Genomic DNA, 57001 nt, shown 5'->3' on the forward strand with positions numbered 1-57001 from the left:
CGACGTACGGGTCGTCGTCATCGACTGCACCGACACCGGGGCTCCGCCCCCGACCGCCACCGGCCCGACGTCGATCCGCCGCGACACGCGCCGCGGTGCGACCGGCCGGGCCGGTACCTCGGGAACGCCCAGGGAAACGGCGGTCACGGAGTCACTCCCGGTTCCCCGAGACGGTCTCGCGCATGGCCCGCAGGGACTCCTTCAGCGAGCCCATCGTGGCGAGGACCGCGGTGGGCTCGTAGCCGCAGTGCGCCATGCAGTTGGCGCACCGCGGGTCCTTGCCGCGGCCGTACTTGTCCCAGTCGGTCTTCTCGATGAGTTCGCGGTACGTCGGCACGTACCCGTCGCTCATCAGGTAGCAGGGGCGCTGCCAGCCGAAGAGCGAGTAGTTCGGGATCGCCCACGCGGTGCACGGGAAGTCGACCTTGCCCTCGAGAAAGTCGAGGAAGAGCGGGGAGTGGTTGAGCCGCCACTTCTTGCGGTTGCCGCCCGCGAAGGCCTTCTTGAACAGCTCGCGGGTCTGCTCGACACCGAGGAAGTGCTCCTGGTCGGGCGCCTTCTCGTAGGCGTAGGCGGGCGAGATCATCATCTCGTCGACGTGCAGGTCGTCGTTGAGGAAGTTGAGCACCTCGACGATGGTCTGCGGGGTGTCGGTGTTGAAGAAGGTCGAGTTGGTGGTCACCCGGAAGCCGCGCCGCTTGGCCTCCTTGATGGCCTCCACCGCCTCGTCGAAGACGCCTTCCTTGGCAACGGACTCGTCGTGCCGCTCGCGCAGTCCGTCGATGTGCACCGCGAACGCGAAGTACGGGGAGGGCGTGAACTGGTCCATCTTCTTGCGCAGCAGCAGCGCGTTGGTGCACAGGAATACGTACTTCCGCTTGGCCACCAACTGGCGTACGATCTCGTCGATCTGAGGGTGCATCAACGGTTCTCCACCGGCGATGGACACCATCGGCGCACCGGACTCCAGCACCGCGCCGACCGCCTGGGCCACCGGCATGCGCTGCTTGAGGACCCCGGCCGGGTGCTGGATCTTGCCGCAGCCCTCGCACTTGAGATTGCAGGCGAAGAGCGGTTCCAGCTCCACGATGAGCGGAAACTTGTCCCGCCTGCGGATCTTCTGTTCAGCCAGGTATGTAGCGACCTTGATGGACTGACGCAGCGGCATGGCCATCTGGCTCACCTCCGGGGGAGCAACAAAGAACGGTGCCATTCGAAAAAAGCAGGAACGATAGAACGAAGAACACGGAAAGCTGATATTCCACCGCGCACCGTGCCGATCCGGACGAGTTCATGTTCTGGAGCGTCCACGACCACCCGTACGGCCGCAACCGGTCGCCCGCCCGCGCGCACAGCGCTCAGGAGTGTGGCCGCGGACTCCATGTCGACCGCGATCGCGCCGGTCGCGAACAGGTCGGACCGCTCCGGACCGCGGACGACGTGGTCGGAGCCGGTGAGCGGGCCGGTGTGGACCGTACGCCCGGGCAGGAGGCGCGCGAGTTCCTTGACCAGCAGGTCGGTGCCCACGCACGGGACGGTCCCGTGCGGGTCCCGGGTCTCCTCGGCGACCACCAGATCGCCGGGGTGCATGCCGGGGGCGAGTCCGGCACAGAAGCCGGTGGCCAGCACGGCCGCGCCGGCCAGGGCCGGCCCGGCCAGGTGCCGGGTGACGGAGCGTTCCGCCGCCTTCGGGCCCATGCCCGTACGGACGACGGTGAACGGCCCGCCGGCGCCGCCCCGGTCGCCGGTGCGCAGGGCCAGGTGCTCGATGCCGAGCGCGCAGGCGATCAGCAGCGGGACCGGGGCGGGCCGGGTGCTCACTCAGCTCCCCTTGGCCTCGGAGAGCGGCCTCTTGCCTGCCGCGAGGTGCCGGTCGAAGGGATCGCCGTGCAGGTACCGGCCGAGCGCGGTGAGCGGGAAGACCTGCCGGTAGAGGTGGTAGTTGATGGAGAAGTCCCAGGGGAAGCCGGTACCGGTGAAGTACGGCTCGTCCCAGGAGCCGTCCTCGCGCTGGGTCTCGGCCAGCCACTGGATGCCGCGCTCGACGGCCTTGGAGTCCTTCTCCCCGGCCGCGAGCAGCGCCATCAGCGCCCACGCGGTCTGGGAGGCGGTGGAGGCACCGCGGCCGCTCCACTCCTTGACGTACTTGTAGGAGCGCAGATCCTCGCCCCAGCCGCCGTCGTCGTTCTGGACGCGCTCCAGCCAGGCCACGGCGCGCCGGACGGCGGGGTGGGAGCCGGGCAGGCCGGCCGCGGTCAGGGCGGGCACCACCGAGCCGGTGCCGTAGACGTAGTTGACGCCCCAGCGGCCGAACCACGAGCCGTCCGGCTCCTGCTCGGCCAGCAGCCACTCGATGCCGCGCCGGGTGCGCGGGTCGTGGGCGAGGCCCTCGGCGGCGAGCATCTCCACGACGTGCGCGGTGACGTCCGCGGACGGCGGGTCGATGACCTCGCCGAAGTCGCAGAACGGGAGCCGGTTGGGGAACGGGCTGGTGTTGTCGACGTCGAAGGCGCCCCACGCGCCGTTCCTCGACTGCATCCCGAGGTTCCAGCGCACCGCTCGTCCGATGGCGCGGTCCACCCGCTCGGGGTCGTGGTGCCTGACCCGGCGCAGCGCGAGGGCGACCTCGGCGGTGTCGTCGATGTCCGGGTAGTTGTCGTTGTGGAACTCGAACGCCCAGCCGCCGGGCGGCAGTTGGGGTCGCTTCACGGCCCAGTCGCCGGGCCGGACGATCTCCTCGCCGAGCATCCAGTCCGCGGCCTTGACCAGCTGGGGGTGGTCGACGGGCAGTCCGGCGTCGACCAGCGCGATGGTGGCCAGGCAGGTGTCCCACACCGGGGACTGGCAGGCCTCGATCATCCGGGCACCGTCCTCGCGCCAGACGGCGAAACGGTCCAGCGACGCGAGGCCCTCGCGCATCACCGGGTGCTGGAGGTCGTAGCCGAGCAGGTGCAGGGCGATGACCGAGTACACGGCCGGGGGCTGGATGCCGCCCCAGCAGCCGTCGCTCTCCTGCCGCTCGATGATCCAGCGGGCCGCGGAGTTCATCGCGGCCCTGCGCAGCCGGCGCGGGGCGACCTTGCGCAGCCGGTGCAGCGCCTTGTCCAGACGCTGGAAGGCCCCGTCCCAACTGGCCACCGGCGCAAGCGGCTTGGCGGGGTTGGGGTCGGCCGGGTCGGTGTGCAGCTCGTCCAGCGGGAAGGGTGCCGGGCGGACCGGGCGCTTGGCCGAGACGATGGTCAGCGGCACGATGGTCTGCCGGGCCCAGCATCCGAAGTCGTAGATGTTGAGCGGCATCCAGCTGGGGAAATAGATCAGCTCCGGCGGGAGTTCGGGCAGGTCCTCCCACTTCCACCAGCCGAACAGGGCGAGCCAGATCCGGGTGAAGACCCGGGCGGCGGCGATACCGCCGCGCTCGCGGATCCAGGCCGAGGCCCTCGCCATGTGCGGGGCATCGGGTGCGTCACCGGCCAGACGGAGGGCGACGTAGGCCTCGATGGTGGCGGAGAGTTCGCCGGGGCCGCCGTAGAAGGTGGCCCAGGTGCCGTCCTCGCGCTGCTCACCGCGGATGAACAGGGCGGCGGCCCGGGTCGTCGCTTCGTCGCGGATCCCCAGGAACTGACGGAGCAGCAGGTCCTCGGCGTCCATGGTGACGTTCGTCTCGAGGTCGCCCTTCCACCATCCCTGGGCGTCCTGCTGCGCGAGCAGGAAGTCGGTGGCGCGTCTTGCGGCGCGTTCGGCGGCTTGTTGTACCCCGGCCGCCGCGGGGGTGGTGATGTCGGTTTCGCTGGCCGCGGCAGCCCGGGGCGGCAGGGTCGCTCCGGTGCTTCCGTCGGTCGTCGCTGTCATGGCTTCCCCTTCGTGCAGTCGTACGAGTCGTGCTGCTGTGGGTCCGCCGTCGGCCGGTGTCCGTCGTCCCGCGACACCGACCGGCGACTACGCGAGGGCTATTCGACCGATAGGGATCATCTCTTTCGTACGACGACGAAGTCGGCGAGCGCCGTGAAGGCGGCCCGTACCTGCTCGGGCATGTCGACGGCGTCGAGGGCTTCGATGGCGATGGTGTGCTGACGGCGCGCTTCCTGGGCCGTCCACTCGCGGCCGCCGGCCTCCTCGATGAGGGCGGCGCGAGCCGCGAACTCCTCCTCGGAGAAGGTCGCGAAGTCGCTGCTCTTGGCGTCGGCGGCGAGGATCTCGCCGAGCCGCTCGGAGGCGGAGCCGCCCGCCGCGAGCGCAGCCACCACCGGCAGGGACTTCTTGCGCTGGCGCAGGTCGCTCCAGGTCTGCTTGCCGGTGGCCTCGGGGTCGCCCCAGATGCCGAGGAGGTCGTCGATGGCCTGGAAGGCGAGGCCCAGGTGGTAGCCGTACCTCTCCAGCGCGTCCGCGGTACGGTCGTCGGCGCCGCCCAGCACCGCGCCGATGGAGCTGGAGGCGGCGAGCAGGGCGCCGGTCTTGTTGCCCTCCATCTCCAGGCACTCCTCGACGCTGACGCGGTCGCGGTGCTCGTAGGAGATGTCCTGCGCCTGACCGTCGATCAGGGCGCGGGTGGCGGTGGTCAGCCGGCGGGTGGCGCGGCCGGCCTCGACAGTGCCGAGTTCCAGCAGGATCTCGTTGGCGAGGGCGAAGAGGGCGTCGCCGACCAGGATGGCCTGGGCGGGTCCGTGCACCTTCCAGACGGTGTCACGGTGGCGGCGCTGCTCGTCGCCGTCCATCAGGTCGTCGTGCAGCAGCGAGAAGTTGTGGACCAGTTCGACGGCGACGGCCCCGGGGATGCCCACCTCGGGTGCGGCGCCGGTGACCTCGGCGGAGAGGAGGGCCAGGGCGGGGCGGACGGCCTTGCCGCCGTCGCCGTCGGCGGGGTTGCCGGCCGCGTCGATCCAGCCGAAGTGGTAGGCGGCGACGGTGTCCATGGGAGGCGCCAGGCGGTCGACGGCCGCCCGCAGGACCGGTGTGGACAGGGTCCGGCCGCGCTCCAGAAGCGCGGTCACGTCCACCGCGGTCCTCCGAGCGGGTGTCGAGGCCGGGGGCACAGTGGGCACAGTCTCTCCTCTTGTTGCGGTGCCGGGGGTGCGGGGGCCTGCCGGGCTGTGCTGATCGAGCATCAGGCCGCCTCCTCGAACTCGAAGAGATGGCGGGGGCGGGGCCGGCCCAGGGCGCTCAGCACGGCGTCGGCCGCACTCACTCCACTGCGGACCGCACTCTCCATGGTCGCGGGCCACCCGGTGGCGGTCCACGCTCCGGCCAGGTACAGGCCGGGGGCCTTGGTGCGGGCGCCGGGCCGCAGTCGCCCGACGCCGGGGGTGGGGGCGAACGTGGCCGTGCGCTCCCGGGTCACGAAGAAGTCCTGCACCACCGCGTCACGGGTACCCGGGATCAGGCGCTCCAGCTCGGGGAGGTAGCGCTCGCGGAGCGCGGCGACCGGCGCGTCGATCTCGTCCTGCGCGGCCGACTGGGACAGCGCCAGGTACTGTCCGGCGCCGAGCCCGGACGCGTCGGTGCGGTCGAAGACCCACTGCACGGGGGTGCCGAGGGCGGCGAAGAAGGGCCTGGCGAGCACCTTGCGGTCGTAGACGACATGCACGTTGAGGATGGGCGCGGTGCCGATCCTCAGCAGTTGGTCGGGGGCGTCGAGGGCGCCGGGCGGCAGCAGGTCGTGGGTCTCGCGCTGAGGCACGGCGAGGACGACCGCGTCGGCCTGGAGCGTCTCGCCGGGAACCTGAACGCTCCAGGTCCCGTTCTCGTTGGTAGAGACGGAGGTGACGCGTGTACGAACCTCGGTACGGACGCCCGCGGAGTCGAGCGCCTTGCGGGCCAGCCGGTCGTGCAGTTCGCCCAGTGGTACGTGGGCCCAGCCGATGTCGGCCGCGCCCGGGTCGGACAGCAGACCGGTCTTGAACACCATCGCGGCGAGCCCCAGCGAGGCGTCGCCCGCGACCGCGTTGAGGGTGGCGACCCCGACCAGGTCCCACAGGGCTTCGACGGCACGCGCCGACTGGCCGTGAGCGGCCAGCCAGCTGCCGAAGTCCTGGGTGTCCAGGGTCGGATCGGCGAGGTCGAGCCCCTTGAGCGCGAGCGCGGCCCGCCCGACCGCGGCCCGCTCGGCGAGCGAGAGATGCGGATAACCGGCCAGGCTGCGCCCCAGGTGGAGGGGGACGGGCAGCGGGTCGCGCCGCAGCCTGCCGAGCCGCCTGCCCTCGGGCTTGGCGACGTCGACGACGGGCACGTCCAGGCGGTCCTGCAGCGGTGCCAGCGCCGTGCCCTCGATCCGGTCGAGGAACCAGCGGTAGGCGGTGCAGCAGCGCAGGTACACGTGCTGGCCGTTGTCGACGGTCAACTCGCCGCGCTGGAAGGAGAAGGCGAGGCCGCCGAGCCTCGGCCTGCCTTCGAGCAGAGTGACGCGGACACCCGCGTCGGCGAGCGCGAGCGCCGCGGTGATCCCGGCGAGACCGCCGCCGACCACGACGGCGCTGCGGCCTGCCGTGGCCGCCGGTCCCGCGGTGTCCGCGTGCGCCCCCTCCGGGCACGAGCCGTCGCTCATCCTGCGTCCTTCCGTGCGTGCCGAGCGTGCAGGTTGAACGGTGCACGGCCGGCCGTCGCAGTCAGGGACGCCACGCCGCAGCGGAGGGTTGCCCGCCGCGGCGGGCCCTCGGAGCCGGCCTGGTCCACGGGGTCCATCAGGCGCGCCTCCTGACGGTCCGCCGGGAGACGTGCCGGCGGGTGTCGAGCCCGGACAGTCCGCGCACGGCGACGTAGGCCTTCTCGCGTCCGGGCAGCGAGACCCGGCCGCGCAGCACGGCCTCCGGTTCACGCTCGATGCGGTCCAGCAGCCGGCGGTAGATGCCGGCCATGGCGGCCACACAGGCGCCGCTGCGCCGGTCGAGCATGGGGAGCAGCCGGTAGCCCTCGGCGAAAAGGGCACGGGCCCGTCGCACTTCGAAGTGCACGAGGCCCGCGAAGTCGGAGCCCTCCGGTGGCGTCGGCCCGTCGAATCCGGCCGAGCAGCCGAACTTGGCGAGGTCGTCGGCGGGCAGATAGGTGCGGCCGCCCTCGGCGTCCTCGCGGACGTCTCTGAGGATGTTGGTGAGCTGGAGCGCGAGACCGAGGGTGTCGGCGTACTCGGGTGCGCGCTCGGCGCCGCGCGCCCCCGGTTCCGTACCGAACACGCCGAGCGAGAGGCGGCCGATGGCGCCGGCCACGCAGCGGCAGTAGACCTTCAGGTCGTCCCAGGTCTCGTAGGTCTCCCCGCGCAGGTCCATCTGGACGCCGTCGATCAGCTCGTCCAGGCCGCCGAGCGGGATCGGGAAGGCGCGCGAGGCGTGGGTGAGGGCGACGGCCACCGGGTCGGTGTCGTCCTCCTCGACCCGGCCCTCGCGGACCCGGGTGAGCAGCGCCCGGGTGTCCTCGAGGCGCGCGACCTTGACCTCGCCGGGCAGGTCGCCGTCGCCGATGTCGTCGACACGCCGGGAGAAGGCGTACAGCGCCGACATGGCGCGGCGCTTGGGTGTCGGCAGCAGCCGGATGCCGTACGCGAAGTTGCGGGCCTGCTGCCCGGTGACGGCCTCGCAGTAGCTGTAGGCGGCGAGTACCGGTGCGGACACGTGTGGTGGAGAATCCACGGTCCGGATCACCCCTCTCCTCGCAGGGTCACGCCCACCTCACGCAGCAACTGGACCTTGCCGGGTCGGGGCGGGCCGGGAAGTACGTCGTATTCGGCGGCGGCGATCGCCCGGACCGCCGCCCTTCCCCCCGCCACGAACCCTGCGAGCAGCAGCTTCAACCTGCCGTGGACGCTACCCACCAGGGGGGCGCCTTCATTCAGCAGATCGCGGGCGCGTTGCGCTTCGTATGCAACCAGGGCGCGCACCGATGCGCCCGCGGTTTTCGCGGCGAGATCGGTTTCCTGGACGTGGAAGCGTTTCATGTCCTCGGCGGGCAGATAGATCCGGTCACGGCCGAGGTCCTCGGCGACGTCCTGGAGGTGTTCCACGATCTGCAGGGCGGTGCAGATCGCGTCGGAGAGACGGTTCCGCTCGGGGGTCGAGGTGCCGGTGACGGTGAGGACGAGGCGGCCGACGGGGTTGGCGGACAGTTCGCAGTAGGCGAGGAGGTCGTCGTAGGTCTCGTACCGGGTGACGAGCTGGTCCTGGCGGTTGGCGGCGATCAGGCCGAGGAACGGCTCGGGGGTGAGGGAGCGGCGGCGGACGGTGGGCTGGAGCCGGCGCAGCAGCGGGTGGCGGGGCGTGCCGTCGAAGACACGGCGCAGGTCGGCCTCGAAGGCGTCGAGGAGGACCAGGCGGTCCCCGGCCTCGGCGGCGGGTACGCCGAGGATGCGGGCGTCGGCTCCGCCGGGGGCCAGGTCGCCGTCGCCGATGTCGTCCACGAGACGGGCGAAGCCGTAGACGGCCATGAGGTCGTCGCGCCAGGTGCGGGGCAGGAAGAAGGGGGCCACGGGGAAGTTCTCGCTCGCAGCCTTGTCCAGCGTGGCGCGTTCCAGTGCGGGCGCCGTGTCGGTTCCCGTCACCGCGCGCTGCCCGGGGCGGGGACGGCACATGCTGCGTTGAGCTGGGGAGTTTCCGTAGCCATTGCCGTCACATCTCCCGTTCTACACTGCCGACCCAATACACACTATTTCGGACACGCCGCCCGGTATTCCGCGGGGCTGCCCGGAGAAGGGTGTCGCGCATTATCGCCCCACTTGCCGCTTTCCGGCACCGGTACAGCTTACGTTGTACAACGCAGCGAGGTCAGGCGGGGTGCCCTGCGCATCACAACAACACACCGATTGGCGTCAAGATTCCTAAGGCCAGAGCGAGTTGACGCTTCCTTTGCGGACGCACGGCCCCACCGGAGGGTTCCGGCGGGGCCGTGGCCGAAACGGGTCACTTGCCCGTGAACTTCTCGTACTCCTTCAGGACCTCTTCGGTGGGTCCGTCCATACGCAGTTCCCCGCGCTCCAGCCACAGGACGCGGTCGCAGGTGTCGCGGATGGACTTGTTGTTGTGGCTGACCAGAAACACCGTTCCGGCCTCCTTGCGCAGCTCCCGGATGCGTTCCTCGGAGCGCTTTTGGAACTTGCGGTCACCGGTGGCGAGGGCCTCGTCGATCATGAGGACGTCGTGGTCCTTGGCGGCGGCGATGGAGAAGCGCAGCCGGGCGGCCATGCCGGAGGAGTACGTCCGCATCGGCAGCGTGATGAAGTCGCCCTTCTCGTTGATCCCGGAGAAGTCGACGATGTCCTGGTAACGCTCCTTGACCTGCTCGCGGGACATGCCCATGGCGAGGCCGCCGAGGATGACGTTCCGCTCGCCGGTCAGGTCGTTCATCAGGGCCGCGTTGACGCCCAGCAGCGAGGGCTGGCCGTCGGTGTAGACCTTGCCCTTCTCGGCGGGCAGCAGACCGGCGATGGCGCGCAGCAGCGTGGACTTTCCGGAGCCGTTGGAGCCGATCAGGCCGATGGCCTCACCGCGGTAGGCGACGAAGGACACTCCGCGCACGGCGTGCACCTTGCGCACGCCCCGCGCCGCGTCGTCGGAGCCTCGTTTGAGGATGCGGCTGAGGGCGGCCGTCGCGCTGCCCTTGCCGGTCTTGGCTCCGTTGACCCGGTAGACGATGTGCAGGTCGTCCGCGATGACCGTCGGGCGTAGATCCTTGGTGCTCTGCTCAGCCACGGCCGTACCTCTCCTCCGCCTTCCAGAAGTACACGAAGCCGCCGGCGAAGACGACCACGGCCCAGAACAGGGCGATGGCCCACACGTGCGGCGGCAGGTTCGAGGCGCCGTACCCGTCGATCAGCGCGAAGCGCATCAGGTCCATGAAGATGGCGGCCGGGTTGACCTGGAGCAGCCGCACCGCCAGCTCCGAACGCCCCTCCATCATCGTGTTGATGGAGAACATGACGCCGGACGTGTACATCCAGGTGCGCAGGATGAACGGCATCAGCTGGGCGAGGTCCGGCGTCTTGGCGCCCATGCGGGCCACGATCAGCGCGAGACCGGTGTTGAACAGGAACTGCAGCGCCAGGACCGGGACGATCAGCAGCCAGGAGACGCTCGGGTAGCTGCCGAAGCCGATCGCGACGACGAACAGCACGATCATCGAGAAGAGCAGCTGCTGGAGCTGCTGGAGCGAGAAGGAGACCGGCAGCGCGGCGCGCGGGAAGTGCAGGGCCCGCACGAGGCCGAGGTTGCCGGAGATGGCGCGGACGCCCGTCATGACCGAGCTCTGCGTGAAGGTGAAGACGAACACGCCCGTCACCAGGAACGGGATGTACACGTCCTTGGACATGCCCCGGCTCGCGTGCAGGATGACGCCGAAGATGAAGTAGTACACGCCCGCGTTCAGCAGCGGCGTCGCCACCTGCCAGAGCTGGCCGAGCTTGGCCTGGCTGTACTGCGCCGTCAGCTTCGCCTGGGAGAAGGCGAGGATGAAGTGGCGCCGCCCCCACAGCTGACGGACGTACTCGACGAGGGAGGGCCGGGCACCGCTCACGGCGAGCCCGTACTTGGCGGCGAGCTGCGCCGCCGTCAGTCCCTCGTCGGGTGACGGGGCCGCGGTCACCGCGACACCGCCGTCGTGCGTTGTCTCACTCACAGAAGGAAGCTTTCGTCTTCGAGTGCGTCATGTGCATCGTGTTCGTCGTTCGCGTGCGTCGAGTCCGTCCTCGGGCTCGCCCGGACCGCGCGGCCCCGCACCGTCGAGCTTGTCAGATGACCGGGGGCCGGCCCAGTCGGGTCAGCCGCCACACCGTACGCCAGCGCATCGGGCGACGGGGGCCGCACGGAGTGGTCCAGCCCTCCTTGAAGCCGCCGAACCAGGCCTTCAGGGCCGGTCCCGAGGGGCGGCGCAGCAGGGTGAGCAGCAGCCAGACGCCGAGGTAGACGGGGACGAGGATCACGGGGAGGTTGCGGCGGGCCAGCCAGACCCGGTTGCGGGCGACCATGCGGTGGTACACCGCGTGCCGCGAGGGCGCGGTCGTCGGGTGGTACAGCACCATGTCGGACCGGTAGTCGATCATCCAGCCCGCGTCGAGGGCCCGCCAGGCCAGGTCGGTTTCCTCGTGGGCGTAGAAGAAGTCGTCCGGGAGTACGCCGGCTTCGGCGAAGACCCGGGTGCGGACGGCGTTGGCGCCGCCGAGGAAGGTGGTGACCCGGGAGGAACGCATCGGGTCGGCGGCGCGCAGCCTCGGCACGTGCCGGCGCTGGGTCTCGCCCGTGTCCGGGTCGGCGATGCGGAAGCTGATGATGCCGAGCTTCGGGTCGGCCTCGAACGCCTGACGGCACAGCTCGGCGGTGTCGTCGCGGGCGAGCAGGCCGTCGTCGTCGAGGAAGAGCAGTATGTCGACGTCGCGGCCGCTGGGCCCGAAGGCCTCTATACCGACGTTGCGACCGCCGGGGATGCCCAGGTTCTCGGGCAGTTCCACGGTCCGTACGACCGACGAGAACTCGGTGACGTCCGGGACGGGCGAGCCGTTGCCGACGACGACCACCTGGACCGGGTCGCCGTCCTGCTTGGCGACCGAGTCGAGCAGGGCTCGCAGTTCCTCGGGCCGGTTGCCCATGGTGATGATGACCGCGCCGACCTTCATGCCGCTCACCTCAGCCTGCTCGAGGCAAGGATGGACACCAGGTGCAGCAGGGTCTGCAGCAGGGCGATGCCGGCGAGGACGGCGGTGCCGAGCCGGGTGAAGAACAGGTCGCCGCGCGCCTGGTCCGCGATCGCGAGGACCAGGATCAGCAGCGAGGCCTCGATGCCGAGGATGAGCCGGTGGAACTTGAGGGCTGCGGCGGCCCGGCGGGCCAGTGCCATGCCGGAGGAGCGCGGCTCGGACGCCGCCTCCTTGACCGGCTCCATGCCGGCCTGGTGCCGGGCGACGCCGACGAGGTCGGTCTCGGCCTTGATCAGGATCGCGCCGAGGGCGGCGAGGGTGCCGAGGAAGGCCCACAGCCAGTCGATGCGCCCGCTGCCCCACAGGTCGGCGGCGCGCAGGCCGAGGCCGACCAGGACGGCCGCGTCGGTCAGGTAGGCGCCGACCCGGTCCAGGTAGACCCCGCCGAGCGAGTACTGCTTCTTCCAGCGGGCGATCTCGCCGTCGACGCAGTCCAGCAGCAGGTACAGCTGGGTGGCGACCACGCCGAGCACGGCGCCCGGGATCCCCGGCACCAGCAGGGCCGGGGCCGCGAGCACACCGCAGACGGTCATCAGGTACGTGAGCTGGTTGGGCGTGACCTTGGTGTTCACCAGGTAGCGGTCGACGCGCAGGGACACCTCGCGCATGTAGAGGCGTCCCGCCCAGTGCTCACCGCTGCGCCGGTCCTTCACCCCGGCGGGGTGGACGACCGGACGGAGTTCAGCTACCGATGGCCTTGACATAGTCGGCGTAGATGTCCTTGATCTGGTTCGTCTTGAGGTCGAGATGTTCGATGATCGTGTAGCGGCCGGGCCTGGTCTCCGGGGCGAACTCCACGGCGCGGACGAACTCGTCCACCGTGAAGCCGATCTCCTCCGGCAGCACCGGAAGCCCGTGCCGGCGCAGCACCTCGGCCATGAACGCCGACTCCTCGTGCGCTCCGCGCAGGTACATCGCGAAGGCGGCGCCGAGCCCGCACTGCTCGCCGTGGCTTGCGGCGCGCTTGGGGAAGAGCAGGTCGAAGGCGTGGTTGATCTCGTGGCAGGCGCCGGAGGACGGGCGGGAGTCGCCCGACACCGACATGGCGATGCCGGTCAGGACCAGCGCCTCGGCCAGGACCTGCAGGAAGGCGTCGTCGCCGACGCCGCCGGGGTGCCGGAGCACCGCCTCGCCCGCCTGGCGCGCCATCGCGGCGGCCAGGCCGTCGACCTTCTCGCCGTTGACGCGGTGGGACAGCTCCCAGTCCGCGACCGCGGAGATGTTGGAGATGGCGTCACCGATGCCGGAACGCACGAAGCGGACCGGCGCCTCACGAATCACGTCGAGGTCGATGACGACGGCGATCGGGTTCGGCACGCCGTACGAGCCGCGGCCCGCGTCGTTGTCGAGGGTCGCGACCGGCGAGCACAGGCCGTCGTGCGCGAGGTTGGTGGCGACGGCGACCAGGGGGAGGCCGACGCGTGCCGACGCGAACTTGGCACAGTCGATGATCTTGCCGCCGCCGAGGCCCACCACGGCGTCGTAGTGGCCGGCCTTTATGTCGCCGGCCAGCCGCACGGCGTCGTCGATGGTGCCGCCGCCCACCTCGAACCAGGTGGCACCCGGCAGACTCGGTGCGAGCCGGTCCCGGAGCCGGGCACCGGAGCCGCCGCTGACGGCGACGGCGAGCTTGCCGGAGTGCGAGATGCGCTCGTCGGCGAGCACGCCCGCCAGGTCGTCCAGGGCACCCGGGCGGATGTCCACGACGACCGGCGACGGGATGAGCCGGGTCAGTACTGGCACGCGATCTCACGTCCCTTGGCGAGGTCGTCGTGGTTGTCGATCTCGACCCACTTGACGTCGCCGATCGGCGCCACGTCGATCCGGAAGCCGCGGTTGACCAGCTCCTGGTAGCCGTGCTCGTAGAACTGCTGCGGGTCGGTCTCCCAGACCGTCTTCAGCGCGTCGGCGAGCTCGGGGGCGGCGTCGCCCTCGATGAGGGTCACGCCGATGTACTCGCCGGTGGCCTCGGCGGGGTCCATCAGCTTGGTGATCTTTGTCATGCCCTTTTCGGGGTCGACGACGACCTTCATCTCCTCGTCGGCCAGGTTCTTCACCGTGTCCAGAGCGAGAATGATCTTCTTGCCCTCGCCGCGGGCGGCGAGCAGCGTCTTCTCGACGGAGACCGGGTGGACGGTGTCGCCGTTGGCGAGGATCACGCCGTCCTTGAGGGCGTCACGGCCGCACCACAGGGAGTAGGCGTTGTTCCACTCCTCGGCCTTGTCGTTGTCGATGAGGGTGAGCTTGAGGCCGTACTTCGCCTCCAGGGCCGCCTTGCGCTCGTACACGGCCTCCTTGCGGTAGCCGACGATGACCGCGACCTCGGTCAGACCGATCTCGGCGAAGTTGCCGAGGGTGAGGTCGAGCACAGTGATCGAGTCCTCTATGCCCGCGGGGCCCACTGGCACCAGAGCCTTGGGAAGGCTGTCGGTGTAGGGGCGCAGACGCCGTCCGGCGCCGGCCGCCAGCACAAGGCCGATCATGCGGTTTCTCCTTCGTCGTGTACGGCGGGTGCCCCGGAGGACACCCAGAAGCGGATGCTCTCGACGAGCACCACCAGGGCGACGGCCACGGCGAGAGCCGTGAGCGCGACCTTGAACTGCGAAGCGGTGAGCAGCGCGGCCAGCAAGGTGACGAGCAGCGTCCGCCCTTCCTGCCCCCCGATGGCGCGCACCAGCCAGGCCGGCGGCGCTCCGGCGTCGCCGCGGATGCGGTACACCGTGTCGTAGTGATGGTAGGCGACGGCGGCCACCAGGCCGAAAGCCGCAGGAAGGGCCCCGTTTACCCCTGCTTTACTCGCGAGGACGAGGACGGTGCCGTACTCGGCGGCGCGGAACAGCGGCGGGACCAGCCAGTCGAGGGCGCCCTTGAGCGGGCGGCACAGCGCCCAGCCGGAGGCGGCCGCGTAGACGGCGGCGCCCACGACAGGTTCCCCGACGAAGAGGTTCACGGCGAGGACGGTCACACCCCCGAGCGCGACCAGGATCGGGGCACCGGGGCGGACGCGTGTGAGACGGACCACGAAGGCGGCGACCGGGCCGTTGTCGGCGAGGTCCGCCAGCGCCCGGGCCGCCCGGTCGGTGCGCTCGGCCTTGCGGGTCACCGAGCGCAGCACGCGGCCCGCCGTGGTGTACGTCGCCGCGAAGGCGCAGCCGACGAGCAGCACGTAGAAGGTGATACGGGGGGTGGTGGCCGCGGTGAGGACGGCTATCAGCGCCCACCGCTCACCGATGGGCAGGACTATCATCCGGCGCACCCAGACCGTCCAGCCGACGCTGTCCAGCTTGCCGGAGAGGGCCGCGGTGGGGCTGGTGTTGGCGGTGGCGTCGTGGTTGGCCTCGTTGAACGAGAAGTCGACCACATGCCGGCAGGTCTGCAGGACCATCGCGCCGAGCGCGAGGGCCCACACGTCGTCGCCGCCACGGGCCGCACCGAGGGCGAGGCCCGCGTAATAGGCGTACTCCTTGGCCCGGTCGAAGGTGGCGTCCAGCCAGGCACCGAGCGTGGAGTACTTGAGGGCGTAGCGGGCGAGCTGGCCGTCGGTGCAGTCCAGGACGAACGAGGCGATCAGCAGCACGCCGGCCGCGATGAAACCGCCCCGGGTACCCGTCGCCGCGCAGCCCGCCGCGATCAGGGCGGTGAGCAGCGAGGCCGTGGTGACCTGGTTGGGGGTCAGGCCCCGGCGGGCGCACCAGCGGGCGATGTAGCGCGAGTACGGGCTGATGAAGAACGTGGTGAAGAAGCCGTCGCGGGACTTCACGGCCGACCTCAGGCGTACGGCCTCGTCGTCGACGGCGGCGACGGCCTGCCGGGCCTCGTTGCGGGCCTGCGGGTCGGCCGGGACGGCGGCGACCAGGCTGCCCAGCTCGGGCCGGTGGACCGTGCTGCCGTCGGCGTCGAGGGCGGTGACGATGCGGTCGGCGACGCTGTCGACGGCCACCGCCGTGCCGCCGCCGGCGGAGGTCTCGCGGGCCAGGGCCCGGGTCAGCGCCGGCCGGGCGGCCGGCTGGGCGGTGACGGCGCCGGGGACGGCGGCGAGCTCGAAGCGCGGGTCGGTGAGGCCGAGCCGCAGGGCGTGCAGGTGGCCGACGAAGCGGGCGTCGACCAGGGCCACGCGCCGGTCGGCGGGGACCGCCGCGAGCAGGGTCTCCGCCTCGGCGGCGTCGGTGGCCATGCGCACGTCGAAGCCGAGGGACCGCAGATCGTTCTCGAGCGACGATCCGGGGACCGGCTGACCGGTGACGATGGCGGTCGGCAACCGAACTCACTCCCTGGGTGCCGGCGCATCGGCGCCGGTCTTCTGCGTGGTGGGGGCGCCCTTGCCTGTGGCACCCGGGCGGCATGTCGGCGAAGGCTATCGGATGGGCTCGAGCCCCTGTTCACCGGCCGTTCACGGGCCGGCCCACGGGGAGCTGCCCCGGCCTCTGCCGCGATCATCATCGGGGATCCGGGGCCCGCCTCACAAACCGTGGTCGCAGATGCGGGCATCCCCCGGCATCACGGACAGCATGCCGGGGCGGCATAGGGTGGGCGACCATGACGTGGCTGATCACCGGCGGAGCCGGATACATCGGGGCGCATGTGGCACGGGCCATGGCCGGCGCCGGGGAGAGCGTCGTGGCGCTGGACGACCTGTCGGCCGCGGTGCCCGAGCGGCTCCCGGCAGAGGTCCCGCTCGTCGCGGGTTCGACGCTGGACGGGGACCTGCTGGGTCGGGTCTTCGCGGAGTACGGCGTGACGGGCGTCGTGCACCTCGCGGCGCGCAAGCAGGTCGCCGAGTCCGTGGCTGAGCCCACCCGCTACTACCGGGAGAACGTGGGCGGCCTGGCCACCCTCCTGGACGCGGTCGCAGAGGCGGGCATCGGCCGCCTGCTGTTCTCCTCGTCGGCGGCCGTGTACGGCAACCCGGACGTGGAGCTGATCACCGAGGACACCCCGTGCGCGCCGGTGAACCCCTACGGCGAGACGAAGCTGGCCGGGGAGTGGCTGGTGCGGGCGGCGGGCCGGGCGCACGGGATCTCGACGGTGTGCCTGCGCTACTTCAACGTGGCGGGCGCGGCCGCGCCGGAACTCGCGGACACGGGTGTGTTCAACATCGTGCCCATGGTCTTCGACCGGCTCACCCGCGACGAAGCCCCGCGGATCTTCGGCGCCGACTATCCGACACCGGACGGCACCTGCATCCGGGACTACATCCACGTGGCCGACCTCGCCGAGGCGCACCTGGCGGCCGCACGGCGGCTCTCCGGCGGGGACCTCACGGGAGACCTGACGCTGAACATCGGCCGTGGCGAGGGCGTCTCCGTGCGCGAGCTGATCACGGTCATCGGGGAGGTCACCGGCGAGCGGTGCACGCCGGTGGTCGAGGGGCGCCGCCCGGGGGACGCGCCGCGCGCGGTCGCCTCGGCCGAGCGGGCCGCCGAGACGCTGGGCTGGCAGGCCCGGCGCGGGGTGCGCGAGATGGTCGCCTCGGCCTGGCAGGGCTGGCAGCTGCACCACGGGAAGTGAGCCGGTGACGCCCTGACCTGCGGTTCGTTTCCGCAGGTCAGGGCACATGACAACGGTGTTCAGTGCCGCGTTGCCCGATACCCCCCACCCGTAGTTCACTGTCAGCTCGGGAGCAACACGGAAGGACGGTTTTCTCATGGGGGCAGGGCACGACCACGGGCATGCACACAGCCATGCGCCGCCCACGGGCACGGCCGCGGCCGCCTATCGTGGCAGGCTGCGTGTCGCGCTGGGCATCACGCTCACGATCATGGTGGTCGAGATCATCGGCGGTCTCGTCGCGGACTCGCTCGCCCTGATCGCCGACGCGGCGCACATGGCCACCGACGCGGTCGGCCTGTGCATGGCGCTGCTCGCCATCCACTTCGCGAACCGCCCGCCGAGCACGAACCGCACCTTCGGCTACGCCCGCGCCGAGATCCTCGCCGCCCTGGCCAACTGCGTGCTGCTGCTCGGCGTCGGCGGATACGTCCTGTACGAGGCGGTCCAGCGGTTCGTCACGCCCGCGGACACCCGGGGCGGCCTGATGATCGTCTTCGGTCTGATCGGCCTGGTCGCGAACACGATCTCGCTCACCCTGCTGATGCGCGGGCAGAAGGAGAGTCTGAACGTGCGCGGCGCCTTCCTGGAGGTGGCCGCGGACGCGCTGGGCTCGGTGGCGGTGCTGATCTCGGCGACCGTGATCCTCACCACGGGCTGGCAGGCGGCCGACCCGGTGGCCTCGCTGGTGATCGGCCTGATGATCGTGCCGAGGACGCTGAAGCTGCTGCGCGAGACGCTGGACGTGCTGCTGGAGGCGGCCCCGAAGGACGTCGACATGGCGGACGTACGGGCGCACATCCTGGCCCTGGACGGCGTGGAGGACGTGCACGACCTGCACGCCTGGACGATCACCTCGGGCATGCCCGTGGTGTCCGCGCACGTGGTGGTCAGCTCGGAGGTGCTGAACGCCATCGGCCACGAGAAGATGCTGCACGAGCTGCAGGGGTGCCTGGGCGACCACTTCGACGTGGAGCACTGCACCTTCCAGCTGGAGCCGGGCGGGCACGCGGAGCACGAAGCCCGGCTGTGCCATTGACCGTACGCAATCTTGTGCGAAGGCCGCGGGCGGTTCCGGGCCAAGGGCGCCGGGCACGATGATCTACCGGGTCCCCACTCCGGTGCCGCCCGGCGCAGGACATGCGGACGTGCGGGGAAGTGCCGGGAGTGCCGGATTCGTACGGCAGACTTGGGGTGCGAAGACCGAGGCGAAGGATGGGTATGCCGATCACACCTGCCACCGAGACGCACAGCTCGTCGAACGGCACCGCAGAGGCGATTTTGCTGGAACTGGTCGACGAGAAGGGCGTGACGATCGGCACCGCGGAGAAGCTCGCCGCGCATCAGCCGCCGGGGCAGCTGCACCGGGCGTTCTCGGTGTTCCTCTTCGACGAGCAGGGCCGGCTGCTGCTCCAGCAGCGGGCGCTCGGCAAGTACCACTCCCCCGGTGTGTGGTCCAACACCTGCTGCGGCCACCCCTACCCCGGTGAGGCGCCCTTCGCGGCGGCGGCCCGGCGGACGTACGAGGAGCTGGGCGTCTCGCCGTCGCTGCTCGCGGAGGCGGGCACGGTCCGCTACAACCACCCGGACCCGGCCTCGGGCCTGGTCGAGCAGGAGTACAACCACCTGTTCGTCGGTCTGGTGCAGGCTCCGCTCGTGCCGGATGCGGAAGAGGTCGAGGCAACCGCGTACGTGACGGCCGCCGAGCTGGCCCAGCGGCACGCCCGGGACCCGTTCTCGGCGTGGTTCATGACCGTGCTGGACGCGGCGCGTCCGGCGATCAGGGAGCTGACGGGCGATTCGGCAGGCTGGTAAGCCCCGCCCACGCCCCCTTGCGGCTCCTTACGGAAAGGCCGCGGGCTTGAGCGGCAGGGCGGCCCAGATCACCTTGCCGCCGCCGGCCGTGTGCTCCACGTCGACCGCCCCGCCCGCCTCCCGGGCGACCTCACGGACCAGGAGCAGCCCCCGGCCGCCGGTCTGGCCGTGGTCGGCCTCCAGGGCGGTCGGGCGGTAGGGGTGGTTGTCCTCCACCGACACGCGCACCCACTCGGCACCGACGGCCACCTCCACGGCGAGCATCGGCGACAGCAGCGCCGCGTGCCTGACCGCGTTCGTGACCAGCTCGGAGACGATCAGCAGCAGGCCGTACACCAGGTCGTCGGAGACCGGTACGCCCTGGCGCAGCAGCAGGTCCTGTACGGCATGCCGGGCCTGCGGGACCGAGGCGTCCACGGCGGGCGCGGTGAACCGCCAGACGCCCTCGTACGGCAGTGGATCGGGCGGCCGCTCGGCGCCCCCCGCTGGGCGCGGGCCGTCCCCGCGCCCGTGGTTGTCCATCGTCCGGTCGCCACCCTCGCGCTCGATTGTCACCACACGTCGAGTGTTGGTAACAAACTGCTCCCCTCCCCATGACTGAACAGAAGTCAGCTGGTATCGAGCGGTTCTGACCATTGGCGTATGACAACGTCAGTTGTAGGAACTGTTCCTGTCCCCCCGGCGCCGGTTCGCGAACTATTCGTGTTGTACGGGTTTGGTTCTGGCTGCTCCCCGGCCCAGGCCGACCCCGTCTCCTTCGCCCCGGCCGGACGGCCGATAACATCCCGCGCATGGAGCCCCAGCTGTCGCACCAGGTCGTCGACTCCGTCGCCACCGTCGTCGTCCGTCATCCGGCCAAGCGCAACGCCATGACGGCCGCGATGTGGCGGGCCCTGCCGCCGCTGCTGGCCCAGCTGGCGAGCGACCCCGGAGTGCGGGCGCTCGTGCTGACCGGCGAGGGCGCGACCTTCTGCGCGGGTGCGGACATCTCCACGCTCCAGGGCTCGCCCGCCGAGGCGCAGGGGCTGGCCGTGGCGGCCGAGGAGGCCCTCGCCGCATTTCCCAAGCCGACGCTCGCCGCGGTGCGCGGCCACTGCGTGGGCGGCGGGGCCCAGCTCGCCGCGGCCTGCGATCTGCGGCTGGCGGAGGAGGGCGCGCTCTTCGGGGTGACGCCTGCAAAACTCGGGATCGTGTATCCGGCCTCGTCCACCCGGCGGCTGATGTCGCTGGTGGGACCGGCCACCGCCAAGTACCTGTTGTTCACGGCCGAGTTGATCGATGCCGGGCGGGCGCTGCGCACCGGGCTGGTGGACGAGGTGCTGCCCGAGGGCGATCTGGACAAGCGGGTCGCCGAGCTGACCCGGATCCTGGTGTCGCGTTCCCAGCTGACCCAGGCCGCGGCGAAGGAGTTCGCGAACGGCCGCACCGACCGGGACGCCCACTGGACGCAGCAGGCAGGCGGCAGCGGCGACACCGCGGAGGGGGTCGCCGCCTTCCTGGAGCGCAGGCAGCCGCGCTTCACCTGGAGCGTGCCTACCCCAGAGTGAAGCGGCTCTGTGTGCGGAACTCCTCCACCAGGTGCGCGGGGGCCTTGTGCGGGGAGCCGGCGTCGTACGGCGGCTGCGGGTCGTACTCGGTCAGCAGCTGGACGGCCTGGGCGTGTTCGTCGCCCGCGATCCTGCCGACCAGCGTGAGGCCCATGTCGATGCCGGAGGAGACGCCGGCGGCGGTGACGTACTTGCCGTCGCTGACGACCCGGTCGCCCGTCGGTTCGGCGCCGAACTGTTTCAGGAGGTCCAGGGCGACCCAGTGGCTGGTGGCGCGCCGGCCCTTCAGCAGGCCGGCGGCGGCGAGCAGCAGCGAGCCCGAGCAGACCGAGGTCGTCCAGGTGGTCGTCGCGTCGACGGCGCGCAGCCAGTCCAGCAGGGCCGGGTTCTCCAGCTCGGCGAGGGTGCCCGGTCCGCCGGCGACCACGACGATGTCGGGGCTCGTCACCTCGTCCAGGGCTTTGTCCGCGGTGAGGGCGAGAAAGCCCGTGTCGGTGCGGACGGGGCCGGGCCGCTCGGCGACGAAGTCGACCTGCGCATCCGGGAGACGGCAGAGGACCTCGTAGGGTCCCACGACGTCCAGGGCGGTGAAGCGGTCGTAGACGACCATGGCGATGTGCATGGGGATCCCCTTCGGCGGTCGGGTGCGATTGCGGTGTGCGGGCCGGTTCAGTGGGCGGATGCCGGGTGGAAGCGCCTGCGGTACTCGGCGGGCGGTGTGCCCAGTGCCTTGAGGAAGGCGCGCCGCATGGACTCGGAGGTGCCATAACCGCTGGCGCGGGAGATCTCCTCGACGCCGTCGGACGTGTCCTCCAGGAGCCGGCGGGCGTGTTCGAGGCGGACGCGGTCGACGTAGCGGCCGGGCGTCGTGCCGGTCTCCTCCCGGAAGGCGCGGGCGAAGTGGCGCGGGGAGAGCCGGGCGCGGGCGGCGAGCGACTCGACGGTCAGGTCACCGGCGGGATGCTCGGTGATCCACTGCTGCACCTCCCGCAGGGGTGCGCGCTGCGCGGTCTGGGCGGCGAGCTGGGCGCTGAACTGCGCCTGGTTGCCGGGCCTGCGCAGAAAGACCACCAGATGCCGGGCGACAGCGAGCGCGACGTCCCGGTCCAGGTCCTCCTCCACCAGGGCGAGGGCGAGGTCGATGCCGGAGGTCACGCCCGCCGAGGTGGAGACGCGCCCGTCGCGGACGTAGATCGGCTCGGGGTCCACCTCCACGGCCGGGTGGTCGCGGGCGAGCTTGTCGCAGTGGGCCCAGTGGGTCGTCGCCCGGCGGCCGTCGAGCAGCCCCGCTGCGGCCAGCAGGATCGATCCGGTGCAGACGGAGACGAGGCGCCGCGCGCGCGGGCCGTGCGCGCGCAGCCAGTCGGTCAGCCGCGGATCGGGGCTGCGGGTGCCCTGTCCCCCGGGGACCAGCAGGGTGTGCGGGTCGGGTGTCTGTGTGAGCGCCTCGTCCGGTACGAGGGTCAGGCCACTGGAGGTGCGCACGGGGCCGCCGTCCAGGGAGGCCGTGCGGATGCGGTACGTCCCGGGCGTGTGGTTCTCGGCACCGGTGAACACCTCCAGGGGACCGGTGACATCAAGGCTCTGCACACCGTCGAAGAGGACGAAGAGGAGCGTTCGCTGCGGCATGCCTTCGATTCTTCGAGGGTGCAGGCGTGGCCGCAATGACGAGTTTCCCACCTTTTCTGCCATGGGACCGTGTTCCGCCGGGCAGGGCGGCCCGGGACGGGGTCCGCGCCCCATGCGGCGCGGCGGCCCGCCGGGGGGCGCCCTGATCCCCGGTTGTCGGTGTCACCTGCCACAATTGCCGCGCAACCTCAGTGGAGAAGGCGGTACGGGATCGTGACGACACCCGGGTCTCTAGAAGTAGGGTCCATCGAAGGCAGGATCGCCGAGGAACTCGGCGTAAGGGAGCGGCAGGTGAAGGCCGCCGTGGAGCTGCTCGACGGCGGTTCGACGGTGCCCTTCATCGCCCGCTACCGCAAGGAAGCGACCGAGATGCTCGACGATGCGCAGCTGCGCACGATCGAGGAGCGGCTGCGCTATCTGCGGGAGCTGGAGGAGCGGCGGACCGCGATCCTGGAGTCGGTGCGCGAGCAGGGCAAGCTCACCGAGGAGCTTCAGGCGCAGATCCGGGGCGCCGAGACCAAGGCGCGGCTGGAGGACATCTACCTGCCCTACAAGCCCAAGCGGCGGACCAAGGCGCAGATCGCGCGCGAGGCCGGGCTGGAGCCGCTGGCCGAGGGGCTGCTGGGCGACCCGGCGGTCGAGCCGCTCGCGGCGGCCGCCGCGTTCGTGGACGCGGACAAGGGCGTCGCCGATCCGCAGGCCGCACTGGACGGTGCGCGGGCCATCCTCACCGAGCGGTTCTCGGAGGACGCCGACCTGATCGGCGAGGTGCGCGAGCGCATGTGGGTGCGCGGGCGGCTGGCCGCCAAGGTGAAGCAGGGCAAGGAGGAGGCGGGCGCCAAGTTCGCCGACTACTTCGACTTCGCCGAGCCGTTCACCGAGCTGCCCTCCCACCGCATCCTGGCGATGCTGCGCGGCGAGAAGGAGGAGGTCCTGGACCTCGTCCTGGAGCCGGAGGAGCCCGCTGAGTCCCCATCGGTTCCGTCCTCGTACGAGGGAATCATCGCCCACCGCTTCGGGATCGCCGACCGCGGCCGCCCCGGCGACAAGTGGCTGACGGACACGGTCCGCTGGGCCTGGCGCACCCGCATCCTGGTCCACCTCGGCATCGACCTGCGCCTTCGGCTGCGTACGGCCGCCGAGGACGAGGCGGTCAACGTGTTCGCGGCGAACCTGAGGGACCTGCTGCTGGCCGCGCCGGCCGGCACGCGCGCGACGCTCGGCCTGGACCCCGGCTTCCGTACGGGCGTGAAGGTCGCGGTGGTCGACGCCACCGGCAAGGCCGTCGCCACGGACGTGATCTACCCGCACGTCCCGGCCAACAAGTGGGACGAGGCGATCGCCAAGCTCGCCCGGCTGGCGAAGGAGCACTCGGTCGACCTGGTCGCCATCGGCAACGGCACGGCGTCCCGGGAGACCGACAAGCTCGCCGTTGAACTCATCTCCAAGCACCCGGAGTTGAAGCTCACCAAGGTGATGGTGTCCGAGGCGGGCGCCTCCGTGTACTCGGCGTCGCAGTACGCCTCGCAGGAACTGCCCGACATGGACGTGTCGCTGCGCGGTGCGGTCTCCATCGCCCGCCGGCTCCAGGACCCGCTGGCCGAGCTGGTGAAGATCGACCCGAAGTCGATCGGTGTCGGCCAGTACCAGCACGACCTGTCCGAGGTGAAGCTGTCCCGCTCACTGGACGCGGTCGTCGAGGACTGTGTGAACGGCGTCGGCGTGGACGTCAACACCGCGTCCGTGCCGCTGCTTTCGCGGGTGTCGGGCATCTCGTCCGGTCTCGCCGAGAACATCGTGGCGCACCGGGACGCGAACGGGCCGTTCACCTCGCGCTCCGAGCTGAAGAAGGTGGCGCGGCTCGGCCCGAAGGCGTACGAGCAGTGCGCGGGCTTCCTGCGGATCCGGGACGGCGTCGATCCGCTGGACGCCTCCAGCGTGCACCCGGAGGCGTATCCGGTGGTGCGGCGCATGGTGAAGACGACGGGGCAGGAGGTCGCCTCCCTCATCGGCAACACCGGTGCGCTGCGCTCGCTGCGGCCGGCCGACTTCGTGGACGACACGTTCGGTCTGCCGACGGTCAGCGACATCCTGAAGGAGCTGGAGAAGCCGGGGCGTGACCCGCGTCCTGCCTTCAAGACGGCCACCTTCAAGGAGGGCGTGGAGAAGATCTCCGACCTGTCCGCCGGGATGGTCCTGGAGGGTGTGGTCACGAACGTGGCGGCCTTCGGGGCGTTCGTGGACGTCGGTGTCCACCAGGACGGGCTGGTGCACGTCTCCGCGATGTCGAAGACGTTCGTCAAGGACCCGCGGGATGTGGTCAAGCCCGGGGACATCGTCAAGGTGAAGGTGCTCGACGTGGACATTCCGCGCAAGCGGATTGCGCTGACGCTGCGGCTGGACGATGAGGCTGCGGCGCAGGGGCAGGGGCAGGGGGGTGGCCGCCAGCAGCGTGGGGGCGGTGCTCGCCCGCCTCAGCCGCGGCAAGGGCAGGGGCAGGGGCAGCGACAGGGCCGTGGTGGGGGTGAGCGTGGTGGGCGTCAGGCGCCCGCCCCTGCCAACAGCGCGATGGCGGACGCACTGCGGCGGGCCGGGTTGCTGAACCCGAAGGACGGCCGGCGCTGAGCCACCGGGGCGGGGCCGTGCCGCACGCCCGGGCACGGCCCCGCCCCGCACCTTCCGTGACCTCCACCGTCCAACGGCCGCGAGCACACTGCGGCTCCGGTCGGCGGTCAGTGGTGGTGGCCGTAGACGACCGCCCTGGTGCCCGCGCGGGCACAGGCCTCGTCGGCCAGGGCCCGTGCCTCGGCCGCCTCCCGTGACCGGCCCGCCGCCTCCAGGGTCCGGGCGAGGTTGGATCCGGTCAGCCCGGTGGCGTACCAGTTGTCGTACTCCTGGCGGATCCGCAGCGACTCCTGCAGGGCGGCGATCGCCTCCTGCGTCCGGCCCGCTGTGTACAGGGCCCAGCCGAGGCTGTTCAGGGAGTCGCCGTGATAGATGCGGTCGTGTCCCCGGTGCAGTTCGCAGGCACGGCCGAAGGCGGTGGCCGCTTCGGCGTGGCGTCCTCCGGCGTCCAGGGCGAGCCCGATGTTGTGCTGGGCCCGGCCCTCGTTCCACCGGTCGCCGAGGTCCCGGAACCGGTGGCGGGCCCGCACATGGGTGGTGAGCGCCAGGCCGACCTCGCCGGACCGGCGCTGGGCGAGGCCGAGGTTGTTCCAGGCCATGCCCTCGCCCCTGGGGTCTCCCGTGCGGTGGTAGAGGTGCGCGGCGTGCGTGAGCGGTTCGATGGCCTCGTCGGCGGGTCCCCCGCGCGACAGGGCGGAGCCCAGGTGATTGCAGACGGCCGCCTCGGCGCGCTCGTCCCCCATGCGGTGGGCGAGGGGGCGTGCCGTGCGGCCGACGGCGATCCAGTCCTCGAAGAAGCGGCGCCAGCGCAGATATCCGGCCAGGTGCAGGGCCAGGCTCACCCGGACCTCCGGATCGTCGTCGTCCGGCCACAGCACGGCGGCCACGAGGTTCGCGTGCTCGCCGTCGAACCAGGCCAGGGCGGCATCCCGGCGCCGGACGGCGGCCGGGGAGGGATCGTGCACCGGCGCGGGCAGATGCCGGTCACGGTCCGCGGCCTGCCGGTGGTAGTGCCGGCGCACCCGGGCCCGGGCCGTGCGTGCCGCCGCGCCCAGCTGCGGGTCGGCGGCGGCGAGGGCGCAGGCGTAGCTGCGGACGAGATCGTGGATGTGCCAGCGTTCCCGGACGTCGTCGCCGGGCAGGTCCCGTGTCACCAGGTGCGCGCAGGCGAGGTCGTCGAGCACGTCCAGCGCCTGCCGTCCCGGCAGTCCGGTGATCACCGCGGCCGTGTCCGTGTCGTAGTCCGCGCAGGGGACCTGCGCCATCAGGCACAGGGCCCGGGAACGGCCGGCGGGCAGGCGGCGCACGGAGGCCTCGAACACGGGTGCCAGCGCCAGAGGCCTGCCGTACTGGTCGACGCCCCGGCTGTGGAGGGTGTCGGTGAGATGGGTCCCGGAGCGGAGTTCGGTGACCAGGGACGCGACGCGGCCCCGTGAGCGGTGGTGGCGCAGGAGCGCGGCCGCGATCTGCAGGGCGAGGGGCATGTGCCCGCACAGCCCGGTCAGTTCGCGCAGCGACTCGGCCTCCCGCTCCAGCCTTTCGTCGCCTTCCTCGCGCAGCCGCAGCGCCTCGGCGATGAGCGCGGTGGAGTCGCTCGGGCACAGCGGGCCGAGCGACAGTTCCCGGGCGGGCAGCGAGGGGTGGGACTCGCGTGAGGTGAAGACGACGCGGTGCGCGTCGCTGCCCGGCAGGAGCGGCGGGAGCTGGCCGGTCTCGCAGACGTTGTCGAACAGCAGCAGCACCCGCTTGCCCTCGTCGGCGAGGGTGGCCAGGCGGCTGAGGTACAGGGCGTGCTGGTCGACCTCCTCCGACGGCAGGTGGGCGCCGCCGACGCCGAGGGCGTAGAGCAGGGACGCGACGGCCCGGGCGGGAGAGACCGGGGTGTCGTCGTACCCGGCGAGGTCGAGGAACAGGATCCCGCCGGTGAACCAGCCCTCGTGCCGGGCGGCATGGGCCGCCCGCAGCGCGAGCGCCGTCTTGCCGATGCCGCCGAGACCGGTCACGGCCCACAGGAGGGTCGAGCCGGTGGCCCCGGTGTCGTCGGGCGGCCGCAGTCCCCGCAGGAGCGACTCCAGTTCGCGTTCCCTGCCGGTGAATCCGACCGGGGCGACGGGCAGGGCGGACAGCACGTCCGGCCCGCTCGCGGGGTGTGCGCACGCGGGTCCGAGCGACACCGGACCGTAGAACCGGCCGTCGCGCAGGTCGACATGGTCACCGTATTGGGGGCTGTCCGTGGGCCCGCCCGCTGTTGTGTGCACCCGATCCTCCCCCACCGGTGGCACGTGCGGCGGCACCGCCGCTTCAGGCGCCACACGCTAGGGCATCCCGGGTCGCCGCGGTGTGTGATCGGGTGATTCCGGTGCGTCCCAGGTGTATTGACCCCCGGGGTTCGTCACACCTAGCGCTCGGTCACCTTGCCGTCCGCCACCTCCAGGCGCCGGGTCACCCGGACCGCGTCCAGCATGCGCCGGTCGTGGGTGACCAGGAGCAGGGTGCCCTCGTAGGAGTCGAGGGCCGACTCCAGTTGCTCGATCGCGGGCAGGTCGAGGTGGTTCGTCGGCTCGTCCAGGATGAGGAGGTTCACTCCGCGGCCCTGGAGCAACGCCAGGGCGGCCCGGGTGCGTTCGCCCGGGGAGAGGGTCGCGGCCGGGCGCAGGACGTGGTCCGGCTTCAGGCCGAACTTGGCCAGCAGGGTGCGGACCTCGACCGGCTCGGTGTCGGGGACGGCCGCGCAGAAGGCGTCGAGCAGCGACTCGGGGCCGTGGAACAGCTTGCGGGCCTGGTCGACCTCGCCGACCAGGACGCCGGAGCCGAGGGCGGCATGGCCGCGGTCCAGCGGAATGCGGCCGAGCAGCGCGCCGAGCAGGGTGGACTTGCCGGCGCCGTTGGCTCCGGTGACCGCGACCCGGTCCGCCCAGTCGATCTGCAGGCCGACCGGTCCGAGGGTGAAGTCGCCGCGCCGGACCTCGGCATCGCGCAGGGTCGCGACCACGGCACCGGAGCGCGGGGCGGCCGCGATCTCCATGTGCAGGTCCCACTCCTTGCGCGGCTCCTCGACCACCTCCATGCGCTCGATCATGCGCTGGGTCTGCCGGGCCTTGGCGGCCTGCTTCTCGCTGGCCTCGCTGCGGAACTTGCGGCCGATCTTGTCGTTGTCGTTGCCGGCCTTGCGCCGGGCGTTCTTGACGCCCTTGTCCATCCAGGACCGCTGCATCCGGGCCCGGTCCTGGAGGGCGGCCTTCTTGTCGGCGTACTCCTCATAGTCGTCGCGGGCGTGCCGGCGGGCGACCTCGCGCTCCTCCAGGTAGGCCTCGTAGCCGCCGCCGTAGAGGTTGATCTGCCGCTGGGCGAGATCGAGTTCGAGGACCTTGGTGACCGTACGGGTGAGGAACTCGCGGTCGTGGCTGACGACGACCGTGCCCGCGCGCAGGCCGGCGACGAAGCGTTCCAGGCGCTCCAGGCCGTCCAGGTCCAGGTCGTTGGTGGGCTCGTCCAGGAGGAAGACGTCGTAGCGGGACAGAAGGAGGGAGGCGAGGCCGGCGCGGGCCGCCTGGCCGCCGGAGAGGGAGGTCATCGGCTGGTCCAGGTCCACGGCCAGGCCGAGGGAGTCGGCGACCTCCTCCGCGCGCTCCTCCAGGTCGGCGCCGCCCAGGTTCAGCCAGCGCTCCAGGCTCGCCGCGTAGGCGTCGTCGGCGCCGGGTGCGCCGTCGACCAGCGCCTGCGTCGCCTCGTCCATCACGCGCTGCGCCTCGGCGACGCCGGTGCGGCGGGCCAGGAACGCCCGGACGGTCTCCCCCGGCCTGCGCTCGGGCTCCTGCGGCAGATGGCCGACGGCCGCGGTCGGCGGGGACAGCCGCAGCTCGCCGTCTTCGGGCGGGGTCAGTCCGGCGAGCAGGCGCAGCAGGGTGGACTTGCCCGCGCCGTTGGCGCCGACCAGCCCGATCACGTCGCCGGGCGCGACGACGAGGTCGAGTCCGGCGAAGAGGGAGCGGTCGCCGTGGCCGGCGGCGAGGTTCTTGGCGACGAGGGTGGCAGTCATCAGGACGCCGATCCTAATGCTCCCTGCACCCGGCGCTCAGCCGGGGTTTTCACCGGCGCACCGGCTCCACCAGCACACTCCCGGAGGTCCGGGCCACGACGAAGGACTCCCCCTTGACCGCCTTCGGGTCCAGCAGGATGCGGTGGCGGCCGGGTTCCAGGATGCCGTCGAAGACCTCCTGGGTGTGGGTGCGGTACAGCCGGTCGAGACGGTACGCGGTGACCTGCACCCGGCACGAAGAGGTCACCTCGATGCCCGCCTCGCCGTCGGCGGCCACCAGTCCGGTCAGCCGGCGCTGCCCGAGCGGGCTGCGGTCGAGGGCGTGCTCGATCTGCGCGACGAGCAGCGGCACGATCGGGGCGAGGCCGTCCACGTAGGCGACCTCGACCCCGGCCTGCTCGAACGCCTTCCGTACGGCGGCCCGTTCAGCCTCGCCGATGGCCCGCCCGAAGGCGACCGCGCCGTAGCCGCGCAGTTCCTCGGCGGGGACGGCACGGGCGTCCTGGGTGATGTCGGCGCCTATGCCGATGGTGCGCAGTGCGGCGGCCAGTCTGGCGAGGACGGCGACGCGGGCGCCGATCAGCAGCACCCGGCGGCGGGGCGCGGGCGGGCCTTCGGTGTCCTCGATCAGGGCGGCCAGCGCGGCCCGGTACTCGGGCCCGTGGAAGCGGAGCGGGCCTATGCCGTGGTAGCCGTTGAGTTCCAGGTCGGCGTGTTCGTCGGTCTGCCAGGCGAAGTCCCGCCAGATGTAGTCGTCGCCGTCCCGCTCGATGACGGCGGTGACCGCGCCGCAGGCCAGGTCCGCGCACTCGGGGCAGCCGTAGATCACGAACCGGCCGTCCGGCAGCGGCGGCCGGGCCTCGAGGAGCAGGCTGCGCACCTGTGCGGTGAAGATGGCGGGCGGGATGTCGGAGGCGAGCGGAGAGACGGCGTCCAGGTCGGAGAGCTGGAACAGCAGGGGGCGGCCGTCGACGATGAAGTCCACGAAGTCGCGGTGGACCTGGTAGCCGCCGTCGGCGAGGACACCGCCGGCGCGTGTCGCCGGTGCCAGGCCGAAGGTCGCGTATGCGGCAGACATGCTGTGAGTATCCCCACATCGGGACGGATGTGAGCGCGGCATGACATATTCCGTTAGCGTCCTGGCGTGGAGCGCGAGTCGAGTGACACGGTGATCGTGGTCGGTGGCGGGGTCGTCGGGCTGACGACGGCCGTGGCCCTGGCCGAGTCCGGGCGGCGGGTACGGGTGTGGGCGCGGGAGCCCGCCGAACACACGACCTCGGCGGTCGCGGGCGGGCTGTGGTGGCCGTACCGGATCGAGCCCGAACCGCTGGTGGGTGCGTGGGCGCTGGAATCCCTCGGTGTGTACGAGGAGTTGGCGACCTGCCCCGAGGAGACGGGCGTACGCCTGGTCGAGGGCGTACACGAGGGGACACGGCTGGACGAGCTGGGTGAGTGGGCGGGCCGGGTACCGGGGCTGCGGGCGGTGGCCGGCGGGCTGGCGGCGCGGCTGCCGGTGATCGACATGCCGGTCCATCTGGCGTGGCTGCGGGAGCGGTTCGCGAAGGCGGGAGGCACCGTCGAGGAGCGGGAGGTGACGGACCTGGCCGCCGTGCCCGCCGGTGTCGTGGTCAACTGCAGCGGGCTCGGGGCGCGGTCGCTGGTGCCGGATCCGGCGGTGCATCCGGTGCGCGGACAGCTTGTCGTGGTGGAGAACCCGGGGATCACGACCTGGTACACCTCCGTCGGCCACACCAGCGACACCTCCACCTACTTCATCCCCCAGCCGGGCGGCCTGCTGCTGGGCGGTACGGCGGAGGACGACGCCTGGTCCCTGGAGCCGGATCCCGCCACGGCCGCGGCGATCGTCGCGCGGTGCGCGGCCGTCCGGCCGGAGATCGCCGGGGCGCGGGTGCTGGCGCACCGGGTGGGGCTCAGGCCCGCCCGGCCTGCCGTACGGCTGGAACGACAGCTGCTGCCGGACGGGCGGGTGCTGGTGCACAACTACGGGCACGGCGGGGCCGGGGTCACGGTGGCCTGGGGCTGCGCCCGAACGGCGGCCGGGCTGGCTCACCCGGCCGCCTGAGCGGTCAGCTCGCGGGGATGTGCCGGACGGCACGCGGTGCGCGGACGCCGTCCAGGGCCTTCGCCTCGGGAGCGGCCGACGTGCTGCCGGACGTGGCCCGGGCGAACGCCGCGGCGCCGCCGACCAGCGGGATCCTGGCCGTCGTACGGGACAGGTCCAGGGTGAGGGTCGGCTTGGTGGACGGCGGGTCGATGAGGTCCTTGTCCGTGCCGGCGACGATCAGCGCCAGGCGGTGGCCCTTGGGGATGACGTGGTCGGTGGCCGCCAGGGACAGGGTCATCGTGTACGCCGTGCCCGGGGTCAGCGGGACGCCGTGGTCGAGCGAGGCGTAGTGGCCGAGGTCGGCCCAGCCGCGGCTGAGCACCGTGTCGTCGACGGCGGTCGTCTTCGCCTTGGTGTTCTTGAAGCAGGCGCTGTCCCCGGCCGTGCTCTCGCCCCAGCAACTGCGGTCGGTGAGGGTGGTGATCCCCTCGGCGCCGTCGGCGTAGTCGCGGATGGTGTCCGGGCCGAGGTCCACCAGGACGGCGGACAGGTGGGCCGAGGAGGTGGTGGGTGTGGCGGTCACGGTCACCGTGGAGGAGCCGGACAGGCGCAGGTCGCGGGTGAGGGGCGCGGTGATGAAGCCGGCCTTCTCCGGGGTGGGGGTGGTGAGGTGGGCCGCCCAGTCGGTCTCGCTCAGCTTCGGGTCGTCGGTGAAGGTCTCGGTGCCGGTGGCCGGGCCGAGACCGAGGGTGCCGACGCCGGGAGTGGTACCGGGGGCCGGGCGGAGCGTGGTGGACCGGGTGCCGTGCGGCGGCCAGACCTTGGAGGTGACCCACTGGTCGGGGTGGCGTTCGATGTCGGCCATCGGCTCGCGGTCGATACCGTTGTCGTAGCCGAGGAGCTCGTGGTCGAACCAGCGGTGCAGGGTGTCGACCCAGGCGCCGCGCCGGTAGTCGAAGGGGTCGACGTGCCCGGTCTGGGAGAGCCAGATCTTGCGCTCGACACCGTGCTGGGCGAGGGCGTCCCACCACTGGCCGAAGTGCTTGGTACGCACGTTGAGGTCCTGCATACCGTGCACGAGGAACACGCTGGCCCGCACCTTGGCCGCGTCCGTGACGTAGTTCCGCTCGGTCCACAGCGGGGTCCAGTCCCCGGTGCGCGGGCTGCCGTCGGCGAGTTTCTTGTGTTCGGCCGCGCAGTGGGCCGCGGCGTCGCCGCTCTCGACGTAGCCGGCCAGCTGGTCGGGGCCGCCGTCGTACAGCGGGGCGCCCTGGGCGAAGTAGTAGTCGTACCAGGAGGAGATGCCGCTGATCGGGACGATCGTCTTCAGGCCCTTGACGCCGGTGGCCGCGACGCCGTTGGCGATCGTGCCGTCCCAGCTCTTGCCGATCATGCCGGTTCTGCCGTTGGTCCAGCTCGCCTTGACGGTTCTGGTGCCGGTCCGGGTCGTGTAGGCCGTGGCGCGGCCGTTCAGCCAGTCGACGACCGCCTTCGCGGACTGGATGTCGGAGCGGCCGCCGACGTCGACGCAGCCGTCGGAGCGGTTGGTACCGGCCAGGTCGACGCCGACGAAGGCGTAGCCGCGGGGCACGAAGTAGTTGTCGTAGAACAGCGGCATCCGGACGACGTGGCCGTGCGCGTCGTACGTCTTCTTCTGGCTCTCGTTGCCGCGGCCGCAGCAGGAGTAGTACGGGCTGGCGTCCATGATGACCGGCACCTTGCGGCCCTGGCGGGCCGGTTCGGCGGGCCGGACGATGTCGGCGGCGACGCGGTCGGTCTTCCCGTCGCCGTCGCCGTCGAGGCCGGTGTCCACCCAGACCGCCTCGCGGACGGCGTGTGCGTAGGAGTAGACGGGCCGGCTCTCACGGGGTGGCGCGGCATGCGCGGCAGCAGGGGTGAGGAAGGCGGCCGTCAGGGCTGTGACGGCCGCGGTCGCGAGCGTTCTCCAGATCGTGAAGCGCGTGCGTATCGGTGTGCTTATCGGCATGCGCGGACGGTACCCCGGTCAACTCCCGTGCAGAAGAGGACAGCTGAGAGCATCGAAGAGCCTCACGTGGCGCGTGACGGCTGAATGGCGATCGTGTGACAGGAGGGGCCATGGACAGGTCAGCGGCCACAGGGACTGAATAGGCTCCGAACAGACTTCCTGTCCCGACGACTTGGAGCTGACGTGCACCGCAGAATCATCGCGCCGGGCGCACTCGCGGCGGCCTCCCTCCTGCTGGCGATCCCGGCATCGGCCGCGAGTTACACCCCCGGCGCGCCGGGCATCGGCGACCCCTACTACCCCGACTACGGCAACGGTGGCTACGACGTCTCGCACTACGACCTGAGGCTGCAGTACCAGCCGAAGACGGACGAGTTGCAGGGCACGGCCACCGTCCTGGCGAAGACCACGCAGGACCTGTCCAGCTTCGACCTGGACTTCCTGCTGGACGTGAGCGAGGTGCGGGTCAACGGCGCCAAGGCGTCCTTCACGACGTCCGGCCCGCACGAACTGGTGATCACCCCGAAGACACCGCTCGCCAAGGGTACGCCGGTCACCGTAGTCGTCCGCTACAGCGGAGTGCCGTCGACGAAGAGCGCCCCCGGTTTCAACACCTGGCACCGCACGCCCGACGGCGCGGTGGCCGCGGACGAGCCCGAGGCCGCCTGGTGGTGGTTCCCGAGCAACGACCACCCGAGCGACAAGGCCACCTACGACGTGTCGGTGGCCGTCCCGGACGGCACCCAGGCCATCTCCAACGGCACGCTCCAGTCGACCAGTTCGAAGCTGGGCTGGACCCGCTACAACTGGCGGCAGAACAAGCCCCAGGCGACCTATCTGGCCACCCTTGCGGTCGGGAAGTTCGACATCACCACCAGCACCTCCGAGGGCGGGGTGCCGGTCATCAACGCCTACAGCAAGGATCTCGGCGACAACGACGGAGCCGCACGGGCGAGCGTGGAGCGCACCGGGGAGATCGTGGACTGGCTGAGCGGCTACTTCGGGCCGTATCCGTTCAGCTCGGCCGGCGGCTATGTCCCCAACACCACCACCGGGTACGCGCTGGAGACGCAGACGCGTGTCTACTACAGCCCGAAGCAGTTCGCGAACGGCTCCAACACCTCGGTGGTCGTGCACGAGCTGGCCCACCAGTGGTACGGCGACGACGTGTCGCTGAAGGGCTGGAAGGACATCTGGATCAACGAGGGCTTCGCGCGGTACGCGCAGTGGCTGTGGTCCGAGCACGAGGGCGAGGGCACCACCCGGGAACTCGCCGACTACGTGTACAACTCCCACCCGTCCGGCGACGCGTTCTGGACGGTCAAGCCCGGCGACCCGGGCCCGGACGGCCAGTTCGACCTCCCCGTCTACGACCGGGGTGCGCTCGCCATCCAGGCGCTGCGCAACGAGATCGGTGACGATGCGTTCTTCGCCCTCCTGAAGGGCTGGCCGAAGGACCACGCGTACGGCAACGCCTCGGTGGCCGACTTCCAGAAGTACGCCGAGCAGGTCTCCGGCAAGCCGCTGGCCGCGCTGTTCGACACCTGGCTGTTCCAGCCGTCGAAGCCGGCCGCGCCCGCGGCCCGCGCGGCGTCCCTCGCGAAGGCGGGTACGGCCGTCGGCCGGCCGAAGTCGTGGAAGAAGATCGAGGCGACGAACGACGTGCACGGGCACTGATGCCCCAGGGGCCTCAGGGTCTCGTCCGGTCCGCCTGCTCGAGCAGTTCGTCCCGGTCTATCGCCCCCGCGCGGGTGGCCGGGACTGTGCAGGCGTACGCCCCGGCGACCGCGCCGTACAGGGCGCACCGCAGGGGCGGCTCGCCGGTGAGGCGGCCGTAGAGGAACGCGGCGGCGAAGGCGTCGCCCGCGCCGTTGGAGTCGACCACCGGCGCGGGCGGGGCCACCGCAGGGATCCGGGTCAGCTCGCCGTCCGCCAGCAGATACGCGCCCTCGGCGCCCGCGGTGGCGACGACGGCCTCGGCCCGGCCCCGCTCGGCGATGCGCCGCATGGTGTGCTCGGGGTCGGTCAGTGCGGCCGCGGAGAGGAAGACGACGTCGGCCGCGAGCGCGAACGGCTCGTGGTACGGGTTCTCGCCGTCCCAGTCGTGCAGGTCCGTGGAGAGGGGTACGCCCGTCTCGATCAGCACCGGCAGGGCGTGGGAGCACGGCTGGGTGATGGTCACGTGGATGTGCCGGCCCGCCGCGGCCAGTCTGCGCAGCGTCTCCTCGGGGAAGCGGTCGTCGGGGTGGGCGCGGCTGGTGTCGTAGAGGGACAGCCGCCGGCCGTCCGGGCCTACGAGGTTGACCGCGCGCTTGGTCCCGGCGGGTTGCGGGAGTGCGGTGAGCCCGATGCCCCGCTCCCGGTGCAGGGCGCGGACGAGGTCGCCCTCGGGGTCGTCGCCGAGCAGGTCGAGGTGGTGGGTGCGCAGGCCGAGCGCGGCCAGGCCCAGCGCGACGAAGTCGCCGGTCTGCCCGGCGCGGGTGCGGATCCCGGAGTCGATGTGGTAGCTGTCGGCGTACGGGAGCGGCAGCTCGGGGACGTACACGATCGTGTCGACCCCGGCTCCGCCCAGTACCAGAACGTCGATCGCACCCTCTTGTGCCGTCATCCGGCGCCCTCCCCGTGGTCGTAGACCGTCACCGCGATGCCACGCTTCACCAGTCGCTCGGTGATGAGCGGCTCTATGCGGGACCACTTGCCGCCCGCCAGACCGCAGCCTATGCGGGGCAGGTGCACCGACGCGCCGAGTTCGATCACTTCGCCGGCGAGGCGGCCGAGGGCGGTGTCGATGGCCTCGTAGCGGACGGGGACGCCCTTGCTGCCGGTCCGGATGCCGCGCTGGCCGACCATGCTGGCCACCCACACATAGGGGTCGACCTTGACGAGTTGGACCGCGCCCAGGCCGAAGTCGTTCCTGGCGCGGTCGCGGTGCCACGCCCGGTATGCCGCCTCGGGCTCCGGCCAGCGCCGCGAGAGCGCCAGGACGAAGCCCTTCCCCCAGCCCCCGATGTCGTTGCAGACATGGGCGATCACCTTGACGCCCTTGACCGACGGAACGGTGGCGTCACCTCGGACATACCTGATCTCCGACATGACGCCACCGTAGGCGCTGCCACTGACAGTGGCCTTGAGCTGCTACTTCGTCAGCTGCGACAGTTCCTCGTCGGCCTCGCGGGAGACCCGGCGACGCACCCCGAACCAGCCGCCGACCAGCAGCAGGGCGATCACCGGGATGAGCAGCAGGGTCTTGCGGCCGACCTCGGGGTCGTTCCACATCATGCCGAGGCAGACCAGCAGGAAGACGATCGTCGCGATCTCCGTGACGGGGCTGAACTTCAGCTGGAAGTGCGGCCGGGTCACCAGGCCCGCGCGGGCCCGGCGGACGAAGACCAGGTGGCAGATCATGATGATCACCCAGGTGCTGATGATGCCGAGGGAGGCGACGTTCAGCACGATCTCGAAGGCCTGGCTGGGCATCAGGTAGTTCAGGCCGACGCCGAGCACGCAGACCGCGCAGGTCAGCAGGATGCCGCCGTAGGGGACCTGGCTGCGGTTCATGCGCGCGGTGAACTTGGGGGCGGAGCCCGCCATGGCCATCGAGCGCAGGATGCGGCCGGTGGAGTAGAGGCCGGAGTTCAGCGAGGACATCGCGGCGGTCAGCACGACCAGGTTCATCACGTCACCGGCCGCCGGGACGCCGATCTTCGACAGGACCGTGACGAACGGGCTCTGGTCGGCGGAGTACACCGAGCCGGGCAGCAGCAGGGCGAGCAGCACGACGGAGCCGACGTAGAACAGGCCCACGCGCCACATGATCGAGTTCACCGCGCGCGGGACGATCTTCTCCGGCTCGGCGGTCTCGCCGGCGGCGACGCCGACCAGCTCCAGGGCGGCGTACGCGAAGATCACGCCCTGCATGACCAGGACGACCGGCATCATGCCGTGCGGGAAGACGCCGCCGTGGTCGGTGACGACGCTCAGGCCCGGCTTCTGGCCGCCGACCTCGTGCTGGGTGGCGAGCAGGAAGATACCGACGAACATGAAGCTCACCAGGGTGGCGACCTTGATGATCGCGAACCAGAACTCCATCTCGCCGAAGATCTTCACCGAGATCAGGTTCACGGCGAGGACCACCGCGAGGGCGATCAGCGCCAGCACCCACTGCGGGATGGACGTGAACATGCTCCAGTAGTGCGTGTAGAGCGCGATCGCGGTGATGTCGGCGATGCCGGTGGTCGACCAGTTCAGGAAGTACATCCAGCCGGCGACGTAGGCGCCCTTCTCGCCGAGGAACTCGCGCGCGTACGACACGAAGGAGCCGGAGGAGGGGCGGTAGAGGACCAGCTCGCCCAGGGCCCGGACGACGAAGAAGGCGAAGACGCCGCAGACCAGGTAGGCCAGGGCGAGCGCCGGGCCCGCGTTGTGCAGGCGGCCGCCGGCGCCCAGGAAGAGGCCGGTGCCGATGGCGCCGCCGATGGCGATCATGTTGACGTGGCGGGCCTTGAGGTCCTTGCTGTAGCCGGCGTCGCCCGCGTCCGCGGGCGTCTGGGCCGCCTGGGGATGGGCGGCGGCCGGTGCCGACTGCACTGCGTCCTTGCTCACGGGTGGTACCACTTCCTGGTGCGCCCAGACCTCGTGGGCCCGGGTGTCCGTACAGATCGGCCCACACCACCCCGGTGGGTTGCGGCACAGACCAAGACAGCAGCTTCCCAGGAAGATCGCCGCCCATGCGATGACCCATGTCACACAGCGGCGTTTCTCACAAAACCCCAACGGGCTGCAAAGCATGGGCAGGATGGGCCTTTACTCCTTCACCGGCGCTACGGCCCTCCGTTGATTACCGTTCTTCCGGACCGGCCGATTCCAGCGCTCGGAAATTCATCTTAAATCGGCACATCTCTGGAATTGCGCTCCATAAAATCACCTGGTCAGGCAGCGTTTTAAAGGGAAGGCAAAGGCTTCCCCGCCGGCCTCTCAGGTATTCATGCGGCGTACAGACGACTTTCGGGACCCCGTCCTCGGCGCAGCTCTAATTTCGCATTCATGCGCAGACCGAGAATTTCCGGGAAAACGCTGGTCGTGACCGCCGTACTCGCCCTCGCGGCGACAGCTGCGGGGTTCACCTACGCCGAGGGTGGCTTCGGGAACACTCCGCTCGGCGACAAAATCGTGGGCAAGCAGGCGGACGGGGCGTACCTGACGCACAACAACCAGTTCGTCACGCCCGTCGGCGACGTCATCAAGGAGAACGGCCGCCCGTTCGGGCTGGCCCTCGATCCGGACGGGAAGACGGCCGCCAGCCTCAACACGGGCGGTGCCACCACCGGCATCGTCACCGTCTTCGACCTGGTCGGGCACAAGGTGCTCCAGCAGGTGGGCAGCGGAAAGATCTCCGACGGGGGCATCGTCTACTCCCCCGACGGCAAGCACCTGTGGGCCGCACAGCCCGCCGGCCTGATCCGCTACGACGTCGCGGCCGACGGCACCCTGTCCCACCCGGTCACCGTCAGGCTGCCGGGAGCCGGCGGCCGCCAGGCCGTGCCGGCCGGCCTCGCCTTCGCGCCGAACGGCACCGATCTGCTGGTGACGCTGAGCGCCGACAACACCCTGGGCGTCGTCGACACGACCACGAACACCGTCACGCGGCAGATCGCGGTCGGCAACGTACCGAACAGTGTCGTGGTGACCGACGGCAAGGCGTACGTGAGCAACCAGGGCGGCCGTCCCGCCCGGCCCGGCGACCGGACCGGCGACTCGTACGGCACGGCCGTCGTCACCGACAACGACGACGCCATCCCCTCCACCGGCACGGTGTCCGAGGTCGACCTGGCCTCCGGTCAGCAGGTCAGGACCTTCAAGGTGGGCCTGGAACCCAGTGCCCTGCTCGCGGTGGGCCGGACCCTGGTCGTCACCAACACCGACGACGACTCGGTGACCAGCATCGACACCGCCAAGCAGCAGGTGGGCCGCACCTTCGCGGCCAACCCGGCGCCCGGCGCCCCGTACGGCGCGCAGCCCAACGGCCTGGCCATGCTGGACGCCACCCACCTGGCCGTGAGCCTGGGCCGCGACAACGCTGTCGCCGTCTACCAGTACAAGGACGCCTATACCCAGCCCGCCTTCGAAGGCCTGATTCCGACCGGGTCCTTCCCCACGGGGCTGGCCGAGGACGACCGGCTGGGCCGGCTGGTGGTGGCCAGCGAGCAAGGCCTCGGCTCCGTCGGGGCGAACGGCACCGTCGACGAGGGCACCGGCACGAACCCCGCCACCTCGCACCTGGGCTACAACTTCGTCGGCACGGTGCAGACGGTCGTACCCCCGACCGCACAGGAGATGCGCAAGTACACCCAGCAGGTGTTCAGGAACAACCAGTGGAACGGGCTGCGGCAGCGCAACCGCGCGGGCAGCGGAAAGGCCGCCCCGGTGGCCGTACCGCTGCACGTGGGCGACCCGTCCAAGATCAAGCACGTGTTCCTGATCGTCAAGGAGAACCGCACCTACGACCAGGTGCTCGGCGACGACCCGCGCGGCAACGGCGACCCGGGCCTGGCCCAGTTCGGCAAGAGGGTCACGCCGAACATCCACGCGCTGGCCGGCACATACCCGCTCATCGACAACCTGTACTCGGACGGCACCAACTCCGCCGAGGGCCACCACTGGCTGAACCAGGCGTTCGTCAACAACTACCTGCAGCAGATGTACGGCAACTACACCCGGTCGTACCAGACCGGCGACCCGCTGAGCGACGTGAAGTCCGGCTGGATCTGGGACAACGCGCTCAAGCACGGCAGGTCGGTCACCAACTGGGGCGAGCAGACCGACAGTTACGTGGACGCGAGCGGCAAGGGCACGGCCGCGGGCAGCTGGCCCAAGTGGTACCACGACTCCCAGGTGATGGAGGGCAGGGCCACCGGGCCGCTGAACTACCCTGTCGGCTCCTACCAGCCGAAGACGGACATCCCGTCGCTGGCGAAGATCACCCAGCCGGACTTCCCGGACTTCGACCTGAACATCCCCGACCAGTACCGGGCGGACCTGTTCGCGCCGGTCTTCGACACGTACGAGAAGGACGGCAACCTCCCGGCACTCACCATGATGTGGCTGATGGACGACCACACGTCGGGCACCGCACCGGGCGCCATCACGCCGTCCGCGCAGGTGGCCGACAACGACCTGGCACTCGGCCGCATCGTGGACACCATCTCGCACAGCAAGGACTGGAAGAGCACCGCGGTCTTCGTCCTCGAGGACGACTCGCAGAACGGCGTCGACCATGTCGACGGCCACCGCAACCCGACCCTCGTGATCAGCCCGTACGCGGCACGGGGCAAGGTGGTGCACAGCTACTACAGCCAGCTGAACGTCCTGCGGACCATCGAGCAGATCCTCGGCCTGCCGCCCATGAACCAGCAGGACATGGCGGCCGAGCCGATGTACGACGCGTTCACCGACCGGCCGGACTTCACGCCGTACACCCACCTGCCCAACGAGATCCCGCTGACCACCACGAACCCGCAGCCCTCGCAGACCGGGGGCGCGGTGGCCAAGGCCTGGGCCCTGTGGTCGGCCAAGCAGGACTTCAAGACCGAGGACATGGTGAACATGGCCCAGGAGAACCGGGACATCTGGTACTCCTCGAACAACTTCACCAAGCCCTACCCGGGTGACAGGAAGGTGCTGCTGCCCGGCCAGGTGCCGGGTGCGGACGTGGCGCCGACCCCCGACCAGGACGACTGACGGTCGTCGTCAGGATCCCGCGGGGCCGGTCCGCTCGGACCGGCCCCCACCTGTGTGCGGCCGTTGCCGTGGAGGTGTCACAGCAGTGGTGAGACAGCGATACTGCTGCACATGACGACCGACGCGACGACCGAGGCGGCGACCGACACCGGGGAGCCCGCCCTCACCATCGACGAGCTGGCCGCCCAGGCGGGCGTCACGGTCCGCACCATCCGCTTCTACGGCAGCAAGGGGCTGCTCCCGCCGCCGGTGATCGGTCCGCGCCGGGTGGGTCACTACGGGCCCGGGCACGTGGCACGGCTGGCCCTCATCGAGGAGTTGCAGCAGCAGGGCATGACGCTCGCGGCGATCGAGCGGTACCTGGGGCAGCTGCCGCCGGACCTCACCCCGCACGACCTCGCCATCCACCGCGCGGTGGTCGCCTCGTGGGCACCGGACCTGGTGGAGACGGTGTCGCGGCGGGAACTCGAGCGGCGGGCGGGACGGCCGCTCGCCGCCGAGGACGTCGAGCGGCTGGAGGCGATGAGTGTCGTCATGCGAGGGGACGGGGACACGTTCCGTGTCGATTCCGGGCTGCTGCGGCTCGGCGTCCGGCTCCTGGACGTACCGCTGTCGCAGGATGCGATCCTCGCGGCGCGCAAGGTGCTCATCGAGCACTCGCGCGCCGCGGCCCACGAGCTCGCTCAGCTCTTCCGTGGCGAGGTGGCGGAGCGTGACGCACGGGATGTGAAGTCCCTGTCGGCGCACATGCACCCCCTGGTGGTGCAGGCGCTGCTGACGACGTTCCAGCGATCGCTGCGGGAAGAGCTGAGCGAGTGGCTCACCGGGTCACGAACCGGCTGAGTCGCTGAACCGCTCCCCCTTCTCGGCCTTCTCCACGAGCAGCGCGGGCGGGGTGAACCGGTCGCCGTAGCGCTCGGCGAGTTCACGCGCGCGTGCCACGAATCCGGACAGGCCGCCTTCGTAGCCGTTGATGTACTGGAGCACACCGCCGGTCCAGCCCGGGAAGCCGATGCCGAAGACAGAGCCGATGTTGGCGTCGGCGACGGAGGTCAGGACGCCCTCTTCGAGGAGCCGTACGGTGTCGAGTGCCTCGGAGAAGAGCATCCGCTCCTGCATGTCCCGGAACGGGATCTCGGAGCCGGGCCGGGTGAAGTGCTCGCGCAGGCCCGGCCACAGCCCGGCCCGCTTGCCGTCCTCCGCGTAGTCGTAGAAGCCGGCAGCGCCGCTGCGGCCGGTGCGGCCGAACTCGTCGACCATGCGGTCGATGACCGCCTCAGCCGGGTGCGCGGACCAGGTGCCGCCCGCCTCCTCCACGGCCCGCTTCGTCTCGTTCCGGATCTTGCGCGGGAGGGTGAGGGTCAGCTCGTCCATGAGGGAGAGCACCTTGGCCGGGTAGCCGGCCTGGGCGGCGGCCTGCTCCACGGAGGCGGGCTCGATGCCCTCGCCCACCATGGCGACGCCCTCGTTGATGAAGTGACCGATCACCCGGGAGGTGAAGAAGCCGCGCGAGTCGTTGACGACGATCGGCGTCTTGTTGATCTGCCGGACGAGGTCGAACGCGCGCGCAAGGGCCTCGTCGCCGGTGCGCTCGCCCTTGATGATCTCGACCAGGGGCATCTTGTCGACGGGCGAGAAGAAGTGCAGTCCGATGAAGTCGGTCTGCCGCTCCACGCCCTCGGCAAGGGCGGTGATGGGCAGGGTGGAGGTGTTGGAGCACAGCAGCGCGTCCGGGGCGACGACGGCCTCGATCTCCTGGAAGACCTTGTGCTTGAGCGTCGTGTCCTCGAAGACGGCCTCGATCACCGCGTCGCAGCCCGCGAGGTCGGCCGCCTCGGCGGTGGGGGTGATGCGGGCCAGCAGCGCGTCCGCCTTCTCCTGGCTGGTACGGCCCTTGGCGACGGCCTTGGCGCACAGCTTCTCGGAGTAGCCCTTGCCCTTGACGGCCGACTCCAGGGAGACGTCCTTGAGGACGACGTCGATGCCGGCGCGGGCGCACGAGTAGGCGATGCCCGCGCCCATCATGCCGGCACCGAGGACGGCGACCTTGCGGACCTGGCGGGGCTCGATGCCCTTGGGGCGGTTCGCGCCGGAGTTGACGGCCTGCAGGTCGAAGAAGAACGCCTGGATCATGTTCTTCGAGGTCTGCCCGGCGGCCAGTTCCACGAAGTAGCGGGCCTCGATGACCTGGGCGGTCTCGAAGTCGACCTGGGCGCCCTCGACGGCCGCGGCGAGGATGTTGCGCGGCGCCGGGTAGGGGGCGCCGTTCGTCTGCTTGCGCAGGGTGGCCGGGAAGGCGGGCAGGTTGGCGGCGAACTTGGGGTTGGCGGGCGTACCACCGGGGATCTTGTAGCCCGGCTTGTCCCAGGGCTGCTGCGACTCGGGGTTGGCGTCGACGAAGGCCCGGGCCTTGGTGAGCAGTTCCTCCGGTGTGGCGGCGACCTCGTGAACGAGGCCGTTCTCCTGGGCGCGGCGCGCGTTGTACTGCGTGCCCTGCAGGAGCACCTTCAGCAGGGCGTCCGCGATGCCCAGCAGCCGTACGGTACGGACGACTCCGCCGCCTCCGGGGAGCAGGCCGAGGGTCACCTCGGGGCAACCGATCTTGGTGCCGGAGGTGTCGAGGGCGACCCGGTGGTGGCAGGCGAGGGCCAGTTCGAAACCGCCGCCCAGGGCGGCGCCGTTGATCGCGGCGACGACCGGCTTGCCGAGGGTCTCGATGCGGCGCAGGTTGCGCTTGATGGCGAGGCCGCCGTCGAACAGCTCCTGGGCGGTCTCGGGCGTGACCCGGATCAGGTCGCGCAGGTCACCGCCGGCGAAGAAGGTCTTCTTCGCGGAGGTGAAGATGATGCCGCGGATCGAGTCCTGCTCGGCTTCCAGGCGGTCGGTGATCGCGGCGAGGGAGTCGCGGAACGCCTGGTTCATGGTGTTCGCGGACTGGTTGGGGTCGTCCAGGACGAGGGTGACGACACCGGTGTCGTCCTGCTCCCAGCGGATGGTGGTGCTCTCGGTCATGACAGTCGTCTCCGTTGAAGTCTCGTGATTCCGCGGGGAGTTCAGATGCGCTCGACGATGGTGGCGATGCCCATGCCGCCGCCCACGCACAGGGTGGCGAGGCCGTACCGCTTGTCCTGGCGCTCCAGTTCGTCGATGAGCGAGCCGAGGATCATCGCGCCGGTCGCGCCGAGCGGGTGGCCGAGGGCGATGGCGCCGCCGTTGACGTTGACCTTGTCCAGCGTGAGGCCCATGTCCTTCACGAAGCGCAGCACGACCGCGGCGAACGCCTCGTTGATCTCGACCAGGTCGATGTCGTCGATGGTCAGCCCGGCCTTGGCCAGCGCCTTGCGGGTGGCAGGGGCCGGGCCGGTGAGCATGATGGTGGGCTCGGAGCCGGAGACGGCGGCGGAGATGATCCGCGCGCGCGGGGTCAGGCCGTAGCGCTCGCCGACCTCCTTGGAGCCGATCGCGACGAGCGAGGCGCCGTCCACGATGCCGGAGGAGTTGCCCGCGTGGTGGACGTGGTCGATCTTCTCCACCCAGTGGTACTTCTGCAGCGCGACAGCGTCGAAGCCGCCCAGCTCACCGATGTCAGCGAACGACGGCTTGAGCTTGGCGAGGGAGTCGGCGGTGGTGCCGGGGCGCAGGTGCTCGTCGTGGTCCAGGACGACCAGGCCGCTGCGGTCCTTGACGGGGACCACGGAACGCTCGAAGCGGCCTTCCTTCCAGGCGGTGGCGGCGCGCTCCTGGGACAGGGCCGCGTACTCGTCCACGTCCCGCCGGGAGAAGCCCTCGATGGTGGCGATGAGGTCGGCGCCGATGCCCTGCGGCACGAAGTTGACGGCCAGGTTGGTCATCGGGTCGTTGAACCAGGCGCCGCCGTCCGAGGCCATGGGCACCCGGGACATCGACTCCACGCCACCGGCCAGCACCAGGTCCTCCCAGCCCGAGCGGACCTTGGCGGCGGCCAGGTTGACGGCCTCCAGGCCCGAGGCACAGAAGCGGTTCTCCTGGACGCCCGCGACCGTGTCCGGCAGTCCGGCGGCGATCGCGGCGATCCGGGCGATGTCGGAGCCCTGGTCGCCGACCGGCCCGACGACACCGAGCACGATGTCGTCGACCGCGGCCGGGTCGAGGCCCGGGAAGCGGTCGCGGATCTCGTGGATGAGGCCGACGACCAGGTCGATGGGCTTCGTGCCGTGCAGGGCGCCGTTCGCCTTGCCGCGGCCGCGCGGGGTGCGGATCGCGTCGTACACGTACGCTTCGGTGCTCACTGGGGTGCCTTTCGGGAGGGTGGGCCGGGCGGGAGTCGTCGGTCGGGCGGGCTCAGTCGCCGTCCGGGACCAGGTCGTCGTTCACGAGGTCAGGTATGCCCCAGTCCCGCGCCACCGTCTCCGTGCCGGCGCCCGGCAGGGCGGGGCCGGTGCGGACGGTCGTCGGGGTCGCGGAGAAGCGGGGGGCGGGGGCCGGCTGGGTGATGCCGCCGTGGTGGCTGAAGGTGCCGCGGGCGGCCAGGTGCGGGTGGTGCGGGGCCTCGCCGAGGGACAGGACGGGCGCCACACAGGCGTCCGAGCCCTCGAAGAGGGCCGTCCACTCGTCGCGGCTACGGGACTTGAAGCGGGCGGCGACGCGTTCGCGCAGCTCGCCCCAGCGGGTCCAGTCCTTGCGGGCCGGGGCCAGGTCGTCCAGGCCGAGCCGGTGCAGGAACTCCTCGTAGAACCGCGCCTCCAGGGCGCCGACCGCCATGTACCCGCCGTCGGCGGTCTCGTAGGTGCCGTAGTACGGGCAGCCGCCGTCCAGGAGGTTGGCGCCGCGCCGGTCCTGCCAGCCGCCGGCGGCCAGCATGCCGTGGATCATCGCGGACAGGTGCGCGGTGCCGTCCACGATGGCCGCGTCCACGACCTGTCCGGTGCCGCTCGCGCGGGCGTGGTGCAGGGCGGCGAGGACGCCGACGACCAGGTAGAGAGAGCCGCCCGCGTAATCGCCGAGCAGGTTGGCGGGGACGGCCGGCGGCTCGTCCGGGCGGCCGATCATGCCGAGGGTGCCGGTGAGGGCGATGTACGCCACGTCGTGGCCCGCGCGGTCGGCGAGGGGGCCGTCCTGGCCCCAGCCGGTCATGCGGCCGTAGACCAGACGGGGGTTGCGGGCGTGGCAGTCCCCGGGGCCGACACCGAGCCGCTCGGCCACCCCGGGGCGGTAGCCCTCGATGAGGATGTCGGCCCGTTCGGCCAGGTCCAGCACGCGTGCGGGGCCGTCCGGGGCCTTGAGGTCGACGACGACCGAGCGTTTGTTGCGGTTCGTGATGTCGTGGGCGGGGTCGATCGCGAGGCCCGGGCCGCCCGGGCGGTCCACCCGGACCACGTCGGCGCCCAGGTCCGCGAGGAGCATGGCGGCGAACGGCCCCGGCCCGATGCCGGCCAGCTCCACCACGCGCACGCCGCTGAGCGGGCCGTGCCCCGACGTCCTCGGCGTCGCTGCCGTCGTCATGTCGTCCTGCCCCCAAGCCCATGTGACACAACTGATGTAACACCAGTGATGCTAAGAACGCGTTCCACCGGGCACAAGACCTGAACGAGCAAGCGCTTAGCCAAATGCCCGGCCGGCCCCGCCGAGGCCGTGTCCGGGGTCCGCACTGTTCACGCTAGCCTCAGCCACCGACAGCGGCGCGGGCTGCACGATCAAGGGGTGTCATGAGCAGGCTGAAAAGGACGGACCGTCCCTACGACATCGTGCTCTTCGGGGCCACCGGCTTCGTCGGCGCGCTGACGGCGGAGTACCTCGCCGCACATGCCCCCGAGGACCTGCGCTGGGCGATCGCGGGCCGTGACGAACGGAAGCTGGAGCGGCTGCGCGAGAGGCTGCCCGGCGCCTCGGACATCGGGGTGCTGCGGGCCGATGTGAACGAACCGGCCACGCTGCGCGCGCTCGCGGAGCACGCGCGCGTGGTGGCCACGACAGTGGGCCCGTACGTCACCTACGGCGAGGAACTCCTCGCCGCCTGCGCGGACAGCGGGGCCGACTACCTCGACCTCACCGGCGAGCCGGAGTTCGTCGACCTGATGTACGTCCGGCACGACGCACGCGCGCGTGAGACGGGCGCCCGGCTGGTGCACGCCTGCGGATTCGACTCCGTGCCGCACGACCTGGGCGTGTACTTCACGGTCCGGCAGCTGCCGCACGGGGTGCCGCTGACCGTGGACGGGTTCGTGACCGCGGACGCCGCCTTCTCCGGCGGCACGCTGGCGTCGGCGCTGAACCAGCTCGCGCGCGGCCGGCAGATGGCCGCCGCGGCCCGTGAACGCGGCCGGCACGAGCCGCGCCTGATGGGGCGCCGGGTGGCGGCACCGACGGGCGCGCCGCGATTCGCCAAGGAGGTCGGCGCCTGGGCGCTGCCGCTGCCGACCATCGACCCGCAGATCGTGCGCCGCTCGGCGAAGGCGCTGGAGCGGTACGGCCCCGATTTCCGCTACCGGCACTATGCGGCGGTCAGGCACCTGCCGGTCGCCGCGGGCGGCGTCGCCGCGATCGGCGCGCTCGCGGCCGCCGCCCAGCTGCCGCCCGCCCGCCGCTGGTTGTCGGACCGGCTCAGGCCCGGGGACGGGCCGGGCCCCCAGAAGCGGGCGCAGAGCTGGTTCAAGGTGCGCTTCGTGGGCGAGGGCGGCGGGCAGCGTGTCTTCACCGAGGTCGCGGGTGGCGACCCGGGCTACGACGAGACGGCGAAGATGTTCGCCGAGGCGGCCCTGAGCCTGGCCTTCGACGAGCTGCCGCCGACCGCCGGGCAGGTCACCACGGCCACCGCGATGGGCGATGCGCTGACCGAGCGGCTGCGCGCGGCGGGCATCACCTTCCGGGTGGCGGCCGGCCGGTAGGTCTCAGGTGTTACAGCTGCCACCCCAGCAGCGTGCAGAGCATCCCGCCGATCCAGGCGAGCCCCGCCACCACGGCGAGGATCAGGGCGGCCGTCACGGCGCGCTCGACGGACGGGGCCGAGTCGGTCACGGGCTTGGCGGGACGGTGTGTCGTCATGCGGGCCAGCCTGCCGGTGGGGCGGTCTCGGGCACATCCGTACGCGTACTCAGTCGACGTACTCAGCCGGGTCCGGCCGCCCTGCTCCCGTACTTGAGACTTTCCGAGCCCGGAATACCGAGCCACCTGCGGCCACGCGCTCGAAAGCTTCACCGGGAAGTTCAATGAGACGCTGGAATCCCAGGCCGAAGGAGGCGGAACAGAAGTGAAGTTCGTGCTGGAAGTGACCGTGGACGAGGGCGCGTCGGCGGCGGACCGGGCCGGCGAGCTGGGGCGGATCCTGCGCTACTGGGGCGGCAATCTCCACCACTACGCCCTGGAACCCGGCGACGGCTCCGCCGTCCACGACTCGCAGTATCAGGAAGTCGGCGCCTGGCGCATGGACGCCTCCTGAGCCGCTCCCGCGGTCGCTTCCTGAAGCGCCCGCCGGCACAGCGCGTCCGCCCTGCGCGTGGTCTCGGGCAGCCGGTACGCGGGCGTCAGCGCCAGTGTGTGCGCGAGGGCGTTGTCGAGGCTCACACGGTGGCCTACGGAGACGAACACCGGCTTGACGCCGTCCCGGGTGCGCAGGGCGCGGCCGACGTCCTCGGTCCCCGAAAGGAGCGGTGCGGCACTGCCCCGCCCGGGCCCCGGGTCGTTGTACGTGAAGGTGAACGGGTTCTTGGCGACGCCGATGGTCGGCAGACCGGTGAGCACGCCGAGGTGGCTGGCGAGGCCGAAGCGGCGCGGGTGGGCGAGGCCGTAGCCGTCGCACACCACCAGGCCGGGCGGGCAGGGCAGGGCGTCCAGGGCGGCCCGCACGGTCGGGATCTCGCGGAAGGCGAGCAGTCCGGGAACGTACGGGAACGAGATCCGGCCGACGGCCGTCGTCTCCGCGACGACCTCCAAAGTGGCCGCGTCCAGGACGACGGCCGCCGCGGCGACCAGGTCGCGGTCGTCGTCGTAGGCGACGTCGACACCCGTGACCCGGCCCGTGCCGGGCGGCGGCCCCGGCTCGTCGAGCACCACCCGCCCGCGCAGCCGGTCCTGTACGGCGCGGGCCTCTTCCTCGGTCGCGGGCCAGCCCGCGGGTACCCCTACGGTCGTCATGGTGCCCCCGACTGTACGGCCCGCGGACGGCCCGTCGGGCCCCGGGGGTAGGCTCGCGATCATGTTCGTACTGGAGCTGACCTACACCGCCCCGCTCGATGCCGTGGACGCCGTCCTGCCGGCGCATGTGACCTGGCTGGAGGAGCAGTACGAGAAAGGCTTCTTCCTGGCCTCCGGGCGCAAGAACCCCCGCGACGGCGGGATGATCCTGGCCGTCGCCGAGGACCGCACCCGTATCGAGGAGGTCGTCGCGGGCGATCCGTTCGTGGCCGCAGGGGTGTGCGCGTACCGCGTCACGGAGTTCATCGCCACGAAGACGGCCCCCGAACTGGCAGACCACCGGCAGACGCTGAGCTGAGCCCGGCGGCTCAGCCCTTCTTCGCGTTCAGCGCGCGCTGCAGCTGCGCCTTGTTCATGTCCGAACGGCCCTCGATGCCGCGCTGCTTCGCCTCGTTGTACAGCTGGTCGTAGGTCGGGCCCTGGGACCCCTTGCCCGACCGCTGGCCGCCGCGCTTGCCGGACGACATGTCCTGGGTCGAGCTGCGGCTCGCGGTCTTGGACTCGCCGGAGCGGGCGCGTTCCTTGTTCACGGTCCGCGCGGCGATCTCCTTGGCGCGCTCGGTGCTCTCGCCCCGGTCCTGCGCGCTCTTCTTGATGTGCTCGTACTGACGCTCGCGCTTGGAGCCTGAACCGGCGGGCACGATCGCTCCCTTCCTCGCTTCCCGTAGGAAGCGAGTACCCGGGTTCCGAGCGCTCACGTCAGCGTTCCAGCCGGGCCACCCGCCCCTTCTCCCCGGCTGCCCAGCAGCTCAGGTCGGGGGTGCAGTCCACGGTGTCGTACGAGCCGGTGTCGAGGGTGCGCCAGGTGCGGCCGCCGTCGGTGGTCACATCGGTGCCGGTCGGGCCGACGGCGAGAGCGGCGGTGCGACTGTGCGGGAGCCAGGCGGCGCCGGAGCGGTAGGCGGGCGGCGGGGCGGTGGCCGGCCGCCAGGTGCGGCCGCCGTCGGCGGTGACCGCTGCGGCCTGCGGTGAGGACTGGTCGGGGCGGTAGTCGCCGCCGACCGCGAGGCCGTGCGTGCGGTCCCGGAAGGCGAGCGCGAACACGCCACGGGCCGGATCCCCGGCCGGAACCGGCGTGTCGGCGGCCGTCCAGGTCAGGCCGCGGTCGGCGGAGTGCAGCACGCGCGCGCGGGCACCGCCGCCGGTGGCCAGCCAGACGTCCTTCGGGCCGGAGGTGACCAGGCACTGGCCGCTCGCGGCGAAGCCCGCCTCGCCGTCCAGGGCGGCCGGCATGCCGTCGGCGGGCAGCACCTGCCAGGAGCGGCCGCCGTCATGGGTGGACAGGATGCGGAACCTGCCGTCCACGGGGTCGCTCATGGCGAGGCCGTGACGGCGGTCGAAGAAGGCGAGGCAGTCGTAGAAGGCCTTCGGGTCGGTGTTGCGGAAGGACTCCGTCCAGGTCGCTCCGCCGTCGTCGGTGCGGTACACCCGGGAGGCCTCGCCCTCGCCGATGGCCAGGACCACCGCGCGCCGCGCGTCGAACGCCTCGACGTCCCGGAACTGGAGGTCGGCCGCACCCGGCGGAGAGACGTTTCGCCAGCTTGCCCCGCCGTCCGTGGTGCGCAGCACGGTGCCGCCGGTACCGGCCAGCCAGGCGGTGTCGCGGTCGACGGCGGACAGGCCGCGGAAGCGGACCTGCGGGGTGCCGCTGTTCTTCGCCGCCCAGTGCACGGCCCCCTGGCTCTTCGCCGCCCCGTGCCCGGCCGCCTCGCCGAGCGGCCGTGCCTCGGCGGCCGGGACCGTCAGCGCGGCCAGCGCCGCCCCGCACGCCACCCCCGCCGCCACCAGCCGGCCCGTCCGTCCCCTGCCTCGCGTGCTCCCCGAACGCCTCATGGCGGGCGAAGCTAGCCCACCGGTCCGCCGCCGTCCAGAGGACCTCACGGCTGCACACCCGTGCATGAACGCGGTGACCGAGGTCACTCGTTCCCGGCGTGCACGGATTGGCCGATTCTTTCGTCTCTTCCAGTGCCAGGCCTCACCCGCCCGGAAGTACGTCCAGCCGTCACAAGGGAGCAAGGTGTTGTCCACCGTCATCGAGCAGCCCGTAGAGGCCCGCCTCGTCGCTGCCGCGCCGCGCATGCAGAGCATTCCCGCCACGCTGCGCTACGACCGGAGCGACCCGTTCGCCGTCCGCATGACCTTCCCGGCCCCGGCCACCCTGGAGGGCGTCGAGGTCTGCTGGACCTTCTCCCGCGAACTCCTCGCGGCCGGGCTGCACGGCCCGGAGGGCTTCGGGGACGTCCGGGTACGGCCGTACGGCTACGACCGCACCGTACTGGAGTTCCACGCGCCCGAGGGCACCGCGATCGTGCACGTGCGTTCCGGCGAGATCCGGCGGTTCCTGGAGGCGACCGGCGACCTGGTACCCGTCGGTCTGGAGCACCTTCAGCTGGACCTCGACCACGGCCTGGCCGAGCTGATGCGGGACGCCTGCTGACGCACTACCCGCGGGTGAGCAGCGTGTTCAGCTCGCCGTAGTCGAACCCGCCGGTCAGCGCTCCGTACGTCCCCTCCCGCAGCAGCTCCCGCGCGGCACGGCGGACGAGGGCGTGGGCGGCCTGGGCGAGGCCCGCGCCCGCACTGATCCGGGCGACACCGAGAGCGGCCAGTTCGGCGACCGACGGCGCACCGGGGCCCACCATCACGTTGAGCGGCCCGTCGACGCCCGCGACGAGCGCCTTGACGGTCTCCGGGTCGACGGCCCCGGGGACGAAGATCCCGTCGGCGCCCGCGGCCCGGAAGGCGGCGGCCCGCTCCAGGGCCGGGTCCCCTCCCCCGGCGCCGCGCAGGAAGATGTCGATCCGGCCGTTGATGAACAGCGGCACGCCCGCCTGGTCGGCGGCCGCACGCGCCGCGGCAATCCTCCCCCCGGACTTCGTCCGGGGGGACCCCCATTTCGCTTCGCTCGCCTGCTCGGCGACCGGCCGCAGCGGCTCACCACCCGCCTCATGGCGGGCGTCCTCGATGTTGACGCCGACCGCGCCCGCGGTGAGCACCGCATCGACGGTGTCGGCGACCCCGGCGGCATCCTCGGCACAGCCGCCCCCGATGTCGGCGCTGACCGGCACCCCTACAGCAGCCACGATGCGGGCGACGGCCGCCGGCGCACGGTCACGGTCGAGCCGGTCAGCAGGACGAGGGGGCGGCCGGGCACGTGCAGGGCACGGAAGGCGAGAGCGCGGTCGTGGAGCGGGTGCTGAAGCGTCATGCGGGCAAGTCAAACAGCCCCGACAGGGCGGACGCCGGCAGAAATCCGACGCGAATCGTGGGCCCCGGAGAGCGCGCGAATTTAATGGCGTTGACAGCCTTCCCGGCCCGCTCGTACGGTGTACAACGTTCCTGTTGCCGCCGATTGGAGAAGGACGTTGCTCGTCTGAGGTCCTGAGACACCGCGTTCACACCGGTGAGGTGTGCGTGGCGTACGACCTCGGCGTCCGAGCCGTCCACAGGCACAGGTCTCTTTTTTCCGTGCCCCAGGCCTTCGGTTTCCGCCTCGCGGTGTCTCTACACGCGCTCGCCCGACCGCACCCAGCAACCGCGAGGCCCTCATGTCTACTTCCCTCACCTGCACGTCACTCACCTTCGCCTGGCCCGACGGCACCCTTGTCTTCGACGGCCTCGACACCGCCTTCGGCCCCGGCCGGACCGGACTCGTCGGCGTCAACGGATCGGGGAAATCAACCCTGTTGAAGCTGCTCGCCGGCGAGCTCACCCCGGCCGGCGGCACCGTCAAGGTGACCGGCGAGGTCGGCTACCTCCCGCAGAACGTCACACTCGACACCACGCTCCGCGTCGACGAGGCCCTCGGCATTGCCGGCCGGCGGGCCGCCCTGCACGCCATCGAGGCGGGCGACGTCGCCGAGGAGCACTTCGAGACGGTCGGCGACGACTGGGACGTCGAGGAGCGTGCCGTCGTCACCCTCGGCGAACTCGGCCTCGGCCACATCGGCCTGGACCGCACCGTCGGCGAGGTGTCCGGCGGCGAGTCGGTGCTGCTGCGCCTGGCTGCGCTGCTGCTGCGCCGCCCGGACGTCCTGCTCCTGGACGAGCCCACCAACAACCTGGACCTGTACGCGCGCCGGCGGCTTTACGCGGCCGTCGCCTCCTGGCCGGGCGTACTGGTGGTCGTCAGCCACGACCGTGAACTCCTGGACCTGGTCGACCAGATCGCGGACCTGCGCTCCGGGGAGATCACCTGGTACGGCGGCAACTTCTCGGCCTACGAGGAGGCCCTCGCCGTCGAACAGGAGGCGGCCGAGCGGATGGTGCGCGTGGCGGAGGCGGACCTGCGCAAGCAGAAGCGCGAACTCGCCGACGCCCAGGTCAAGCTGGCCCGCCGCAAGCGGTACGGGCAGAAGATGTGGGACAGCAAACGGGAGCCGAAAGTGGTCATGGGCGAGCGCAAACGCCAGGCCCAGGTCGCGGCCGGCAAGCACCGCATCATGCACGAGGAGAAGCTCACCGAGGCCAGGGAGCGCCTTGACGAGGCGGTGGAGGCCGTACGGGACGACGACGAGATCCGGGTCGACCTGCCGTACACCGCCGTCCCGCCGGGCCGGGAGGTGCTCACCCTGGAGAACCTGGAGATGGCCCATGGGGCGCGCGTCGAGGGGATCCTCGATCTGCGCGGCCCGGAGCGGATCGCCCTCGTCGGCCGCAACGGCGCCGGCAAGACGACGCTGCTGCGGACCGTCGCCGGGGAGCTGGCGGCGGTGGCCGGCGAGGCGCGTGTGCACGTCCCGCTGCGGTTCCTGCCGCAGCGCCTGGACGTGCTGGACGACGAGCGCACGGTCGCCGAGAACGTGGCCCGGTTCGCGCCGGGCGCCACGAACAACCGGATCCGGGCGCGTCTCGCCCGCTTCCTGTTCCGGGGCGCGCGGGCCGACCAGCAGGCCGGGACGCTCTCGGGCGGCGAGCGTTTCCGTGCGGCCCTGGCCGCGCTGATGCTCGCCGAGCCCGCACCGCAGCTGCTCCTGCTGGACGAGCCGACCAACAACCTCGACATGGCGAGCGTCCGGCAGCTGACCTCGGCCCTGGAGTCGTACGAGGGCGCGCTGCTCGTGGCCAGCCACGACCTGCCGTTCCTGGAGTCGATCGGGATCACGCGGTGGCTGCTGATGGAGGAGGGAGAACTGAAGGAGACCACGCCCGAGGCGATCGCGGATCCGGCCTAGCCGGGCCGACGGGGGTCTCAGGAGAGGCACAGCCTGACAACGAGGGTTTTGTCCTTGCCGGAGCGCCCTGCATGATGGCGGACCGGCGCCGCGTCTCGGCGCCGGAACCGCACCGCCGATACGAAAGGCCGCTCGTGCCCAGCAAGAAGGCGCTCGTCCGCCGTCCCAGCCCCCGCCTCGCCGAAGGCCTGGTGACGCACATCGAGCGGGAGAAGGTCGACGTCGAGCTCGCCGTCGAGCAGTGGGAGGCGTACGTCGAGGCCCTCGGCACGCACGGCTGGGAGACCATCGAGGTCGACCCGGAGGACGACTGCCCGGACTCGGTCTTCGTCGAGGACACCGTCGTCATGTACAAGAACGTGGCGTTGATCACCCGGCCCGGCGCCGAGTCCCGGCGGGAGGAGACCGCGGGCGTCGAGGAGGCGGTGGCCCGCCTCGGCTGCTCGGTGAACTGGATATGGGAGCCGGGCACCCTGGACGGCGGTGATGTCCTGAAGGTCGGCGACACCGTCTACGTGGGCCGGGGCGGACGCACCAACGCGGCCGGTGTGCAGCAGCTGCGGGCCGCCTTCGAGCCGCTCGGTGCGCGCGTGGTGGCGGTTCCGGTGAGCAAGGTGCTGCATCTGAAGTCGGCGGTCACCGCGCTGCCGGACGGGACGGTGATCGGGCACATCCCGATGGTGGACCGGCCGTCGCTGTTCCCGGGCTTCCTGTCGGTGCCCGAGGAGTCCGGCGCGCACGTGGTGCTGCTCGGCGGCCACAAGCTGCTCATGGCGGCGAGCGCCCCGAAGACGGCGGAACTGCTGACCGACCTCGGCCACGAGGTGGTCACGGTGGACATCAGCGAGTTCGAGAAGCTCGAGGGCTGTGTGACCTGCCTCTCGGTGCGGCTGCGGGAGCTGTACGCCTGAACGGGTGATCCCGCCACTCCGGCAGCCCTGGGACCTGCGGGTCCCGGGGCTGTTTGACATGCCCTCAAAAAGCCGATCCGGGGGTGCTGATCAGCGATCTTTACAGCGAACTTAACCTACGGCTTCGTAACCTACGGCTTCGTAGCCTACGATCTCGTAGGTTTCCGGCACCGCTCGCCGGACCGTCCTCTTTCTCTCCCCCTGTGTTCGGCGTTCCCCCTGGAGTTCCCGTGACGATCACCTCCCCTCACCTCGGCAGCCCGTCCGTGTGGACCGACGCGCGGCTGCTGTACGCGCTGGAGGAAGTGGTCGAGAACGAACTGAACCGGCATCTGAAGATCGCCAAGGACTGGATGCCGCACGAGTACGTGCCCTGGAGCGACGGCCGCAACTTCCCCGGCCTGTTCGAGGACGGCGAGGCCTGGGACAAGGAACAGTCCAAGGTCACGGAGATCGGCCGCATCGCCCTCATCGTCAACCTGCTGACCGAGGACAACCTCCCCAGCTACCACCACGAGATCGCCTCGCTCTTCGGCCGCGACGGCGCCTGGGGCACCTGGGTGCACCGCTGGACGGCCGAGGAGGGCCGGCACGGCATCGTGATGCGCGACTACCTGCTCACCTCGCGCGCGGTGGACCCGGACAAGCTGGAGCAGTTCCGGATGTCGCACATGAGCGAGGGCTTCGAGTCCGACAACCGGCACTCGATGCTGCACTCGATCGCCTATGTCGCCTTCCAGGAGCTCGCGACCCGGATCTCGCACCGCAACACCGGCCACCAGTCCGGCGACCCGGTCTGCGACCGCATGCTCGCCCGCATCGCGACCGACGAGAACCTGCACATGGTCTTCTACCGCAACCTCCTGAAGGCTGCCTTCGAACTCGCCCCCGACCTGACCATGCAAGCGGTCCGCGACGTCGTGGTCAACTTCCGCATGCCCGGCCACGGCATCCCCGGCTTCGAGCGCGCCGCGGCCCAGATGGCGATCGGCGAGGTCTACAACCTGCGCATCCACCACGACGACGTCCTCCAGCCCGTGCTGCGCTTCCTGAAGATCATGGAGATCGACGGCCTGGGCCCGGAGGGCCGCCAGGCACAGGAGGAACTCGGCCTGTACATGGGCGGCCTGAACGCGGAGGCCCTGAAGTTCGACGAGAAACTGGCGGCCCGCAAGGCGCGCATGGCGGCGCGGGCCGCGGGCTGAGCGAGCACCGGGTGACCCCTGGGGCCGGGCCGTCGAGTGGACCCGGGCCGTCGATCCGGCGGCCGGGCCCGGCCCGCCCATGGACATGAACGCTCCGTTTCGCTGCCGTACGCGCGCGTGCCGAATGAGCTGCGCGGGCTGTCGGTGGCCTGCGGCGGCATGCCCGCATCCGGGTCCACACCGGAGCCGAGCAGGCGCGCGCCGAGTCGTACACGGGCAGCGCCCGCAACGCTGCGCCCGAAGGCGTCCCCGGATCCAGACCGGGCTCCGGATCCTGACCGCGCGCCGGGATCGTGGCCGGCACGGTTTCCCTGCGGCCGAACAGTGGTGGGTTCCGGCGGCCGCGCGTCAGTCGGACGTGCGTCGCAGGGCGAGCCGTTCCTTCTCCGACAGGCCGCCCCAGACGCCGAAACGTTCGTCGTTGTCGAGTGCGTAGTCGAGGCAGGCGGAGCGCATCTCGCACATGCCGCAGATGCGCTTCGCCTCGCGCACCGAGCTGCCGGGCTCGGGGAAGAAGAAGTCCGCCCCGGTCTGCGCGCACAGGGCCTGAGCCTGCCAGGCGGTGTCGGCCGGGGTGATCGTTTCGATGTGCATGGCCAGGATCGTGCCGGGCGGCGAAAAACGTTCGATCAACGCCAGGTCAACGACGCGGCCGGGGCCCTGGACCGCCCCGATCATGCTCCTCGGGACGGTCTACCGCACGGCGGCGCGCGGCAGCAGTACGAAAACCCGGAGAAGCCTGCGAGCACCTTGCGAGTACCTTGCGAGAGCCTTGCGGGTCACCCGGGCGACCGGGTGCACCGGTCCGGCGCACGGCGGCGCTCCGGCAGCGGTTGTCAGTGGGCGGTGCAAGACTCGTCAGTGCAGCGGACAGGCCCGTCTCACG

49 protein-coding genes and 2 pseudogenes are annotated in these 57001 nt (G+C 71.4%); 16 read left to right on the forward strand and 35 right to left on the reverse strand.

The window, feature by feature from the left end; translation table 11 throughout:
• The 16 genes and pseudogenes from AQI88_RS44715 to AQI88_RS01680 form a co-directional block, all read right to left on the reverse strand.
• A pseudogene (locus AQI88_RS44715) lies at positions 1-147 on the reverse strand (flavodoxin-dependent (E)-4-hydroxy-3-methylbut-2-enyl-diphosphate synthase); the annotation flags it as partial.
• 4 nt (positions 148-151) lie between these two features.
• A complete protein-coding gene (gene hpnH / locus AQI88_RS01615; RefSeq protein ID WP_066990507.1) occupies positions 152-1174 on the reverse strand; it encodes an adenosyl-hopene transferase HpnH in 1023 nt (340 codons plus the stop codon).
• Positions 1175-1179: 5 nt separating this feature from the next.
• Positions 1180-1821 carry a phosphorylase family protein gene (locus AQI88_RS01620; protein WP_066990510.1) on the reverse strand — a complete coding sequence of 214 codons (642 nt, stop codon included), beginning with the start codon at positions 1819-1821 and terminating at the stop codon, positions 1180-1182.
• Complete coding sequence (shc, locus tag AQI88_RS01625) at positions 1822-3849, reverse strand: squalene--hopene cyclase (protein ID WP_066990511.1); 2028 nt, start codon at positions 3847-3849, stop codon at positions 1822-1824. It lies immediately after the preceding gene.
• A gap of 116 nt (positions 3850-3965) precedes the next feature.
• Entirely contained in the window at positions 3966-5030 is a 1065-nt protein-coding gene (locus tag AQI88_RS01630; protein WP_066990513.1) for a polyprenyl synthetase family protein, read from the reverse strand.
• A 71-nt stretch (positions 5031-5101) separates the two neighbouring features.
• Positions 5102-6538 (reverse strand): hydroxysqualene dehydroxylase HpnE, encoded by a 1437-nt coding sequence (hpnE, locus tag AQI88_RS01635; RefSeq protein WP_066990515.1) that lies wholly within the window; start codon positions 6536-6538, stop codon positions 5102-5104.
• Positions 6535-6675: a DUF6380 family protein gene (locus AQI88_RS48975; protein ID WP_398697200.1), complete on the reverse strand. Its 141-nt coding sequence runs from the start codon at positions 6673-6675 to the stop codon at positions 6535-6537. Before AQI88_RS48975 ends, hpnE begins: the two co-directional genes overlap by 4 nt.
• Positions 6675-7628: a presqualene diphosphate synthase HpnD gene (hpnD, locus tag AQI88_RS01640; RefSeq protein ID WP_066990518.1), complete on the reverse strand. Its 954-nt coding sequence runs from the start codon at positions 7626-7628 to the stop codon at positions 6675-6677. Before hpnD ends, AQI88_RS48975 begins: the two co-directional genes overlap by 1 nt.
• Entirely contained in the window at positions 7625-8551 is a 927-nt protein-coding gene (hpnC, locus tag AQI88_RS01645) for a squalene synthase HpnC (RefSeq protein ID WP_208615692.1), read from the reverse strand. Before hpnC ends, hpnD begins: the two co-directional genes overlap by 4 nt.
• A gap of 328 nt (positions 8552-8879) precedes the next feature.
• Positions 8880-9668 (reverse strand): ABC transporter ATP-binding protein, encoded by a 789-nt coding sequence (locus tag AQI88_RS01650; protein WP_066990521.1) that lies wholly within the window; start codon positions 9666-9668, stop codon positions 8880-8882.
• Positions 9661-10590 carry an ABC transporter permease gene (locus AQI88_RS01655; RefSeq protein WP_066990525.1) on the reverse strand — a complete coding sequence of 310 codons (930 nt, stop codon included), beginning with the start codon at positions 10588-10590 and terminating at the stop codon, positions 9661-9663. The genes AQI88_RS01650 and AQI88_RS01655 overlap by 8 nt, the downstream gene beginning before the upstream one ends.
• Before the next feature lie 112 nt (positions 10591-10702).
• Positions 10703-11584, reverse strand: coding sequence for a glycosyltransferase family 2 protein (locus tag AQI88_RS01660; protein WP_066990528.1), 882 nt, complete (start codon positions 11582-11584; stop codon positions 10703-10705).
• A gap of 5 nt (positions 11585-11589) precedes the next feature.
• On the reverse strand, positions 11590-12369 hold the full coding sequence (locus AQI88_RS01665) for a CDP-alcohol phosphatidyltransferase family protein (protein WP_079057342.1): 780 nt from the start codon (positions 12367-12369) through the stop codon (positions 11590-11592).
• Positions 12347-13408, reverse strand: a complete 1062-nt coding sequence (locus AQI88_RS01670) for an iron-containing alcohol dehydrogenase family protein (RefSeq protein WP_066990534.1) — start codon at positions 13406-13408, stop codon at positions 12347-12349. The genes AQI88_RS01665 and AQI88_RS01670 overlap by 23 nt, the downstream gene beginning before the upstream one ends.
• Positions 13396-14148, reverse strand: coding sequence for a phosphocholine cytidylyltransferase family protein (locus AQI88_RS01675; RefSeq protein WP_066990538.1), 753 nt, complete (start codon positions 14146-14148; stop codon positions 13396-13398). The genes AQI88_RS01670 and AQI88_RS01675 overlap by 13 nt, the downstream gene beginning before the upstream one ends.
• Entirely contained in the window at positions 14145-15923 is a 1779-nt protein-coding gene (locus AQI88_RS01680) for a DUF5941 domain-containing protein (RefSeq protein ID WP_066990542.1), read from the reverse strand. The genes AQI88_RS01675 and AQI88_RS01680 overlap by 4 nt, the downstream gene beginning before the upstream one ends.
• A gap of 278 nt (positions 15924-16201) precedes the next feature.
• On the opposite strand from AQI88_RS01680, the gene galE reads away from it, so the two are divergent.
• From galE to idi, 3 genes are all read left to right on the forward strand, one after another.
• Positions 16202-17173 (forward strand): UDP-glucose 4-epimerase GalE, encoded by a 972-nt coding sequence (gene galE / locus AQI88_RS01685; RefSeq protein WP_066990544.1) that lies wholly within the window; start codon positions 16202-16204, stop codon positions 17171-17173.
• A 136-nt stretch (positions 17174-17309) separates the two neighbouring features.
• The gene (locus tag AQI88_RS01690) at positions 17310-18251 is read left to right on the forward strand and encodes a cation diffusion facilitator family transporter (RefSeq protein WP_066990545.1); all 942 of its coding nucleotides are present in this window, start codon (positions 17310-17312) and stop codon (positions 18249-18251) included.
• Between the two features lie 182 nt (positions 18252-18433).
• The gene (idi, locus tag AQI88_RS01695; protein ID WP_066990547.1) at positions 18434-19027 is read left to right on the forward strand and encodes an isopentenyl-diphosphate Delta-isomerase; all 594 of its coding nucleotides are present in this window, start codon (positions 18434-18436) and stop codon (positions 19025-19027) included.
• A 27-nt stretch (positions 19028-19054) separates the two neighbouring features.
• Here idi and AQI88_RS01700 read toward each other — a convergent pair whose 3' ends face one another.
• On the reverse strand, positions 19055-19549 hold the full coding sequence (locus AQI88_RS01700; RefSeq protein WP_066990550.1) for an ATP-binding protein: 495 nt from the start codon (positions 19547-19549) through the stop codon (positions 19055-19057).
• 269 nt (positions 19550-19818) lie between these two features.
• Between AQI88_RS01700 and AQI88_RS01705 the strand changes: the two genes are divergently transcribed.
• Complete coding sequence (locus tag AQI88_RS01705) at positions 19819-20574, forward strand: enoyl-CoA hydratase/isomerase family protein (protein WP_066990556.1); 756 nt, start codon at positions 19819-19821, stop codon at positions 20572-20574.
• On the opposite strand, the gene AQI88_RS01710 is transcribed toward AQI88_RS01705, so the two are convergent.
• Both AQI88_RS01710 and AQI88_RS01715 read right to left on the reverse strand, forming a co-directional pair.
• A complete protein-coding gene (locus tag AQI88_RS01710; RefSeq protein WP_066990560.1) occupies positions 20561-21196 on the reverse strand; it encodes a DJ-1/PfpI family protein in 636 nt (211 codons plus the stop codon). The genes AQI88_RS01705 and AQI88_RS01710 overlap by 14 nt on opposite strands.
• A gap of 47 nt (positions 21197-21243) precedes the next feature.
• A complete protein-coding gene (locus AQI88_RS01715) occupies positions 21244-22203 on the reverse strand; it encodes a GlxA family transcriptional regulator (protein ID WP_066990567.1) in 960 nt (319 codons plus the stop codon).
• A 213-nt stretch (positions 22204-22416) separates the two neighbouring features.
• Here AQI88_RS01715 and AQI88_RS01720 point away from each other — a divergent pair, with 213 nt between their 5' ends.
• Entirely contained in the window at positions 22417-24828 is a 2412-nt protein-coding gene (locus AQI88_RS01720) for a Tex family protein (protein WP_066990570.1), read from the forward strand.
• A gap of 107 nt (positions 24829-24935) precedes the next feature.
• Here the strand turns inward: AQI88_RS01720 and AQI88_RS01725 are convergent, their stop codons facing one another.
• The 3 genes from AQI88_RS01725 to AQI88_RS01735 all read right to left on the reverse strand — a co-directional run bounded on the left by AQI88_RS01725 (position 24936) and on the right by AQI88_RS01735 (position 29945).
• On the reverse strand, positions 24936-27086 hold the full coding sequence (locus AQI88_RS01725; protein ID WP_079057343.1) for a tetratricopeptide repeat protein: 2151 nt from the start codon (positions 27084-27086) through the stop codon (positions 24936-24938).
• A 140-nt stretch (positions 27087-27226) separates the two neighbouring features.
• Positions 27227-28867, reverse strand: a complete 1641-nt coding sequence (locus AQI88_RS01730) for an ABC-F family ATP-binding cassette domain-containing protein (RefSeq protein WP_066990573.1) — start codon at positions 28865-28867, stop codon at positions 27227-27229.
• A 49-nt stretch (positions 28868-28916) separates the two neighbouring features.
• Complete coding sequence (locus tag AQI88_RS01735; RefSeq protein WP_066990575.1) at positions 28917-29945, reverse strand: oxidoreductase; 1029 nt, start codon at positions 29943-29945, stop codon at positions 28917-28919.
• Positions 29946-30035: 90 nt separating this feature from the next.
• Here AQI88_RS01735 and AQI88_RS01740 point away from each other — a divergent pair, with 90 nt between their 5' ends.
• Positions 30036-30950: an FAD-dependent oxidoreductase gene (locus AQI88_RS01740; RefSeq protein ID WP_066991566.1), complete on the forward strand. Its 915-nt coding sequence runs from the start codon at positions 30036-30038 to the stop codon at positions 30948-30950.
• 4 nt (positions 30951-30954) lie between these two features.
• On the opposite strand, the gene AQI88_RS01745 is transcribed toward AQI88_RS01740, so the two are convergent.
• Positions 30955-32919: a Xaa-Pro dipeptidyl-peptidase gene (locus tag AQI88_RS01745; RefSeq protein WP_066990578.1), complete on the reverse strand. Its 1965-nt coding sequence runs from the start codon at positions 32917-32919 to the stop codon at positions 30955-30957.
• A 183-nt stretch (positions 32920-33102) separates the two neighbouring features.
• Here AQI88_RS01745 and AQI88_RS01750 point away from each other — a divergent pair, with 183 nt between their 5' ends.
• Positions 33103-34596, forward strand: a complete 1494-nt coding sequence (locus AQI88_RS01750) for a M1 family metallopeptidase (RefSeq protein ID WP_066990581.1) — start codon at positions 33103-33105, stop codon at positions 34594-34596.
• A gap of 13 nt (positions 34597-34609) precedes the next feature.
• Here the strand turns inward: AQI88_RS01750 and AQI88_RS01755 are convergent, their stop codons facing one another.
• From AQI88_RS01755 to AQI88_RS01765, 3 genes are read right to left on the reverse strand one after another with little or no spacing between them, the layout of a single operon-like run.
• A complete protein-coding gene (locus AQI88_RS01755; RefSeq protein WP_066990583.1) occupies positions 34610-35527 on the reverse strand; it encodes a PfkB family carbohydrate kinase in 918 nt (305 codons plus the stop codon).
• Positions 35524-36012: a macro domain-containing protein gene (locus AQI88_RS01760; RefSeq protein WP_066990586.1), complete on the reverse strand. Its 489-nt coding sequence runs from the start codon at positions 36010-36012 to the stop codon at positions 35524-35526. The genes AQI88_RS01755 and AQI88_RS01760 overlap by 4 nt, the downstream gene beginning before the upstream one ends.
• A 42-nt stretch (positions 36013-36054) precedes the next feature.
• Entirely contained in the window at positions 36055-37521 is a 1467-nt protein-coding gene (locus AQI88_RS01765) for an amino acid permease (RefSeq protein ID WP_066990588.1), read from the reverse strand.
• 441 nt (positions 37522-37962) lie between these two features.
• Here AQI88_RS01765 and AQI88_RS01770 point away from each other — a divergent pair, with 441 nt between their 5' ends.
• Positions 37963-40656, forward strand: a complete 2694-nt coding sequence (locus AQI88_RS01770; RefSeq protein ID WP_066990591.1) for a bifunctional YncE family protein/alkaline phosphatase family protein — start codon at positions 37963-37965, stop codon at positions 40654-40656.
• A 111-nt stretch (positions 40657-40767) separates the two neighbouring features.
• A complete protein-coding gene (locus tag AQI88_RS01775; protein WP_066990594.1) occupies positions 40768-41499 on the forward strand; it encodes a MerR family transcriptional regulator in 732 nt (243 codons plus the stop codon).
• Here AQI88_RS01775 and AQI88_RS01780 read toward each other — a convergent pair.
• Genes AQI88_RS01780 through AQI88_RS01790 form a run of 3 tightly spaced genes read right to left on the reverse strand, consistent with a single transcriptional unit; the run spans position 41485 to position 46137 of the window.
• Positions 41485-43668, reverse strand: a complete 2184-nt coding sequence (locus AQI88_RS01780; protein WP_066990597.1) for a 3-hydroxyacyl-CoA dehydrogenase NAD-binding domain-containing protein — start codon at positions 43666-43668, stop codon at positions 41485-41487. The two genes, AQI88_RS01775 and AQI88_RS01780, sit on opposite strands and share 15 nt — an antisense overlap.
• Before the next feature lie 41 nt (positions 43669-43709).
• Positions 43710-44924: an acetyl-CoA C-acetyltransferase gene (locus AQI88_RS01785; RefSeq protein WP_066990599.1), complete on the reverse strand. Its 1215-nt coding sequence runs from the start codon at positions 44922-44924 to the stop codon at positions 43710-43712.
• A 52-nt stretch (positions 44925-44976) separates the two neighbouring features.
• The gene (locus tag AQI88_RS01790) at positions 44977-46137 is read right to left on the reverse strand and encodes a CaiB/BaiF CoA transferase family protein (protein WP_066990600.1); all 1161 of its coding nucleotides are present in this window, start codon (positions 46135-46137) and stop codon (positions 44977-44979) included.
• A 203-nt stretch (positions 46138-46340) separates the two neighbouring features.
• Here AQI88_RS01790 and AQI88_RS01795 point away from each other — a divergent pair, with 203 nt between their 5' ends.
• On the forward strand, positions 46341-47519 hold the full coding sequence (locus tag AQI88_RS01795; protein ID WP_066990602.1) for a saccharopine dehydrogenase family protein: 1179 nt from the start codon (positions 46341-46343) through the stop codon (positions 47517-47519).
• 10 nt (positions 47520-47529) lie between these two features.
• Here the strand turns inward: AQI88_RS01795 and mmpA are convergent, their stop codons facing one another.
• On the reverse strand, positions 47530-47676 hold the full coding sequence (gene mmpA, locus AQI88_RS46490) for a morphogenic membrane protein MmpA (RefSeq protein ID WP_167357436.1): 147 nt from the start codon (positions 47674-47676) through the stop codon (positions 47530-47532).
• 205 nt (positions 47677-47881) lie between these two features.
• On the opposite strand from mmpA, the gene AQI88_RS01800 reads away from it, so the two are divergent.
• On the forward strand, positions 47882-48070 hold the full coding sequence (locus tag AQI88_RS01800) for a hypothetical protein (protein WP_066990605.1): 189 nt from the start codon (positions 47882-47884) through the stop codon (positions 48068-48070).
• Here the strand turns inward: AQI88_RS01800 and AQI88_RS01805 are convergent.
• Entirely contained in the window at positions 48034-48765 is a 732-nt protein-coding gene (locus tag AQI88_RS01805; RefSeq protein ID WP_066990609.1) for an endonuclease V, read from the reverse strand. The genes AQI88_RS01800 and AQI88_RS01805 overlap by 37 nt on opposite strands.
• A gap of 61 nt (positions 48766-48826) precedes the next feature.
• Between AQI88_RS01805 and AQI88_RS01810 the strand changes: the two genes are divergently transcribed.
• Complete coding sequence (locus AQI88_RS01810) at positions 48827-49123, forward strand: YciI family protein (protein WP_066990612.1); 297 nt, start codon at positions 48827-48829, stop codon at positions 49121-49123.
• A 10-nt stretch (positions 49124-49133) separates the two neighbouring features.
• Here the strand turns inward: AQI88_RS01810 and AQI88_RS01815 are convergent, their stop codons facing one another.
• Positions 49134-49466 carry a plasmid stabilization protein gene (locus tag AQI88_RS01815; protein ID WP_066990615.1) on the reverse strand — a complete coding sequence of 111 codons (333 nt, stop codon included), beginning with the start codon at positions 49464-49466 and terminating at the stop codon, positions 49134-49136.
• 58 nt (positions 49467-49524) lie between these two features.
• Positions 49525-50658, reverse strand: coding sequence for a WD40/YVTN/BNR-like repeat-containing protein (locus tag AQI88_RS01820; protein WP_208615693.1), 1134 nt, complete (start codon positions 50656-50658; stop codon positions 49525-49527).
• 187 nt (positions 50659-50845) lie between these two features.
• Here AQI88_RS01820 and ssgD point away from each other — a divergent pair, with 187 nt between their 5' ends.
• Positions 50846-51262, forward strand: coding sequence for a spore wall synthesis regulator SsgD (gene ssgD / locus AQI88_RS01825; protein WP_066990618.1), 417 nt, complete (start codon positions 50846-50848; stop codon positions 51260-51262).
• Positions 51263-51266: 4 nt separating this feature from the next.
• On the opposite strand, the pseudogene AQI88_RS01830 reads toward ssgD, so the two are convergent.
• Positions 51267-52033: pseudogene (locus AQI88_RS01830) on the reverse strand (isocitrate lyase/phosphoenolpyruvate mutase family protein).
• Positions 52034-52373: 340 nt separating this feature from the next.
• Between AQI88_RS01830 and AQI88_RS01835 the strand changes: the two are divergent.
• From AQI88_RS01835 to AQI88_RS01845, 3 genes are all read left to right on the forward strand, one after another.
• A complete protein-coding gene (locus tag AQI88_RS01835) occupies positions 52374-53999 on the forward strand; it encodes an ABC-F family ATP-binding cassette domain-containing protein (protein WP_066990621.1) in 1626 nt (541 codons plus the stop codon).
• Between the two features lie 134 nt (positions 54000-54133).
• Positions 54134-54910 (forward strand): dimethylargininase, encoded by a 777-nt coding sequence (ddaH, locus tag AQI88_RS01840; RefSeq protein WP_066991571.1) that lies wholly within the window; start codon positions 54134-54136, stop codon positions 54908-54910.
• A 230-nt stretch (positions 54911-55140) separates the two neighbouring features.
• Positions 55141-56115, forward strand: a complete 975-nt coding sequence (locus AQI88_RS01845; RefSeq protein WP_066990623.1) for an acyl-ACP desaturase — start codon at positions 55141-55143, stop codon at positions 56113-56115.
• Between the two features lie 348 nt (positions 56116-56463).
• Here AQI88_RS01845 and AQI88_RS01850 read toward each other — a convergent pair whose 3' ends face one another.
• Positions 56464-56709: a WhiB family transcriptional regulator gene (locus AQI88_RS01850; RefSeq protein ID WP_066991582.1), complete on the reverse strand. Its 246-nt coding sequence runs from the start codon at positions 56707-56709 to the stop codon at positions 56464-56466.
• Positions 56710-57001: the final 292 nt, after the last annotated feature.

Origin of the sequence: Streptomyces cellostaticus (assembly GCF_001513965.1) — a bacterium.
Lineage (GTDB): Bacteria > Actinomycetota > Actinomycetes > Streptomycetales > Streptomycetaceae > Streptomyces > Streptomyces cellostaticus.

Coding starts and splice junctions, on each gene's coding strand:
- AQI88_RS01755 (WP_066990583.1), bottom strand. CDS start 35,527: ATGACGGCACAAGAGGGTGCGATCGACGTTCTGGTACTGGGCGGAGCC.
- AQI88_RS01705 (WP_066990556.1), top strand. CDS start 19,819: ATGGAGCCCCAGCTGTCGCACCAGGTCGTCGACTCCGTCGCCACCGTC.
- AQI88_RS01805 (WP_066990609.1), bottom strand. CDS start 48,765: ATGACGACCGTAGGGGTACCCGCGGGCTGGCCCGCGACCGAGGAAGAG.
- AQI88_RS01790 (WP_066990600.1), bottom strand. CDS start 46,137: ATGACGACGGCAGCGACGCCGAGGACGTCGGGGCACGGCCCGCTCAGC.
- AQI88_RS01795 (WP_066990602.1), top strand. CDS start 46,341: ATGAGCAGGCTGAAAAGGACGGACCGTCCCTACGACATCGTGCTCTTC.
- AQI88_RS01745 (WP_066990578.1), bottom strand. CDS start 32,919: ATGCCGATAAGCACACCGATACGCACGCGCTTCACGATCTGGAGAACG.
- hpnH (WP_066990507.1), bottom strand. CDS start 1,174: ATGGCCATGCCGCTGCGTCAGTCCATCAAGGTCGCTACATACCTGGCT.
- AQI88_RS01735 (WP_066990575.1), bottom strand. CDS start 29,945: ATGTCTGCCGCATACGCGACCTTCGGCCTGGCACCGGCGACACGCGCC.
- AQI88_RS01780 (WP_066990597.1), bottom strand. CDS start 43,668: ATGACCGAGAGCACCACCATCCGCTGGGAGCAGGACGACACCGGTGTC.
- AQI88_RS01715 (WP_066990567.1), bottom strand. CDS start 22,203: ATGCCGCAGCGAACGCTCCTCTTCGTCCTCTTCGACGGTGTGCAGAGC.
- hpnC (WP_208615692.1), bottom strand. CDS start 8,551: ATGTGCCGTCCCCGCCCCGGGCAGCGCGCGGTGACGGGAACCGACACG.
- AQI88_RS01710 (WP_066990560.1), bottom strand. CDS start 21,196: ATGCACATCGCCATGGTCGTCTACGACCGCTTCACCGCCCTGGACGTC.
- AQI88_RS48975 (WP_398697200.1), bottom strand. CDS start 6,675: ATGGACCCCGTGGACCAGGCCGGCTCCGAGGGCCCGCCGCGGCGGGCA.
- galE (WP_066990544.1), top strand. CDS start 16,202: ATGACGTGGCTGATCACCGGCGGAGCCGGATACATCGGGGCGCATGTG.
- AQI88_RS01690 (WP_066990545.1), top strand. CDS start 17,310: ATGGGGGCAGGGCACGACCACGGGCATGCACACAGCCATGCGCCGCCC.
- AQI88_RS01820 (WP_208615693.1), bottom strand. CDS start 50,658: ATGAGGCGTTCGGGGAGCACGCGAGGCAGGGGACGGACGGGCCGGCTG.
- hpnE (WP_066990515.1), bottom strand. CDS start 6,538: ATGAGCGACGGCTCGTGCCCGGAGGGGGCGCACGCGGACACCGCGGGA.
- AQI88_RS01730 (WP_066990573.1), bottom strand. CDS start 28,867: ATGACTGCCACCCTCGTCGCCAAGAACCTCGCCGCCGGCCACGGCGAC.
- AQI88_RS01700 (WP_066990550.1), bottom strand. CDS start 19,549: ATGGACAACCACGGGCGCGGGGACGGCCCGCGCCCAGCGGGGGGCGCC.
- AQI88_RS01675 (WP_066990538.1), bottom strand. CDS start 14,148: ATGATCGGCCTTGTGCTGGCGGCCGGCGCCGGACGGCGTCTGCGCCCC.
- AQI88_RS01660 (WP_066990528.1), bottom strand. CDS start 11,584: ATGAAGGTCGGCGCGGTCATCATCACCATGGGCAACCGGCCCGAGGAA.
- AQI88_RS01810 (WP_066990612.1), top strand. CDS start 48,827: ATGTTCGTACTGGAGCTGACCTACACCGCCCCGCTCGATGCCGTGGAC.
- mmpA (WP_167357436.1), bottom strand. CDS start 47,676: ATGACGACACACCGTCCCGCCAAGCCCGTGACCGACTCGGCCCCGTCC.
- AQI88_RS01760 (WP_066990586.1), bottom strand. CDS start 36,012: ATGTCGGAGATCAGGTATGTCCGAGGTGACGCCACCGTTCCGTCGGTC.
- AQI88_RS01850 (WP_066991582.1), bottom strand. CDS start 56,709: ATGCACATCGAAACGATCACCCCGGCCGACACCGCCTGGCAGGCTCAG.
- AQI88_RS01775 (WP_066990594.1), top strand. CDS start 40,768: ATGACGACCGACGCGACGACCGAGGCGGCGACCGACACCGGGGAGCCC.
- AQI88_RS01835 (WP_066990621.1), top strand. CDS start 52,374: ATGTCTACTTCCCTCACCTGCACGTCACTCACCTTCGCCTGGCCCGAC.
- shc (WP_066990511.1), bottom strand. CDS start 3,849: ATGACAGCGACGACCGACGGAAGCACCGGAGCGACCCTGCCGCCCCGG.
- AQI88_RS01770 (WP_066990591.1), top strand. CDS start 37,963: ATGCGCAGACCGAGAATTTCCGGGAAAACGCTGGTCGTGACCGCCGTA.
- AQI88_RS01665 (WP_079057342.1), bottom strand. CDS start 12,369: ATGTCAAGGCCATCGGTAGCTGAACTCCGTCCGGTCGTCCACCCCGCC.
- idi (WP_066990547.1), top strand. CDS start 18,434: ATGCCGATCACACCTGCCACCGAGACGCACAGCTCGTCGAACGGCACC.